52 protein-coding genes, 2 tRNA genes, 8 pseudogenes and 1 riboswitch are annotated in these 57,671 nt (G+C 44.9%); of the genes and pseudogenes, 15 read left to right on the forward strand and 47 right to left on the reverse strand.

The window, feature by feature from the left end:
- Positions 1-137: 137 nt before the first annotated feature.
- From WMO28_RS11055 to WMO28_RS11065, 3 genes are all read right to left on the reverse strand, one after another.
- Positions 138-830 carry a DUF4405 domain-containing protein gene (locus WMO28_RS11055; RefSeq protein ID WP_349057020.1) on the reverse strand — a complete coding sequence of 231 codons (693 nt, stop codon included), beginning with the start codon at positions 828-830 and terminating at the stop codon, positions 138-140.
- The gene (locus WMO28_RS11060; RefSeq protein WP_349057021.1) at positions 827-1,108 is read right to left on the reverse strand and encodes a hypothetical protein; all 282 of its coding nucleotides are present in this window, start codon (positions 1,106-1,108) and stop codon (positions 827-829) included. Before WMO28_RS11060 ends, WMO28_RS11055 begins: the two co-directional genes overlap by 4 nt.
- 114 nt (positions 1,109-1,222) lie before the next feature.
- Positions 1,223-2,113 carry a LysR family transcriptional regulator gene (locus WMO28_RS11065; RefSeq protein WP_021650489.1) on the reverse strand — a complete coding sequence of 297 codons (891 nt, stop codon included), beginning with the start codon at positions 2,111-2,113 and terminating at the stop codon, positions 1,223-1,225.
- Between the two features lie 237 nt (positions 2,114-2,350).
- On the opposite strand from WMO28_RS11065, the gene WMO28_RS11070 reads away from it, so the two are divergent.
- The 4 genes and pseudogenes from WMO28_RS11070 to WMO28_RS11085 all read left to right on the forward strand — a co-directional run bounded on the left by WMO28_RS11070 (position 2,351) and on the right by WMO28_RS11085 (position 4,645).
- Positions 2,351-2,734, forward strand: a complete 384-nt coding sequence (locus tag WMO28_RS11070; RefSeq protein WP_148446802.1) for an adenylate cyclase — start codon at positions 2,351-2,353, stop codon at positions 2,732-2,734.
- A gap of 18 nt (positions 2,735-2,752) precedes the next feature.
- A pseudogene (locus WMO28_RS11075) lies at positions 2,753-3,468 on the forward strand (replication initiator protein A).
- A pseudogene (locus WMO28_RS11080) lies at positions 3,465-3,734 on the forward strand (ATP-binding protein); the annotation flags it as partial. The pseudogenes WMO28_RS11075 and WMO28_RS11080, both read left to right, overlap by 4 nt.
- Positions 3,735-4,279: 545 nt before the next feature.
- Positions 4,280-4,645, forward strand: a complete 366-nt coding sequence (locus WMO28_RS11085; RefSeq protein ID WP_015522084.1) for a helix-turn-helix domain-containing protein — start codon at positions 4,280-4,282, stop codon at positions 4,643-4,645.
- A gap of 58 nt (positions 4,646-4,703) precedes the next feature.
- On the opposite strand, the gene WMO28_RS11090 is transcribed toward WMO28_RS11085, so the two are convergent.
- The 15 genes and pseudogenes from WMO28_RS11090 to WMO28_RS11160 all read right to left on the reverse strand — a co-directional run bounded on the left by WMO28_RS11090 (position 4,704) and on the right by WMO28_RS11160 (position 25,598).
- Complete coding sequence (locus WMO28_RS11090; protein ID WP_118772454.1) at positions 4,704-5,057, reverse strand: hypothetical protein; 354 nt, start codon at positions 5,055-5,057, stop codon at positions 4,704-4,706.
- 131 nt (positions 5,058-5,188) lie between these two features.
- A pseudogene (locus WMO28_RS11095) lies at positions 5,189-5,806 on the reverse strand (glycoside hydrolase family 3 protein); the annotation flags it as partial.
- 65 nt (positions 5,807-5,871) lie between these two features.
- On the reverse strand, positions 5,872-7,305 hold the full coding sequence (locus WMO28_RS11100) for a DUF5597 domain-containing protein (protein WP_226844365.1): 1,434 nt from the start codon (positions 7,303-7,305) through the stop codon (positions 5,872-5,874).
- The gene (locus WMO28_RS11105; RefSeq protein ID WP_147350129.1) at positions 7,223-7,444 is read right to left on the reverse strand and encodes a hypothetical protein; all 222 of its coding nucleotides are present in this window, start codon (positions 7,442-7,444) and stop codon (positions 7,223-7,225) included. Before WMO28_RS11105 ends, WMO28_RS11100 begins: the two co-directional genes overlap by 83 nt.
- Positions 7,437-7,691 carry a hypothetical protein gene (locus WMO28_RS11110; protein ID WP_015522081.1) on the reverse strand — a complete coding sequence of 85 codons (255 nt, stop codon included), beginning with the start codon at positions 7,689-7,691 and terminating at the stop codon, positions 7,437-7,439. Before WMO28_RS11110 ends, WMO28_RS11105 begins: the two co-directional genes overlap by 8 nt.
- Positions 7,692-7,847: 156 nt before the next feature.
- The gene (locus tag WMO28_RS11115) at positions 7,848-10,322 is read right to left on the reverse strand and encodes a beta-glucosidase (protein WP_015522080.1); all 2,475 of its coding nucleotides are present in this window, start codon (positions 10,320-10,322) and stop codon (positions 7,848-7,850) included.
- 59 nt (positions 10,323-10,381) lie between these two features.
- A complete protein-coding gene (locus WMO28_RS11120; protein ID WP_349057022.1) occupies positions 10,382-12,103 on the reverse strand; it encodes a glycoside hydrolase family 3 C-terminal domain-containing protein in 1,722 nt (573 codons plus the stop codon).
- Between the two features lie 177 nt (positions 12,104-12,280).
- Entirely contained in the window at positions 12,281-14,347 is a 2,067-nt protein-coding gene (locus WMO28_RS11125) for an oxidoreductase (RefSeq protein WP_157350119.1), read from the reverse strand.
- Between the two features lie 26 nt (positions 14,348-14,373).
- A complete protein-coding gene (locus tag WMO28_RS11130; protein WP_349057023.1) occupies positions 14,374-15,423 on the reverse strand; it encodes a glycoside hydrolase family 3 C-terminal domain-containing protein in 1,050 nt (349 codons plus the stop codon).
- On the reverse strand, positions 15,401-16,606 hold the full coding sequence (locus tag WMO28_RS11135) for a family 78 glycoside hydrolase catalytic domain (RefSeq protein ID WP_349057025.1): 1,206 nt from the start codon (positions 16,604-16,606) through the stop codon (positions 15,401-15,403). Before WMO28_RS11135 ends, WMO28_RS11130 begins: the two co-directional genes overlap by 23 nt.
- 18 nt (positions 16,607-16,624) lie before the next feature.
- A pseudogene (locus WMO28_RS11140) lies at positions 16,625-17,869 on the reverse strand (MFS transporter); the annotation flags it as partial.
- 111 nt (positions 17,870-17,980) lie between these two features.
- Positions 17,981-20,776, reverse strand: a complete 2,796-nt coding sequence (locus WMO28_RS11145; RefSeq protein WP_226818137.1) for an alpha-L-rhamnosidase — start codon at positions 20,774-20,776, stop codon at positions 17,981-17,983.
- A 24-nt stretch (positions 20,777-20,800) separates the two neighbouring features.
- Positions 20,801-22,153 carry an MFS transporter gene (locus WMO28_RS11150; protein ID WP_173717353.1) on the reverse strand — a complete coding sequence of 451 codons (1,353 nt, stop codon included), beginning with the start codon at positions 22,151-22,153 and terminating at the stop codon, positions 20,801-20,803.
- Positions 22,154-22,206: 53 nt separating this feature from the next.
- Positions 22,207-24,471, reverse strand: coding sequence for a glycoside hydrolase family 3 C-terminal domain-containing protein (locus tag WMO28_RS11155; protein ID WP_015522071.1), 2,265 nt, complete (start codon positions 24,469-24,471; stop codon positions 22,207-22,209).
- 35 nt (positions 24,472-24,506) lie between these two features.
- The gene (locus tag WMO28_RS11160; protein ID WP_015522070.1) at positions 24,507-25,598 is read right to left on the reverse strand and encodes an alpha/beta hydrolase; all 1,092 of its coding nucleotides are present in this window, start codon (positions 25,596-25,598) and stop codon (positions 24,507-24,509) included.
- Between the two features lie 214 nt (positions 25,599-25,812).
- Between WMO28_RS11160 and WMO28_RS11165 the strand changes: the two genes are divergently transcribed.
- Complete coding sequence (locus WMO28_RS11165; protein WP_158581077.1) at positions 25,813-26,850, forward strand: AraC family transcriptional regulator; 1,038 nt, start codon at positions 25,813-25,815, stop codon at positions 26,848-26,850.
- 8 nt (positions 26,851-26,858) lie between these two features.
- Here WMO28_RS11165 and rhaD read toward each other — a convergent pair whose 3' ends face one another.
- Together rhaD and WMO28_RS11175 are read right to left on the reverse strand one after the other, a co-directional pair.
- A complete protein-coding gene (gene rhaD / locus WMO28_RS11170) occupies positions 26,859-27,686 on the reverse strand; it encodes a rhamnulose-1-phosphate aldolase (protein ID WP_117993833.1) in 828 nt (275 codons plus the stop codon).
- Between the two features lie 12 nt (positions 27,687-27,698).
- Positions 27,699-28,010, reverse strand: a complete 312-nt coding sequence (locus tag WMO28_RS11175) for an L-rhamnose isomerase (protein ID WP_015522068.1) — start codon at positions 28,008-28,010, stop codon at positions 27,699-27,701.
- Here WMO28_RS11175 and WMO28_RS11180 point away from each other — a divergent pair.
- Positions 28,009-28,152 carry an AraC family transcriptional regulator gene (locus tag WMO28_RS11180; RefSeq protein ID WP_117636789.1) on the forward strand — a complete coding sequence of 48 codons (144 nt, stop codon included), beginning with the start codon at positions 28,009-28,011 and terminating at the stop codon, positions 28,150-28,152. The two genes, WMO28_RS11175 and WMO28_RS11180, sit on opposite strands and share 2 nt — an antisense overlap.
- 450 nt (positions 28,153-28,602) lie before the next feature.
- Complete coding sequence (locus WMO28_RS11185; RefSeq protein ID WP_349057029.1) at positions 28,603-29,019, forward strand: plasmid mobilization protein; 417 nt, start codon at positions 28,603-28,605, stop codon at positions 29,017-29,019.
- Here WMO28_RS11185 and WMO28_RS11190 read toward each other — a convergent pair.
- The 16 genes and pseudogenes from WMO28_RS11190 to WMO28_RS11265 form a co-directional block, all read right to left on the reverse strand.
- Positions 28,996-29,094: pseudogene (locus WMO28_RS11190) on the reverse strand (DUF4315 family protein); the annotation flags it as partial. The gene WMO28_RS11185 and the pseudogene WMO28_RS11190 sit on opposite strands and share 24 nt — an antisense overlap.
- 25 nt (positions 29,095-29,119) lie before the next feature.
- Positions 29,120-29,416, reverse strand: a pseudogene (locus WMO28_RS11195) (C40 family peptidase); the annotation flags it as partial.
- A 28-nt stretch (positions 29,417-29,444) separates the two neighbouring features.
- A complete protein-coding gene (locus WMO28_RS11200; protein ID WP_349057031.1) occupies positions 29,445-29,594 on the reverse strand; it encodes a hypothetical protein in 150 nt (49 codons plus the stop codon).
- A gap of 91 nt (positions 29,595-29,685) precedes the next feature.
- Positions 29,686-30,970: pseudogene (locus tag WMO28_RS11205) on the reverse strand (MSCRAMM family protein); the annotation flags it as partial.
- On the reverse strand, positions 30,949-31,293 hold the full coding sequence (locus tag WMO28_RS11210; protein WP_349057032.1) for a sigma-70 family RNA polymerase sigma factor: 345 nt from the start codon (positions 31,291-31,293) through the stop codon (positions 30,949-30,951). The gene WMO28_RS11210 and the pseudogene WMO28_RS11205, both read right to left, overlap by 22 nt.
- Entirely contained in the window at positions 31,290-31,940 is a 651-nt protein-coding gene (locus WMO28_RS11215) for a sigma-70 family RNA polymerase sigma factor (protein ID WP_349057034.1), read from the reverse strand. The genes WMO28_RS11210 and WMO28_RS11215 overlap by 4 nt, the downstream gene beginning before the upstream one ends.
- A 155-nt stretch (positions 31,941-32,095) precedes the next feature.
- Entirely contained in the window at positions 32,096-32,257 is a 162-nt protein-coding gene (locus WMO28_RS11220; RefSeq protein WP_349057035.1) for a hypothetical protein, read from the reverse strand.
- Positions 32,258-32,374: 117 nt separating this feature from the next.
- Entirely contained in the window at positions 32,375-32,728 is a 354-nt protein-coding gene (locus WMO28_RS11225) for a helix-turn-helix domain-containing protein (protein WP_330546037.1), read from the reverse strand.
- Between the two features lie 139 nt (positions 32,729-32,867).
- On the reverse strand, positions 32,868-33,209 hold the full coding sequence (locus WMO28_RS11230) for a DUF6050 family protein (RefSeq protein WP_118590546.1): 342 nt from the start codon (positions 33,207-33,209) through the stop codon (positions 32,868-32,870).
- A 1-nt stretch (position 33,210) separates the two neighbouring features.
- A complete protein-coding gene (locus WMO28_RS11235; protein WP_349057037.1) occupies positions 33,211-34,248 on the reverse strand; it encodes a replication initiator protein A in 1,038 nt (345 codons plus the stop codon).
- Complete coding sequence (locus WMO28_RS11240) at positions 34,229-35,128, reverse strand: ParB/RepB/Spo0J family partition protein (RefSeq protein WP_015522058.1); 900 nt, start codon at positions 35,126-35,128, stop codon at positions 34,229-34,231. Before WMO28_RS11240 ends, WMO28_RS11235 begins: the two co-directional genes overlap by 20 nt.
- Positions 35,118-35,411 (reverse strand): annotated as a pseudogene (locus WMO28_RS11245) (ParA family protein); the annotation flags it as partial. The gene WMO28_RS11240 and the pseudogene WMO28_RS11245, both read right to left, overlap by 11 nt.
- Positions 35,329-35,712, reverse strand: a complete 384-nt coding sequence (locus tag WMO28_RS11250) for a DUF6075 family protein (RefSeq protein ID WP_349057038.1) — start codon at positions 35,710-35,712, stop codon at positions 35,329-35,331. The gene WMO28_RS11250 and the pseudogene WMO28_RS11245, both read right to left, overlap by 83 nt.
- A gap of 27 nt (positions 35,713-35,739) precedes the next feature.
- Entirely contained in the window at positions 35,740-36,249 is a 510-nt protein-coding gene (locus tag WMO28_RS11255) for a hypothetical protein (protein WP_015522054.1), read from the reverse strand.
- Between the two features lie 249 nt (positions 36,250-36,498).
- Positions 36,499-37,866 carry a 23S rRNA (uracil(1939)-C(5))-methyltransferase RlmD gene (rlmD, locus tag WMO28_RS11260; protein WP_349057039.1) on the reverse strand — a complete coding sequence of 456 codons (1,368 nt, stop codon included), beginning with the start codon at positions 37,864-37,866 and terminating at the stop codon, positions 36,499-36,501.
- Between the two features lie 3 nt (positions 37,867-37,869).
- Complete coding sequence (locus tag WMO28_RS11265) at positions 37,870-38,817, reverse strand: 3'-5' exoribonuclease YhaM family protein (protein WP_349057040.1); 948 nt, start codon at positions 38,815-38,817, stop codon at positions 37,870-37,872.
- Between the two features lie 165 nt (positions 38,818-38,982).
- Here WMO28_RS11265 and WMO28_RS11270 point away from each other — a divergent pair, with 165 nt between their 5' ends.
- Genes WMO28_RS11270 through WMO28_RS11280 form a run of 3 tightly spaced genes read left to right on the forward strand, consistent with a single transcriptional unit; the run spans position 38,983 to position 43,487 of the window.
- Complete coding sequence (locus tag WMO28_RS11270) at positions 38,983-41,364, forward strand: endonuclease MutS2 (RefSeq protein WP_349057041.1); 2,382 nt, start codon at positions 38,983-38,985, stop codon at positions 41,362-41,364.
- 15 nt (positions 41,365-41,379) lie between these two features.
- Positions 41,380-42,081, forward strand: a complete 702-nt coding sequence (locus WMO28_RS11275; protein ID WP_349057042.1) for a response regulator — start codon at positions 41,380-41,382, stop codon at positions 42,079-42,081.
- The gene (locus WMO28_RS11280) at positions 42,078-43,487 is read left to right on the forward strand and encodes an ATP-binding protein (protein WP_178642126.1); all 1,410 of its coding nucleotides are present in this window, start codon (positions 42,078-42,080) and stop codon (positions 43,485-43,487) included. The genes WMO28_RS11275 and WMO28_RS11280 overlap by 4 nt, the downstream gene beginning before the upstream one ends.
- A 110-nt stretch (positions 43,488-43,597) precedes the next feature.
- Here the strand turns inward: WMO28_RS11280 and trmL are convergent, their stop codons facing one another.
- The 3 genes from trmL to WMO28_RS11295 form a co-directional block, all read right to left on the reverse strand.
- Complete coding sequence (gene trmL, locus WMO28_RS11285; RefSeq protein WP_178643821.1) at positions 43,598-44,098, reverse strand: tRNA (uridine(34)/cytosine(34)/5-carboxymethylaminomethyluridine(34)-2'-O)-methyltransferase TrmL; 501 nt, start codon at positions 44,096-44,098, stop codon at positions 43,598-43,600.
- A 2-nt stretch (positions 44,099-44,100) separates the two neighbouring features.
- Complete coding sequence (locus WMO28_RS11290; RefSeq protein ID WP_178643819.1) at positions 44,101-44,745, reverse strand: AIR synthase-related protein; 645 nt, start codon at positions 44,743-44,745, stop codon at positions 44,101-44,103.
- Positions 44,746-44,849: 104 nt separating this feature from the next.
- Entirely contained in the window at positions 44,850-46,535 is a 1,686-nt protein-coding gene (locus WMO28_RS11295; RefSeq protein WP_178643817.1) for a DUF4080 domain-containing protein, read from the reverse strand.
- A 150-nt stretch (positions 46,536-46,685) separates the two neighbouring features.
- Between WMO28_RS11295 and WMO28_RS11300 the strand changes: the two genes are divergently transcribed.
- On the forward strand, positions 46,686-47,366 hold the full coding sequence (locus WMO28_RS11300) for a helix-turn-helix domain-containing protein (RefSeq protein ID WP_178643815.1): 681 nt from the start codon (positions 46,686-46,688) through the stop codon (positions 47,364-47,366).
- A 4-nt stretch (positions 47,367-47,370) separates the two neighbouring features.
- Here the strand turns inward: WMO28_RS11300 and trxA are convergent, their stop codons facing one another.
- Positions 47,371-47,670, reverse strand: a complete 300-nt coding sequence (trxA, locus tag WMO28_RS11305; RefSeq protein ID WP_178643813.1) for a thioredoxin — start codon at positions 47,668-47,670, stop codon at positions 47,371-47,373.
- Positions 47,671-47,756: 86 nt separating this feature from the next.
- Positions 47,757-48,665 carry an FAD-dependent oxidoreductase gene (locus tag WMO28_RS11310; RefSeq protein ID WP_178643811.1) on the reverse strand — a complete coding sequence of 303 codons (909 nt, stop codon included), beginning with the start codon at positions 48,663-48,665 and terminating at the stop codon, positions 47,757-47,759.
- Positions 48,666-48,891: 226 nt separating this feature from the next.
- Here WMO28_RS11310 and WMO28_RS11315 point away from each other — a divergent pair, with 226 nt between their 5' ends.
- Both WMO28_RS11315 and WMO28_RS11320 read left to right on the forward strand, forming a co-directional pair.
- The gene (locus WMO28_RS11315; protein ID WP_349057043.1) at positions 48,892-50,076 is read left to right on the forward strand and encodes an iron-containing alcohol dehydrogenase; all 1,185 of its coding nucleotides are present in this window, start codon (positions 48,892-48,894) and stop codon (positions 50,074-50,076) included.
- 132 nt (positions 50,077-50,208) lie between these two features.
- A tRNA-Phe gene (locus WMO28_RS11320) sits at positions 50,209-50,281 on the forward strand.
- A gap of 70 nt (positions 50,282-50,351) precedes the next feature.
- Here WMO28_RS11320 and WMO28_RS11325 read toward each other — a convergent pair.
- Positions 50,352-51,431 carry a 3D domain-containing protein gene (locus tag WMO28_RS11325; RefSeq protein WP_349057045.1) on the reverse strand — a complete coding sequence of 360 codons (1,080 nt, stop codon included), beginning with the start codon at positions 51,429-51,431 and terminating at the stop codon, positions 50,352-50,354.
- 163 nt (positions 51,432-51,594) lie between these two features.
- On the opposite strand from WMO28_RS11325, the gene WMO28_RS11330 reads away from it, so the two are divergent.
- Positions 51,595-52,284, forward strand: a complete 690-nt coding sequence (locus WMO28_RS11330; RefSeq protein ID WP_178643805.1) for a lysozyme family protein — start codon at positions 51,595-51,597, stop codon at positions 52,282-52,284.
- A 118-nt stretch (positions 52,285-52,402) separates the two neighbouring features.
- Positions 52,403-52,475, forward strand: a tRNA-Gly gene (locus WMO28_RS11335).
- A gap of 150 nt (positions 52,476-52,625) precedes the next feature.
- On the opposite strand, the gene WMO28_RS11340 is transcribed toward WMO28_RS11335, so the two are convergent.
- From WMO28_RS11340 to WMO28_RS11360, 5 genes are all read right to left on the reverse strand, one after another.
- On the reverse strand, positions 52,626-53,810 hold the full coding sequence (locus WMO28_RS11340; RefSeq protein ID WP_349057047.1) for a phosphoribosylaminoimidazolecarboxamide formyltransferase: 1,185 nt from the start codon (positions 53,808-53,810) through the stop codon (positions 52,626-52,628).
- Positions 53,811-53,846: 36 nt separating this feature from the next.
- Entirely contained in the window at positions 53,847-54,560 is a 714-nt protein-coding gene (locus WMO28_RS11345; RefSeq protein WP_178643051.1) for an IMP cyclohydrolase, read from the reverse strand.
- 77 nt (positions 54,561-54,637) lie between these two features.
- A riboswitch (ZMP/ZTP riboswitch) is annotated at positions 54,638-54,719 on the reverse strand.
- Positions 54,720-54,787: 68 nt separating this feature from the next.
- Positions 54,788-55,468: a peptidoglycan recognition protein family protein gene (locus WMO28_RS11350; RefSeq protein ID WP_178643054.1), complete on the reverse strand. Its 681-nt coding sequence runs from the start codon at positions 55,466-55,468 to the stop codon at positions 54,788-54,790.
- Positions 55,469-55,637: 169 nt separating this feature from the next.
- Complete coding sequence (gene guaB / locus WMO28_RS11355) at positions 55,638-57,092, reverse strand: IMP dehydrogenase (RefSeq protein WP_178643050.1); 1,455 nt, start codon at positions 57,090-57,092, stop codon at positions 55,638-55,640.
- 69 nt (positions 57,093-57,161) lie between these two features.
- Positions 57,162-57,665 carry a DUF6106 family protein gene (locus WMO28_RS11360; RefSeq protein ID WP_178643048.1) on the reverse strand — a complete coding sequence of 168 codons (504 nt, stop codon included), beginning with the start codon at positions 57,663-57,665 and terminating at the stop codon, positions 57,162-57,164.
- Between the last annotated feature and the right edge of the window lie 6 nt (positions 57,666-57,671).

A 57,671-nucleotide genomic window follows, 5' to 3' on the forward strand; every position in this document is an offset into this window, starting at 1 on the left:
TAATGTGCAGATATGCACAGTTTACGCTTTCATCTCGGCAATTGAATTACCGAGGATTCCCGCTTATCTTCCTAAAATAACAACTCCAATAATTGTAAGTACTAATTTCCGCTTTTCCATAAATACACCACCTTCTTTCAGTATGAACCTTTTCGTTTTTTCTTACCTGTTTTCTTTAGAAACACTCCACTATAATATCCAATAAATGCTATCAATATCATTACTGCCAGATAATCCAGCAGAAAAGGAAAGATCCCCTTTTCATAATCATAAAATACAAAATGCATCCTCATAATCAGATAATCTCCTATCTGTCTCCTGTAAAATGCATATAAACCATAACCTGCAATTGTGGTTGCGACAGATCTTGCTGCCCATGTTCTGATGACGGATAAATGTTCCCATAATCGTCCTACCATTGCTACCGCTATATTCCAATGAAATCCGAGATGTAATGACATCACCACCAGTCCCCAGTATGCGCAAAACATATGTATCTGTCTGGCTGTCATATATGTTCCGGAAATCTTTATCCATTTAAATATGTGATTTGACAATAATATTCCACTTATCATGGAACCCATTATAAGAATAAGCATGATGATAACCAGTACTGTCTGTATCACTCTGAACGCATTATATTTTCCTTTCCTTACAGAGGTCACCCATTTATGATTCAGTATGTGATGTGAAATAAAAAGCACAAGCATCGCCATACCAATCCACTCATGTGCAGTCTCGCTGAGCAGACTATATGGCATAAGAAGAAGCAAACATATCGTCATTCCTATATCTATCAATATTTTTGCTGTAAATCGTTTATTTTTCATATCCTCTTATCTAAAGCATTCATATTGTCTTCCCAGAAAGATATTGCACGATCAATCCATCCTTCTGCTACAGTCCCCTCTCCCAATCCAAATCCATGAGAAAGGCCTTTAAATACTTCTATTTTTGTATTTGGGCCATTTTGTTGTATCTGGGAAATATAATTTTCCATACTTCTGTATGATGCAATTCCGTCACTTGTTCCGACACAGGCATAGGTTGGCGTGAACATGATAACAGTCATGTTGATTCCTCCAAGAGCTATCCTCTTTATCTGCATATAGTATCCTCCATTTTCTCTTCAGCTAAAGTATAACAAAACGAGACTCCATTAGAAGTCTCGTTTTGTTATTCAGTATTAACCTTTAGGTTTCTACTCGCATGTATTCAATTTTTATTTTACCTTGTTAATAGCATTTATCAGCCGCTTAACCTTAATGGACGGTTTTTTCGAATGAAGAATTCCAAACGGCATAGTATAATCCCACTCTACTGGAATGATTCTGATCAGTGGATGAACACTTTCCCAGCTCTTGAATGCCAGTAATACCTCATTATTGTTTTCGCATCGGTTAAATGCTTCTACATTGTACAGATTAAAGTCTACAATATTGATTTCAGGATGATTTTTCATCATATCATCCCTTAGCATATCGCCATAATAACTCCATCCTCTTCGCATGAGCATAAGATTTTCTCCAGCCAGATCATCAAGTGTAATTTTTTCTTTTTTTGCCAGCCTGTGATGAATTGATACCGCCACACAAAATGGTTCTCTTGAAATCTCAGTGCCATCACAGCCTCTGAGTTCAAGCATTGTTTCATCAAAGATTCCAGCTATCACATCAATATTCTTTCCCATATTAGCCAGTATCTCTCTTGCATTCTCTGGTGTATTTTCAAATGTAATCAATTTAAACTTCATCTCCGGATATATTTTCTGTATCTTAGGCCAAAGTTCCACAAAAACTTCCGGTGGCGTCATCGGAGATATTCCAACACGAATGATTTCTTCATTATGATTCATTGCTTCCTGCGCCCGTATCAACGATTCTTTTGAATATTGAATCAGATATTTTGCATCCTGATAGAGCGATTTACCAGCTTCCGTAATAATAAGACCTCTGTGTGTTCTTTCAAATAATTGCAAATTTAAGCTGTTTTCCAAAGAATTTATCTGTTTAATAACCGCAGGTGCACTTATATATAATTCTTCTGCCGCTTTACTAAAACTTCCAGCTTCGACAACGCAGATAAATGTATCAAGTTGTGGATTATACATCATGTAATTCACTCCTTTGTTCTTATATACACGTTAGCAATAACGTTTTTTATTTCTATTGGCTTAACACTTGATATTATACTTCAGCTCAAAAAATATTGCATCTTTTTCTCAATTCCAACTCAATTTCCCCTCAATGCCTTTTTCCTCTGATTTTCGTATGCTTATCTCACAGCAAAGCAGTACCACACCGGTACAACCTGCTGAATCAATCAATACGATAAAAGGAGGGGATAAACCATGCAGAACAATATCCGCAACACAAACCTACGCTTTAATCTGGACAAAGAACAGCAGCGGAGAGCCTGGGAATATTTACAGACGATGGACAGGCAGGATTTTAAATCTTACAGTCAGGTAATCTCTCTTGCACTGGTAGATTATTTTGACCGCTACTACCGCACACAGGCTGATCCTTATCTGGAAACAAGAGAACGGGAAGAACTTTTTGTGAAACAGATTGTAGATGCAGTGGAAAACAGTCTGAAACAGGCATTGCCACTTTTTCTTTCCGGACTGACTGCAGGCATGGTGCAAAGGGAGCCCCAAATCAGGGCGTCCTTTCCAGCACCTGAAAATTCACTGCCAGATAGTGATGTAGACTGGGATTTTCTTGGCGAATAACTGATTGGAGGTGAACACATGACGGACTTTCTGACAGCAGACACCAACCTGCCTTCTTATATGATGTTTCCCCGTTTTCTTCTGGACATGGAAATAAACGAAACTGCCAAAATGCTTTATATTATCCTACTCGACCGGGCAAGGCTTTCCCAGAAAAATGAGGGCTGGTCAGATATCGATGGTCATGTGTTCATTTACTTTACAATTGAAGCACTGGCAGAAGTTCTCCACAAAAGCCAGATGACGGTTAAAACTGCTCTGGCAGTACTGGAAAAACAGGAGCTTATCTTCCGAAAACGGCAGGGACCCGGACAGCCCAATCGAATTTATGTAAAACTCCCAAAAGAAACCATCCACTATACAGACAGATTTCTTTCCCTAAGACAGACAGAAAACTGTCCTATTGACAGACAGGATTCTTTCCCTGATACAGACAGAAAACTGTCTGGTAATAAGAAAGCATAAAAAAGAACAATTTAGCAATAAGAGGGAGTAAGGAGCCACTCTCACCCTATGGAAAATTTCAAAATGTTTTTCTGTCAGAAAAAGAGCTTGAAGATATCCGGCAGACAATCCCTGACTGGAAGGATTATATTGAACGCTTATCCGGTTATATGGCTTCTACCGGAAAGCAATATCAGAACCATGCAGCTACCATCATCAGTTGGGCAAGACAGGATCATCCTGCTTCCCGGCAAAGAAATTACGAAAGTGAGGAATACGAAACATTATGACAAAATTTACAGAAAAAGCAACCGCTATAACACCAAACAGAGAGATTCAGCCTGATGAATATTTTAACGAAACAGACCACCTGATCTACTGTTCCAAATGCAATACGCCAAGACAATGCCGGCATGAATTACAGGGAAAAGTTCTTATTCCTTCCATCCGCTGTAAATGCCAGCAGGAAATCTTTGAACAGGAAGAAGCCCAAAGAAAACTTCATGAAAAACAAATGGAAATAGTAAAAGATGCCTGTTCCTCCCTTTCACAGCGAGGACAGGAGAGAAACCGATAAAAAATCGAAAAAGCGGGAAAATTTTTTAAAAAACTTTTCTCCAACCTCTCCAAAACCTTTCATCAGAATCTTACTCTGATGATCGGCGGCCCACGATTTCGAGGTTTTTGGAGAAAGTTCCACAAAATTCGACAAAGAAAAACGCCAGGGAGTTTTTTACGCTTCCTGGCATCATAATTAAGGAATTGTTGACCTGAACTTTTATATAGATTTTTTATGTAGATTAGTGCCGATTTCCAACAATAAAAATCCCATAACCACAATAGATTTTTTTTAAGAAAAGTTTCCTATACTTTAAGTGATAAAGATAATAACAAAAAAGGCCGTCCATGATTCTCCCAACAGAAACTCACAGACGGCACGAAAAATAAGCCCTGCTGTAAGAAACTGTTTTTTATTTTCTTACAGCAAAGCCAGCGATATTCACCCAAAGCAACCGGCATACTAATATGTATTTTCCCGGCATTATAAGGCAATGCAAAAAGTCAAACCAGCACAGTAGAATAGATTTGAGGTGAACAACTATGCCGGAAGATAAATTTATTTTTCTAGGGAAACGAATACGTTCCGCAAGAAAAGAATGTCAATTAACTCAACAGGAACTTGCTGATCAGTCTGGACTGGCGGTAAAAACCATTCAGGATATAGAAAAAGGAAGAAAAAATCCCACTTACGAAACCCTATGTCTTTTAGTTGATCGACTCGGTATTTCCGGAAATACTATATTTCCTTCTAAAGCTCCTGTTGATGAAGAAGCTCTCCAATACTTCTTAGGTAAATTTTATGCCTGTAACAAGCAAAATCAAAAATTGCTCATAAACTCCTTAAATTTTCTTGTAGAACAACTTTTAGAAATACAAAACAATTCTGATTTTGATAATTCTCCGTAAGCCGGCAGACCAGAGGGCTTTGGTCTGTCGGACATTATTCCCGTATTTCACTACACATTTAATCTAATTGCTTTTTGATGTACAATGAATATCTAAAGGAAGAACTGCTTTTCGAGTATAAAGGGAAAAATGGGGGGGAGAGCAGAGAACGCATAATCCAATATTGCTGCGCTTCCTCCATCTTAAATTTATGTTTATTTAATTTGTTTATTAGTTCTTCAAGGACATTTCGGCTAACTCCCGGGATAAAACTGAGCAACTGTCTTAGCGACATTCCCTCCGCCATTGCCGTCATCATTTCTTCATTAATCGCTCCGCTGTTATCTTCCTGCGCTGCTATAAGCTGTGCATTGTCACCCAACATTTGGGCCATTGTCTTTTGGAAAATTTCTTTTCCATTTGTATCTGCCAAAATTTCCCCTATCGTGGAATTTCTGGTATATACCTTTGGAATGTCCGTTACTGAATTCACAGTTACCCTACTGGAAAGGACGATATCCTGAGCATTTTCTCCAATCTGTATCTCATATGCGCCGCTTTCCACATATCTGACAGGATTTCTTTATTTTCACAGAGATAAGTTCCATTCAGTTTATTGTAGGAATTCATAATCGTCCATGGTTTCTCTTTCTTTACCATCCTCTAAAAGGACGCCAGATAGATTTCTCTCATGGTGCGCTCACCCATCTCAGAAAAGCTGGTCATCCTGTGATACTCCTGGTTGTTTGCCATAAAGCGCTTCGGGCTGGTCCCCACATGTTTGCTCTGCACACCATGTACCAGAACTCCTGCCATCTCTGTGGATACATAAGGATCTTCAGAATAGTATTCAAAATTCCGTCCGCAGAGCGGTGAACGTTTGATATTCATCGCAGAACCAAGGATGGTACTTACATGTTCCGCCTGACACTCTTCCCCCAGTGTCTCTCCCAGTTTCCTTACCAGATCACGATTGAAACTTGAAGCCGTCGCACAGCCTGCCGGAAAACATACCGCTTTGATACTGTTATTGATCCCGAGATGATCCGATGCATCGTCCTGTTTTCTCAGACCGTGAGGACCATCGCATACCATTTCCGATGGAATACCCAGGCGCTCCACGCCTTTCGTGTGCCAGAAATCCAGTCCTGAGCACAGACTTGCTTTCTCTTCTAAGGTCATCTGTGAGATCAGTTCTTTGATATTTTTTCTTCCCTTAAATCCTATTCCTTTCTGCCTGTGAAGCCCTAATACTTAAATAGTTCCATCTTCACACATTCCGGCATATCATATAGCATAGTCACAATCTTTTCATCGCCGTTCTGTCTCTGCCTGCATCTCCATTGTCCGTCACTGTATGTTCCTGCTTCTTTTCTGATGAAATCCACCTTTCTGTGATCACCCGGTTTTGTATGCACACATACATTGCACATCATCCCCACAATCAGGAAATTATTTTCGTCCAACTCGAACACAGCCCCGGCTGCCGTTGGCATTCCAACCTGTTGCGGCAGATACCGGATTTCCATATCGTAAGACTTAAACTTCAGATAACATCCCTGCTCTCCTTCCGCATTTTTCAGAAAGCACTTCAGATGAGTTGTTCCCCTGTACCTAAGATACAGCGACTTAATCTCGCCAAGGAGTCTGTATACCTCTCCCAGAGTCTCCTTTGTCCCGGTCATGTCAAAAGAAAGCGGGTCTATATTCAAAGCCTCCGTCACCTCTTTCGGGATCACATCCGGCTCCTTCTGCCACAGGTCTTCAATCCCGAACGGTGCGTAACACAGGGCATGGCAGTTCAGGTAAGCATACAGAGCGTATGACGCTGTTACAGCGTCTTTTCGCACCTCCGGGATTACAAGGGGATTATCCGGACGGGTATACTTCTCCATGATCTCCGACACATAGGGGACATAGATATCCGGGGCAATAGTAAAGAGGGAAGGCGCCGCCGCTTTCCACACCCAGAGCATATCCTCCACCGGGCCTCCCGACGGATAAGAACCAGCATACCAGGGGAACTGTTTCAGCCACACATTGGCGTAGCAGGGCAGAGGATACTCTTTTTTTCCGACTGATGCAATCCTCTCCAGAGCGGAGGCAAAAAACCATGCGGAAAAAATCTCCCCTGCGTCTTCTCCGAATACGACAGTCCAGTCTGCCTTTTCAGGCCATCCTGTTTCCCTGGCACGGATTTTTCCTGATTTTACAGCTGCATCCATCAGTTTATCCGGCACATTTCCTGTAAACGCCTCCTCTGCCTGACGGCAGTAATCACGCTCTGTTCCAAGCAGTCCCACTTCATTTTCTACCTGGACCATGATGACCGATGAGTTTTTATCAACCTCCCGCAGATGTCCCATCAGACGGGAAAATGCAGCGGCATCTCTCTCCACCGCCTCCCAGCACAGAGGAGAAATCGTATTTAACCTTTCTCCACCATACATTTCCGCACGGAAAAATGTTTCACTGTCCTGCTTCATCCATGCCGGCACATAAGCCGACTCTGCATTCTTCCATAGACCGAACCAGAGCAGGATCAGCTTTTTCTTAAATCTGACAGCCTGCTCAAGAAGTGAATCCACAAGCGAAAAATCATAGCTGCCTTCTTCCGGCTCCAGCGTCTCCCAGTACACCGGTACAATCAGTGTATTCAGATGACTCTGATCCATCTTCATCCATATCTCTGCCTCCATCCTGTCCGGGGGCATAGGCGGCTGAGTTGTGCACCTCCCCTGCAAACGCCCAAAAAGGCTGCCCGTCCACATACAGAGTCGGGATTCCTCTTTCTATTTTTACTTCTGTAATTTTATTCATCTTGAATCCTTCCTTTTGAATTTTCTTCGACAATATCTTTTTTACTATCGTTTCTAAACAGCAGTCCTATAAGCGAAGATGTAAAAACTAATGTTCCATAAAATGGTATTCGCAAAAGACAATTCTGGCCAAAACTCAAGTCAGAAGATATATATGTAACCAAAAAGTTTCCAAGAATAACCACTATAACAACAAATATGACGGCAAAAATACTTACAATTAGTTTTTCCCTTTTATATTTTTTCATCTGGCAGTCCCCTTAAAAAAGCAGCTTTCTCCGAGTAATCAGAAGCCGTATCCCGCTCACCAGAGCAGACACTCCCACAGCAATCGCAAGGGCTCCGGCCACAACATTCATGACGCCTGAATTTTCAACTGTTTTGTAGATTTTTCTCCCATACTTCTATTTCTCCTTTCCATGAATCCTGCGGATCATGCACAGAAGATGTCCTGCCGCTGTTTCCATTTCTTCTCTGGTCACTCTTCCTTCTTCATATCCTTTCAGGATCTGACGAATCACCGGCGGTCCGCCCGGCATGACGATATCATTTCCCGCAGCCACGGCGTCTGCTCCGTCTACCACAATATCCATATCGCCCCAGTCTGTCACCACAGCGCCGTCAAATCCCCATTCTTCCCGAAGGATACGGGTGCACAGATCCTTACTGCCCCCGGCGAAAACGCCGTTTATCTTGTTAAAAGACGTCATAATGCAGGCAATATGTGCTTCTCTCACCAGCATTTCAAAAGGCTTCAGGTATAGTTCCCTGGCCGAGCGCTCTGTCAGTATAGAGTCAACAGCGTCTACCTTTTTCCCTGCATTTCCGCGCCGGAATGTCTCCTGCTCATTTGCCGCGAAGTGTTTCGGGCACACGATAACCGGCCGGCCATTCTGTACGCCTTTTGTGATCTCGCAGGCACAGACTCCTGTCAGGTACGGATCTTCAGAAAAATATTCAAAATTTCTGCCGCACAGCGGATTTCTGTGGAGATTCACAGCAGGAGCAAGCCAGACATTCACCTGCTGATCTTCACATTCTTTCCCTACTGCATCTCCAAACATCTGCCACAGTTTCCTGTCGAACGAGCAGGCTATGAGCATTTCCGTCGGCCAGGCAATACCGCCGATCCCGGCCGGGCCGTCTTTATAGAAAATGGACTTGATCCCTTTTTCCTCAATTGCCGGAGAAACATATCCCGGATATCCTGTCGGGTGGTTGTTTGTTGTAATCGGTTTTCCTTCACCATCGAAAATCGCAGACGGGTCACTGCGGTCCCCCACAGCCGCAAAGGGAGTGCCCGGCCCATAGCCCACACAGAGAGAAGCGAGTTCTTCGATGGAGAGCTCCGGCAGATTTTGCTGCGTTTCTTTTTCAGCCTGTCTGCTCTCCCCTCCTGCAAGAATATCCTCTTCCGTTACAGAAATTACCGCCATCCCGGTCACGCCTCCATCAGGTTTCTTCTCACATCTGTCTTCCAGATGGCACCCTGCGTAGTCTTTCTGTGTCAGGAACGAAAGCTTATCTCTGTTGCATTCTAAGATTATCATACGGTTCGCGCACTGTTCTGTAAGGACTGTATCCCCTAGGCGTACCATTCCCACCAGGGAGGTGTCTCTTGATGAATTTCCCATCTTCAGGAGATAATCGCCCGACTCTATGACCCACGCAGCTCTTCCTTCGTCATAAACCGCCAGTTCTCTCCATGGAATCCAGATCTTAACCTTCTCTTTTTCTCCCGGAGCAAGGTCCGCGGTTTTCTCAAATCCCTTCAATTCCTGATAAGGACGTTCCACACCCTCTGCCGGGTTTACCTTGGACAGATAAACCTGGATTACCTCTTTCCCTGATATTTCCCCAATATTTTTCACATTGGCTGTCACCATAATACCGCCGTTTTGCTTCTCGGCCGAGGCATCGCTGATTGCAAATTCAGTGTAAGAAAGCCCATAACCAAAGGGGTAAAGCACCGGTTTCCCGAATGTATCAAAATATCGGTAACCGGTATAGATATCCTCCCAGTACACACTCACCGGGCTTTTAGAAAAACCTGTACTTCCGTTTTCTTCTGAGGAAAGGCCGTAGCTCTCATAGTCAAGAACATTCTCCAGATGCTCCTTATCCCATGAGAAATGGTCTGCCGACGGGTAATCTTCATAATGTTCCGCTATGGTCACCGCCAGTTTCCCGGAGGGATTGGTCTCCCCCGTTAAAATGCCAGCTAGCGCAGAAGCCCCTTCTTCCCCTGGGATTCCAATAAACAGAAGGCTTTTTATATTTGCATACTTTCTCACCCAGGACAGATCGATCAGCCCGTTAACATTCAAGACTACTACTACATTTGTAAAATGACTGCAGACTTCCTTCAGCAGACTTTCTTCTGAATTAGTCAGGTAATAATCCTCTGAAAGGTGACGGTCACACTCCTCACCGCCAGAATTTCTGCCAATTACAATAAGTGCTGTGTCAGTTTTTTCTGCCGCCTGGTCAATAAGTGTGCCGGGCACTTCGTACTCATCAAGCGGAGCGCGGTATTTGCCGAATATTTCATACATAATTCCACTGTTTACCATCTCACTGACTTTAGTCCAGTCAAACTCATCCTCTTCCGTGACCCGTTCCTCATTTATCTTATATTCATAAAAGCCCTTTAAAAGTGGCTCAGGTCTGATTCCGCAATTTTCACATTCTTCCAGAATCGTGCCGCATCCGGCCACATTTGCACCGCCGGATCCGTTTCCGGAATATAAAGTGCCAATCTGCGTCCTCCCGAAAAACGCGATCTCTTTCTTTTCTTTTAAAGGAAGCATATGATCTTCGTTTTTCAACAATACAATGGATTCTTCTGCAATCCTTCTGGCAAGTAACTTCCTATCCATCTGTTTTCCTCCTGTCCTGCCGGATATCTTACCCGACCCGCTGTAAGTGTATGCCTAAGCTATACTTTGTCTTTCTGTACTTTCGCATAAAATGCTCTTTTTGCGCCGTCTATCCATCTATCCTCTGTGATCCGGTATGTTCCTTTTAACCGTATATCCTCAGAAGAACTTCCAATTTCTACATCTATCTCTCCTTTTTCCACCTTCCAGCGCATCTGCCTGTCAAGAAATGCTGACTGATCCGCCTGTACTGTAAATGTTACCCGTACTTTCTCTCCCGGTTCCATATGGATTCGCTTAAATCCGGCAAGCTCTTTCACCGGGCGTGTCATACTTGCAAATCTATCCCTGAGATAAAGTTGTACCACTTCATCCCCGGCACAGTTTCCCGCATTCTTTACCACACAGCTGATCTGTACCGATTCTTCTGCTCCAATCTCTGCCGTCGATATATGAATGTCTGAATACTCAAACTGTGTATAAGACAATCCATGTCCAAAGCAATATCTCGGTGTATGGGGAACATCCACATAATTGACGAATCCGATACTCTCCTGCTGATGCCATGCGGAACCGTTTGGGTGATTATAGTAGATTGGAATCTGTCCGGCGTGATATGCCACGGATACTGGCAGTTTGCCGCCCGGATTATATGCTCCCAGCAGGACATCTGCCACAGCCTGCGCTCCCGTTTCCGCCGGGCTCCAGGCTTCTATGACGGCATCCAGATATTGGTCTGCCGTGTCACTGGAGATCGGCCTGCCATCAAAATGGATGCCGATTAAGGGCTTTCCATACACCGATGCTGCTTTAATAAATGCGTCCTGACATTCCGGCAAATTGATGTCGGCAGCGTTCACACCTTCTCCCATGGTCGCCATAGAGCATGTACCGTGCTTTCCTCCCAGAGTGAGGATCACAACATCAGCTTCCCTGACTGCCTGCAGTGCCTCCTCAAATCTGTTCTGATCCTTTCCGGCAACCGGGTATCCATACACATACAGAATCTCCGTATCTGTCATACGCTCCTTTAGTTCTTCTAACAGGCTTCTGCATCCCGGCTTCTGTAAGCGCAGGATGTCGTTAAAGAGTTCTGCTTCATCTGACTGGATCTTTGTACCCGGGACATAATTCACCGGTTCGCCGTCTGGCAGCATTGCCCCGCCGATCTGTCCGGACTCCGGGCTGCCCTCTACCCCTGCGATAGAACTTGCGGCCGCGTAGACCGACTCCATCATGCACAGATGAGTATATCCGCCGAAGAACTTACGGGCACAGTCTGCATGAGGCCCGATCAGGGCCAGCTTCTTGATCTTGCCTGACAAAGGAAGTACCCCGTTGTTTTTCAAAAGCACCATGGATTCCCTTGCCGACCGAAGGGACAGCTCCGCCCCCTCTTTCTCTTCAAAAATCTTTTTGCAGGACTCACCGTCCATTGCGAAAGGTTGTTCAAACAGGCCCATGCGGAATTTCGCTTCCAACACCCTCAGAACTGTCCGGTTCAGCAATTCTGTATCCGCCTGTCCGCTTCGGAACATTTCTTTGAGTTTTTCGCCATAACCGATCGCTTTCGGCATCTCCATGTCCATCCCTGCTTCCATGGCAAGAAATCCTGTTTCTCCAATAGTCTCTCCGATCCGCTGGACTTCGTGGGCATTGCTGATGCCGCCGTAATCACTGATACACAGTCCGTCAAATCCCATTCTCTCCCGAAGAAGTTCTGTCAGTAATCTGTGGGAAACCGAGGCCGGTTCTCCGTCAATGGAATTATAGCATGGCATTGACTCCTTTGATGATTACATCACACAAATTGAAATACCGATTAAAACTTAATATTAGTCAGTATAATTCTGTATATGACATCCCTCAAAAATCGACAGCCTAATGGTATCAATAATTCTTATAGCAGTGTTTCTATAATATATTAAAAGCCTCTTTGTCCGCTTAAGAGTTTAATCTTACAAAGAAAATGCTAAATCATAAGCCTCCCAGATTGCTGTTTTCAAATTTCCAACCTTTTTAACATCGCCGACTATATGAATATTCGTTTTCCCCTGTTGTGTTCCACCGTCAACAAGCCTCGTGTCTGGCACATAACCACAGCTCATTATCACGTCATCGCATTCCAACTGTATTGTCTTTTCCGCTGTCTCAATAACAATTCCATTTTCAATGATTTCTAAGAGCTTTGCGTTTTTATAAATAGGAACTTCATAATACCGCAATAAGTCTCTCATACAACTGGAGTTTGCCATGCAGAGTCCCTTGGTCTTTAAAATATCGTCTGCCATTTCCACAATAACCGGTCGTTTTCCTTTCAGCACAAGGTCATAGGCAATCTCGCAGCCCGTCAAACCTCCGCCGATTACAGCGACGTCCTTTCCTACTTTTCTCCCCAGCAGATATTCCGTTGCTTCAATAGCTTTTTCCTGTCCCGGAACATCTAGCTTTCTAGGTTTTGCGCCCGTAGCAATGATAATTTCATCTTCTGTCAGCTCAGCCAGAGTTGTAATTTCACAGTTGTATTCCACTTTAATCGGCAGGCTTTCTATTTCTTGTTGAATCCATCTTATAAATTCTTTATCTTTTTCTTTGAATTCAGGTGCTGCTGCAGCATTAAACACACCACAGAGCCGGTCACTCTTTTCATAAATAGTTACCTCATGACCTCGTATTGCCGCAATTCGGGCTACAGTCATCCCAGCGATACCCCCGCCGATGACCGCAATACTTTTCGTTACAGCTGCTTTTTTCTCAAAATCATATTTCTGCTCACAGAATGTCCTAGGGTTCAACGCACAATGCCCTTGTGTTTTTCCATCCTCTTCATCGATTTCACAGCCAACGCCTTCATAATGATAAATCGGAAGACATGCATTATGACATGCAATGCAAGGAAGAATGTCACTAAATTTCTCCTGTTCCAGTTTTACAATGTATTCCGGATCCGCCAGGAACTGACGTCCGATTCCCATAGCATCCAGTTTTCCTTCTGATATAGATGCTGAAGCTTCATCCGGCTGCATTCTTCCTGCACATACCACAGGAATTTCTACCACTTCTTTTAATCGTGTCACCTCCGCCATGTTACAGTTTAAAGGCATATATACAGGCGGATGCGCCCAGTACCATGAATCGTAAGTCCCATTGTCCGCATTAAGCATATCATATCCTGCATCCTGAAGATATTTTGCGGCTTTCAGCCCTTCCTCAAGATCTCTGCCGGCTTCTGTAAATTTCTCACCATAAACTGCCCCGATACCAAAGCCGATTGTCTTACTGGTTACGGAATACCGAAGGGATACAGGGAATGTGTCACCGCACTGTCGCTTAATCTCCTCTACAACTTCTTTCGCAAACCTGTAGCGGTTATCAAAAGTCCCCCCATACTGATCTGTTCTCCGATTCGTATACTTCGTTGTAAACTGATCCAGCAGATAGCCTTCATGCACGGCATGCACTTCCACACCGTCAAACCCTGTCTCCATACAAAGTTTGGCTGTCTTACCATAGGCATCCACATACTCAAGAATTTCTCCTTCCGTCAGTGGTCTATGTATAATTTCTGGAAGCCAACGATTAGGCAGTTCACTAGGGGCTACAAGAAGATTATCCCAGTCAAACATGGACTTTTGTCCGGTTTCCTTCTCTTTTTCATAAAGTTCCTTTAATGCCAGCGGCATGGTAAATGTTCGTCCCCATCCTGCACCAATCTGCAAAAACACTTTTGCACCGTAACTATGAATTTCTGCTAAAAGCGGCTTTAGTCCTTCGAATATTTCTTTCTGCTCATAAAGCCACTGTTTCCCCACCATACTACGCAGAGTAACCATTCCGGGAATAATTAAACCTACATGATTCTTTGCACGCTCCACATAATAATCATGGATATCCTCACCAATTTTAAAAATAGGTAAGCAGTCTATCATGTTTGTACCTTCCATTGGTTCCAGAACAAAACGGTTTTTAATCATTACCGTTCCAATTTTAAATGGTTCAAATAAAATTTCGTGTTCTTTTTTCATTTTTTGAACATCCTTCCTCAATTATCCTATTGTGCAAGTAAGCAATTCAACTGACCGATCAGCTGTTCCACCTGTTCTCCCGGCATCTGTCCCAGCAGAAATTTCAGCGGCATTTCCCGGATAACTTGCTCTCCCAGCTTCTTGTATTCGTCACTCATACCTTCTGCTGATGCGGCTGCTGCTGCCAATGGAGCCAGCAGTTCCGTAATAACGGGAGCGGTTTTCGTATGATCCAATAATTCTCCGAACGTTGTTGTGAAATCTACGCAAAGGGGCAGTTCTTTCTGTGTTTCAAATATAATATCAGCATGTAATCGGACGTCATCAGAAGCATGGCCGATCAGGATCCGATATGTTCCGGATGGCGCATACCAGTCCCCGAGACGTTCTTCATAATAGGAAAGATCCCTCGCCGAAATTTCCATCGACACCGTTTTTTCCTCTCCTGGCAGGAGATGAACTTTGGCAAATCCTTTCAATTCCTTGACCGGTCTCTCCGATATGCCGCACAGGTCAGCCACGTACAGCTGTACGACTTCTTTTCCTTCTGTCTTTCCTGTATTTTTCACCTTGAAGGAGACCGTCAGGATATCCTCATCCGTCATTTGAGCCGATGACAAATTCAAGTCCCCATAAGCAAATTCCGTGTAAGACAGCCCATGTCCGAATGCATACCGCACCGGAACCTTCTTTGTATCATAATAGCGGTACCCGACAAAGATATCCTCACCATATAACACCCGCTTTCCATTTCCTGGGAAATGAAGGTAGCTCGGATTATCTTCCAGCCGGTACGGGAATGTCTCCGCCAGCCTGCCGGACGGATTCGCTTCTCCGTATAACAGCCGGTCACAGGCTTCGCCAACGCCCTGACCTCCGAGATACATTTCAAGGATCGCGCTTACTTTATCAGCCCAGGGCAGTTCTACCGGGCTTCCATTGTGGAGTACAACTACAACATTAGGCTGTACTTTCAACACTTCTTCGATCAGACGGTCCTGGCATTGGGGCAACTTCATAGATGTTCTGTCATACCCTTCCGACTCAAATATCTCAGGCAGACCGGCAAAGATCACCGCGACGTCTGCTTCTGCAGCAGTCCGAAGCGCTTTTTGAAATATAAATATCGCTTTGTTTGTGTCCTGTTTTCTCTGACATGAAAATATTATTGAAATAGTTTCCATATTGATCCAGAGTTTCAAAATGATCTAATACCATTTTTGTTCCGGCAGGCAGTTTCGCTTTTACGCGCAGAACCCCCGCCAGATTCTGCCCGAAGTCAATGATCGTCTCGTCTTTCGGGCTGACTGTCATTCCGACTGCCGGTACTTCCTTTACCGGGCGCACCGGTTCCCCGTACTGAGCTACCAGGTTCGCGTAAGATTTTCCGCATGGGATACCTGCTTTCCAGCTGCTGTCATCGAATCCGCAGCAGTTCCAGTTTTCCTGTTCCATCCGTGCGTCATAGAGTTCGCCTGCAAACAAATCGGAAGACCGGACCGGACTTTCCGAAACCTTCACAGCATCATCGGACAGAACAATTTCACTCGTTCCGTCTTCATAATCAATCTTTATCTGAAATAACACAGAATGTTCGGCTTTAAACTTCCTGCTTCTCGGTTTAAAGTTCGCACTGTCATACCAGCCGTCCCCCACTAACATTCCTATGACATTTCTTCCCTCTCTCAAGAATGGAGTCACATCATAAGTCTGGTAACACAGATATTTAGAATAGACGGTAAATTCCGGAGCAAACTCTCTGTCGTCCGGACGTATTCCGTTCACGCTGAGCTGATATGCTCCGTGGCATGTGGCATAGACGCGTGCCCGTTTTATACCGTCTCGTGCGTCAAATTCTTTGCGGAAATATTCTGCCGGATTCTGCCCGCCGGTTCCAGGTTTTACCTTTTTCATCGGGAACGGAGATTTCACCCACTCGGCCGTCCATTCTTTCTTCATAAATCCCGTCTCAAAGGATGAGGATGCCGCCGCCTTTTCTCCGTTATTAACCGTCACTTTCACTGTCCAGCTATAGTCACTGAGACTTTTCAATGGTTTCCCGTTGTACTCTACAAAAGTGCTTTTATCACTTTCTATCACCCCGGAATCCCACACTACTTCTCCCAGACTTGTCACTGTAATATGATAGGATGTCTGCATCACATTCTTTTTGTCACTGATGATCACCCATGAAAAATAAGGTACTTCGTCCACGCATGGTCTGTATTGACTGTTTACCTTAAGTCTTGTAAGCTCCATAGCAACCTCCCTGCCGGATTAGTTATTCCTGTTGATTTTAGCGTCCATCTCTATTACTGCTTTCTGATCCAGCGTATACTGTGTGCCAAAGATAAGCAACCCTAATATTCCAAATATCAGCGGCAGGATCAATGCGCACAGGATAATGCCTGTATTGATACTCTCAGGTTGGACAGATGCGCCGGTAACAAATCCATATGCTGCGATCACATACCCTGGAATTGCTCCTCCCAGCCCCTGCGCGACCTTACTGACAAAGGATGTGAGTGAAGCGATGGCTGCTTCCGCCCGTTTACCCGTTTTATACTGTACATAAGTGGTATTGTCCGCCTGTATGCTGGTATTGACCGGAACCATCCATCCTCCTGCCACGCCTCCGATAAGAGCGCTGATATATATTAAAATCATAGACGTCACATCCAGCAGTCGAAGCAGGTTAAGCGCTGTCGATATTATGACCGCGGTCAGGTAAACTTTCTTTTTCCCAAACCGATTGGCAAGATATGGTCCCATCACAATTCCAACCAGTGATGCAATTAAGCCAATAACAGAAACTCCCGACATCAGTTTCATATCCCCTAAAACATATGTATAAAAATATGCTCCTGCTCCGCCAGCTATTGAACTTCCTGTCCCTACTATTAAAGTAGCTGCAAACGCTGCCCATATAGGCTTGTATCTCAGAAATTGAAGCATCTCTTTTAAACTGTACTTTTCCTCATTATTTTCCCTGAACTCCACACGTTCTTTAACACTGAGTGCACCTGAGATGGAAAGAACGAGCGTCAGAGCCATAGATCCGAAGATTAATACATAATAACTTTCCAGTTTTCCATCTGCTACTATAACAGGTCCTAATACTCCAATCACCGCTCCTCCAATCATCGATCCTAATGCGTTGAAAAGAGACAGGCTGTTTCTTTCTTTATCATCTGTAGTCATAACCGGAAGAAGACTGTTTTTGGAGATGTCCATGATATCAAAGGTCCATCCCAACAGCAAATAGGTAACATAAACGATCACATATTTTCCTACAGGACTCCAGACAGCGCCAAACCACAGCAGAATATAGTTTATGACACAGATAATGGTTCCCAGAATCAGCATAGGGCGAAATTTTCCCATTTTTGTTACGGGAAATCTATCCAGAATAAAGCCCATGACAGGATCGCTGATTCCATCCATTACCTTAGAGATTAAAAACAAGGTCGCAAGCGCCTTGGGATCCAGTCCCACCACAGTTGTGTAATAGATCATAAAATATACGGATAAAAGGTGTCATAAGCGGTATGTTTCCTGCACATACCATCAACATCCCTATTTTTTCAGATAATTTTACTTTCTGATTTTCTTTCTTCATCTCTCTGCTCCTTATTAGAAGTTTGCCAGTGCAATATCCAGCATCTGTGCTTCCTCTGGTTTGATTTCTCCTGCGAATGTTTTCGCGACATCTCTAAGCGAAAGTCCATATGCAATATCCGGAATCATATCCACTTCCATCATTTGAGAAAGAAACGCGCGAATATCCGGATGGTTCAGCAGTTCTTCCATTGTCGAATCTATGCTGTATTTCCTCTTTAAAGGCTGTGACGCCTCATAAGCGACTTCATATTCTCCGGCTTTCACACGGCAAATTCCGTTTTCTACATCTTCAAACAGTGGGTTTTCTTTATCTTCATATACAGATTCCGGCGCAAGTGGAAGAACCACTTCTGCCCTTCCGCCAAACGGAACTGTAACAGTGACAGTGATTTTATTATCCCCTAATATCTCCCAACCGCACTGATAGCATCCGCATGCTGAATCATAAACCGCTTTTACATATCCCAGTCCGCGATTCACTTTCGGGCTGATCCGCATCACCCGGCCTCCCGGACTCTGTTCCGTCACATCAATCCCGGCCGCATGGCAGAAGATCCATTCCAGTACGGCGCCATATGAATAATGATTCAGGCTGTTCATTCCCGTGCTGGAGACATGGCCGTTCTCATCCAGTGAATTCCAACGCTCCCACACGGTCGTTGCCCCCAGCTTCACTTCATAAAGCCAACCCGGATATTCTTCGTTCAAAAGCAGCCGGTACGCCGCATCCGTCATCCCGTGGTCTGTCAGCACGTTGCACAGAAGCGGCGTACCCACAAACCCGGTATTCAGTTTATTTTTGTTGTCCCGGAGGAGTTTTTTCATCATCTGCTTTGTCAGTTCTTCATTTTCAGACAGATGATACTTCAGCGCAAGGATAAGCCCTGTCTGCGTCTTCACCGCACATCTTCCTGTGGAAGTAAAATATTCTTCTTTCACTGCCCGCCACTGACGGTCTGCGATTTCCTGATATTCCTGTCTCGTTTCTTCCAGTCCAAGCACGTCCGCCGCCTTTGCGACTGTCTGGGCGCTTGCCGCATAGTAGATATCCGCGATATATGCTTCATCGGTCGCCCCGTACACACTGTTCGCGGCAGCGCCTGTACGGTCGAGAGCCAGCCAGTCTCCATAATGGAAGATCTGTCTCCATCCGTGATGATCTCCGTCAATCCTGCGAATATAATCAACCCATGCCTTCATGCTCTCAATCTGGCTTTCCAGGATTGTTTTGTCCCCGCTGAACAGATATACGTTCCACGGAATGATACACGCAGCGTCTCCCCATGCGCAGGAACATTTTGTCGGTCCGAATGTGGGGACAATCTCCGGAACCATTCCGTCCGCCAGAAGCTGTTCCTGATACATGTCATATAAATATTTCCGGTAAAACGCGTAGGTATCAGCCAGATAGCTTGCAGTCGCAGAAAATACCTGTGTATCCCCTGTCCAGCCCATTCTCTCATCTCTTTGCGGGCAGTCTGTAGGCACATCCAGGAAGTTTCCTTTCATCCCCCATTCGATATTGGAGATCAATTTGTTCACAAGATCATTCCCTGTCTCGATTGCCCCGATGCTCTCATAATCGCTGTAAAGAACAAGCGCCGTGAAATCCTCACATGAAAGATCCCTAATCCCGGTCACTTTCACATATCGATAGCCATAGTATGTAAAATGAGGCGTAATCACCTTTTCTGTACCATCAGAAACATAAATGTACTCCGAAAGTGCAGTTCTTAAATTCTCGTTATAGAAACATCCGTCCTGAAGCACCTCTCCCGTCTGAATCCTGATAGTTGTCCCCGCCGGCTCATGTACACGCAGTCGGAAGATCCCTGCGATCTCCTGCCCCAGATCAAATACATCTTCTCCAGCAGGCGTATGGATCAGTTCTGCCGGCTTCATCTCCTCCTGTACCTTAACCGGAAGAGATAACCGTTCCATAAGCCGGCCTTTCGGAACCTTTGCGATCCGCGCAGGAGACTCCTCTACCGGTGGCAGCGTATCATCTCTTCTCTCACCGTCATAGATATTGGAAAACCACAAATTGCTTCTTGTAACTGACCAGGTTTCATCAGAACTGATTACATCTTTCGTTCCGTCTTTGTACTCTATGTGAATCTCCGCAATCAGCTTCCACTCGTCACCGTAATATGCTTCCCGCTCCGGATCATTGAAACCGAACCTGCCTTTATACCAGCCGTTTCCGAGAAGAACAGACAGCACACCGCCTTGTTCTGCCTGTTTCGTGATGTCATACGTCTGATACTGGATCCACTGGTCATAATTATTGCAGTACGGAGTCAGATACTCATCACCGATTTTCTCCGGATTTTCTTTATTTTCCCCGAGAAAATATGCCTCATACAATCCCAGGCCGCAAATGTACAGTCTTGCGCTTTTCACTTCTTTTGCCGGACGAATTCTCTTTGAGAAAATCGGATGCCGTTCCTGACTGCTGTCACAGGTAATCCATCTTCCAGTCCATGGTTCATCCATTTTGGCAGTCTCAAAAAACTGTACATCTGATTCGATTACTTCCTCTACATCTGTTGTCACAATGACCTTCCAGTAATATCTTGTATACGGCTGTATTTCAAATTCTACTCTTGTAGAGAGGCTGTCCAACTCTGTTTCACCTGTATCGTAACAGATATCTGTAAAGGTTTTGTTCTTGCTGATTACAATCCTTGCATATTTCTGTTCCTGTCCTCTGCATCCTTTCACTTTCCATGAAAATACCAACGGTTTCAGATAAAACCCTAAAGGGTTTGTGATATGATTTGTTTTTGCTGCATAAATCTTTCCCATGCTGATACTCCTTCTCTATCATTCTTATTCACTTATACCCGCTTTTGACCGTTTCTCCCTCATCAGACATATCTGCTCATTCAATTTTTCCTTGGTAATAGGATAACCTTTTGAGAAGATCACAATGGCCACCACATTTACGATTGCCGGCAATATTAGCACACAGAGGACGATCATATTAATCACATCGTCATTCTGTACTGCCGCCTTACTGTCAAATCCTGCTAACTGCAGCAGATACCCCGGAATCGCACCACCGATTCCCATTGCACACTTGGAGACAAAGCTGGAAAGAGATGCGACAGCACCTTCTGCCCTAATTCCCATAGACACTTCGATATAATCTGTATTATCTGCCTGTATTCCATAATTAAGAGGTGCTGCAAAGCCGGCTCCTATTCCTGCAATCAATACAGAGACAATAAGAAGGGGAATGCTCCTCACATCCAACAGACGGATGATTGGTGTCAGTCCTGCAAGTGCAAGTCCAATCGCATACATTTTCTTCTTTCCAAACCTTCCAATCAGATTACCAATGACCATTGTAGCCGGAAAAACAGTAACACATGTAATAAGCGTAATAATAGACGCCAACGTCAGATCTTCAAAAATATATGTATAAAAGTATGTATTTGCTGCATTCACGATATTGCTTCCAATCGAATATAACAGTACAGCAAGGAATGTAATGTACACCGGCTTCTGACTGAGAATCTTGAATAATTCTTTTACAGAATAGCTGTTCTCCATCTGTGGTTTTACACGTTCTTTTACTCCCATGGTTCCTATAATAGAGAAGAAAAAAATCACTGCTGTCATGATCAGAACAAGATTAATATATCCCTGTTTGTTAGAAGTATCTCCAAGAATAAGTGGAGCTGCCACACCGATTACAAGCGCCCCGATCACGTATGCAAGCCCTTTGATTGAACTTAAGCTGTTCCTTTCTTTCATATCTTCTGTCATAACCGGCAGAAGACTGTTCAGCGAAATATCCATGACTGGGAACAACACACCAAGCAGAATATACGATACATATGCGATTGCCAGTTTCCCCGATGTTGATAACATAGGTCCAAACCAAAGTAGAAGGAAATTGGCGCTACACAGAATTGTTCCCAGAATCAATGTTGGTCGGAAATGTCCCATCTTTCTGGTCGGAAGATGGTCGATCATAAATCCAACTAACGGATCGTTAATGGCATCTAGAAAGCGTGCGATCAGGAACAGTGTCGCACATGCAGCAGGACTCAAGCCGCATATATTGGTATAAAAAATTAGTAAATATCCGTTGATCAGTGTCATAACCGGAATGTTTCCAAAGTTTGCCATTGCAAATGACAGCTTTTCTCTCATTTTTATCTTATCTTGATTCATATTTTATTCTCACTTTCTCTCATTTTTATCTTATCTTGATTCATATTTTATTCTCACTTTCCCTCTTCTGCACACAGAGCATTTAACTCCACGATCATCTGCTCGATCGCTTCGCCCGGAATAACGCTTAAAAATGATTTCAGCGGCATCTGCGCAATAATTTCCGGAGTCACAAGCTGTACCTCCCCATCTTCTTTCTTAGGTTCTTCTCCCTGTGATATTCCCTCAAGATACTCCATCATTTTCCCTGCTGTCTTCGGGTGGTTCATCAATTCCCCCATTGTAGTGGTCATATCCACAGTGAACGGCAGCAGCACATCAGTGGTAAATGTAAGTTCTGCAGCCTCTCTGATCTCATCGCTGGCATGCCCGATCTGGATCTCATATGTACCTGACGGAGTATACCAGTCGTGAATCTTTGTCTCGTAGTAAGCAAAATCTCTCGCGCAAAGCTCCATTGTAACAGTCTTCTTCTCACCCGGATTCAGAAATACTTTCGCAAACCCTTTTAGTTCTTTCACTGCTCTTGGCACTGTACTGTTTTTGCCGCTGACATAGAGCTGAACCACTTCACTTCCTGGTCTCTTTCCTATATTCTCCACATCAATGCTCACCTTCAGAATATCTCCATCTTTCATTTCCGCAGAAGAGAGTTTCATATTGCTGTAGCTGAATTCCGTATATGACAGTCCATGGCCGAATGCCCAGCGCACCGGTACTTTCTTCGCATCATAGTAACGGTATCCGACAAAGATATCTTCTCCATAGAGAACAGTCCTGCCGTCTCCAGGGAAATTCAGGTAACTCGGATTGTCTTCCAGACGATATGGGAACGACTCCGCCAGACGTCCTCCCGGATTTGCCTCCCCAAATAACAACCGGTCGCTGGCCTCCCCAATGCCTTCTCCTCCCAGATACATCTCCAGAATGGCATTTACAGACTCCGCCCATGGAGTTTCTACGGGGCTTCCATTATGAAGAACCACAACCACATTCTTCTGTATCTCTGCCACAGCCTCTATGAGACGGTTCTGGCACTTTGGTAGTTCCATGGAATTTCTGTCATATCCTTCCGACTCAAAACTGTCTGGAAGTCCGGCAAAAATTACAACCGCATCTGCACCTGCTGCTGCTTCACACGCCTGTTTCAGCTCCTCTTCTGTCATCTCGTCACGCTCTGACGAGAAGCCTTTCACGTACTCCACTGCCCTGCCTTTTCTCACCGCAGTTTCCAGAGCCGACACTACGCTGTCCGTATTGATGTGACTCGATCCCCCGCCCTGGTATCGCGGTTTCTTTGCAAATTCCCCGATATAGACTACTTTCTGTTCTTTTTTCAGCGGCAGCACTCCCCTGTTTTCCAGAAGTACGGCACACTCTGTTTCGATATCTGCCGCTGCTTTGTGATCCTTTTCCCTGTCAAATACAGTCTCCGCTTTCCTGTTATCTGTGTAGGAGAAGACTACTTTCAGTATGCGTTCCACCGTTCTGTCAAGAATTTCTTCCTCCAGTTCTCCATTCTCCACTGCCTGAATAATCTTTCTTGTATTATATCCTCCTGATCCCGGCATCTCCAAGTCAAGACCGGCTTTCAGTCCTTTCACCCGGTCATTTACAGCTCCCCAGTCACTGACCACATATCCTTCAAATCCCCACTCATCCCGCAGGATATCTGTCAGAAGTTTCTTATTCTCTGAAGAAAATACTCCGTTGATCTTATTGTAGCTGCACATCACAGTCTTTGGCTGCGCTTTCTTCACCGCCTCCTCAAAAGCCGGCAGATAAATTTCCCGGAAAGCCCGTTCCGATACTTCCGACGATATCTGCATACGGTCTGTTTCCTGATTATTCGCGGCGAAGTGTTTCATACTGGTTCCGATGCCTTTCGACTGTACGCCCCGGATATATGCAGACGCCATCTTTCCTGTCAGATATGGATCTTCGGACATATATTCAAAATTCCTTCCGCAGAGAGGACTGCGTTTGATATTAACTGCAGGGCCGAGGAGCATGCTCACGTTCTCAGCCTGACACTCGTCCCCAAGGATCTGTCCCATACGTTCCATCAGTTCCACGTCAAAGCTGGATGCCGTGGCGCAGGCTGCCGGAAAGCAGACTGCATTCACACTTTTATTCAGGCCGAGATGATCTGCCGTTCCTTCCTGTTTGCGCAGACCGTGCGGGCCGTCTGTCATCATAACGGAAGGAATCCCTAACCTTTCGATCCCCATTGTGTTCCAGAAATCCGCTCCCGAACAAAGTCCTGCCTTTTCCTCCAGTGTCATCTGTCTGATCAATTCTTTCAAGTTTCTGCTCATTATGAAATCCTCCTTAAATAAATTCTTATCTGTTCCTATCTGTGGGCTTCCCAGAAGATGACTGCTTCCTGAAGCCAGTTTTTCACTTTTGTTTCATTTCCTATTCCAAATCCATGTCCCAGTCCGTCAACGATTCTGACCGACACATTTTCTTTGCCCAGTACCTTCTCTAATTCCGGCAGTTTATCTTCCACATTTGCAAAACCGAACTCATCATCCCGCCCTACGATAGAAAATACCGCCAGTCCCTTGTCCTCCGGCAAAGCTTTGATATCCCAGTCCAGACCATACATAGGGAAGATCACCTTCGGTCTTGGCAGATGATTCTTGTGGCAGCAGTCCTCATAATTGGCAAATGAATACGCCGTGGTCATAAGTCCTCCTGCTGAAAAACCAAAGATGGCATAATCATCCATGTTTACAGAAAACTGTTTTTGATGCTCCGTCAGATATCGGATCACTTGTGTCAGTTCCCTCGCGGCAGCCTGTCCCTGCTTTACCTGTTCTGTCTCACCCAGCTGTCTGCCGACCGGATAACTTACGACGAAAACAGAATATCCCATTTTATGCAGCTTCATCGCCACAGGATACCCCTCGCAATCAGTTACATTACTGATAAATCCGCCTCCCGGAACTACAATGGCAAGTGGTTTTCCCTGTTGTCCCTGATAAAACATTCCCGTCAGATGTGACCTGTACGGATGACTATTCACTGCTTCCGCAGGATACAGATCCGGCACCAGCCTTGCCTGACCTTTCTCAACAAGTCCGGTTAGATAATTGAAAGATTCCAAGGCTGCATCCAATTGTTCCTCACGACCCTGCGCCTTTAAAAAATCCTTATACTTTACAGGCGCAATAGCTTTCAGCACGTTGTCCTCCACATTGAAAAACATATGTTTAAAACCGCCGAATACCGGATGCTGCATGAAAAATCCAACTTTGTCCTCCCCCGTTCCCGGACGGAAATGTCCGTTTTCATCGTAATAGCTGCTTTCCTTTATTTTTGGAAATCCGCAGATGCCAAGAAGTGCCGGTAAAAACATGGCACTTTTTTTGTAGACATATAATGTCGCACCGATTACAAATAATAAAACAATCACCACTACTGCAAAAAATATCTTCATCCTAACCTATGCCTCCTTTTCTTACTGATATCTTACATTATACAGACTAAAATTACATCAACGAAACATAAGTGATTTACCGACCAAACTTAATAAATATCCGAGATTACTCTGTACACCTTTGCCCCCAATATGGTATATTTTAGACAGGTTAAATAAACTGCTGATGACTATAATCACAGTTCATTCATATCTTGAAAAGGAGAGAATATATATGATGACATTATCTGCATTGAATCAATTTCTGAAGCAGCACACTCCCGAAGAAACCCAGCGTCTGAACGGTGTAAAGAAAGATTATTCACAATTTCCTGTTGCCAGAGGTAAGTTTGATACACCCTGTTACCGTTTTGATACGAACCTTGAAGATCTGCGTTCTTTATTTCTTTCAAAGAAAGTTCTTCCGAGTTATTACAACTTCGCTGTTGTAAAACAAGATCGTTTTGAAAACGTACCTCTGCATATCCATGAGTGGCTGGAATTGAGTTATATTTATTCTGGCGCCTGCACAATGACGATAAATAAGACTACATTCAGGCTAAAATCCGGGCAGATGGTTCTGATCAGCCAGAATGCACCTCATTCTGTCAAAAGATGTTCAGAAAATGATATTATCATCAATTTTCTGCTGACGCGCGAATATCTGAACGGTACTTTTTTTGAACGCCTGTCTCAGGATAATTACCTTACACACTTTTTCATTGAGGCTCTGAACACCACGATGCAGGAAAGCAAGTATATTGTCTTTTCCCCGGAACAAAAACAAAACCGGCTGGCAGATCTTACCAACCAGTTTCTCTGTGAATTTTATTCTCCGTCCGTAACATCCGGGCCTTTTTTAGACAGTCTTTTTACACTGATCACCTGTGAGATGATCAATCTGTTCCAGCACGGTATGGTTCTGGATCACTCCTCAGTGGATCAGATTTATACCATACTCCGATATATCGAAACAAACTTTGCGGACTGTACCCTTTCTTCTACAGCTGAGTTTTTTAATATGCACCCAAACTATCTCTCTGCCTATATCCGCCAGCATACCGGAATCACTTACAAAGAGCTGGTCCAGACACAGCGGCTTTCTCAGGCGGCAAAACTGTTAAGGAGCACCGCACTTTCCACAAATGATATCAGCCTTGCCGTCGGATATCAGAATACCAGCTTTTTCTTTCAGCTGTTCCGCAAGAAATACGGATGTACGCCTATGGAATATCGAAACATGCTTCATGCTTCTGATACGCCAAATATGTGATATGTACATTATTTGTCATATAGAAACTTTTCCGGTAAAGTTACTTTAAAATCTTTCGCCAAATCTCTGAAATTCTGAGGTGAGATTGTCTGTCTTTTATCCGGTCTCATGGACAGCATCTTTACAAGGATTTCCGCGGATTTCTCTACGGTGTGCATTAATCCGAATGTAAGATCAAAGTCTTCCCCTGAGCAGAACATGCCGTGATGCGCCCAGATTGCCACATCATATTCTTTCATCAGGGCACTTGTCGCCACTGCGATCTCACGGCCGCCCGGCACCATCCATCCTACTACACCGATTCCGGAAGGAAATACAACCGGGCACTCGGTCGCCATCTCCCAGAGTTCTCTAGTAAATACTTTATCCTCCAACGGCAGTACAAATGTCAGTGCGATCACATTCGTGGTATGTGCATGATAAATCACCCGGTGCGCTCCATTGGTAACGCCTTTTTTCACTTCATGGTTCATCAGGTGGCTCGGTAGCTCACTGGTCGGTCTGCCTCCGTTTACCAGGCCCCAAAGGATGCGGTAATTCTCTCCTTTTTCATCCAGTTCGATGATGCAGATACTATCCTCCGGATCAATGATGACATTGCGGAAATATTTCCCGCTGCCTGTTACGAGGAAATATTCGCTCGCAAGTCCGGGGACTTTGGTGGCAATCGGTTTCCATTCATTGTCATAATGAAGGAACTCTTTTACCTCCGCCACTTCCTCGTCTTTGATGCGGTAAGACAGGTTGCCGCCGTTTCTCTCGTGCCATCCCTGCTCCCATCCATCGTTACACATACGGATAAATCCCTGTACAAATTTTGTATCCAATACACTCACGGCTTTTCCCTCCTACACTCTTTTTGTCAATACCGTCTCTTCGTATTTCTCAATTTCCCCGAACCACGTACCGTCTTTTGGCGCTCCGCATTCTTCACAATACTCGGCCCACACATCACCAAAGGGCAGTGTTTTTATCTCTTCCTGCTTTACCATCAGCTCTGTCATACGTCCTTCGTCCTGCAGTTGTTTCAGTGTTTCATTTGGTGTCAGCAGTGCATTTAAAAGTGCTTTCTGGAAATTACGGAATCCTACAACCCATGCGGAGATTCTGTTGATGCTCGCGTCAAAATAATCCAAGGCAACTTTATCTACAGAAGACATTCTCCATACAGTAGGCTACGAAAACAGCAGCTTTTTTCACAACAAATTTAAAGAACTGTATGGGAAAACTCCAAAAGAATATCGTAGAGAAAAAGCTGCCGCCTCTTTAGGAGATAGCAACAGCTTTTCAAATGACGTCTAAAATTATTTAACAACATTAAGATAACATACCGTAACCAAGAATACGTCCACTCCCAATCGGATACTGATGCTGCCACACTCCCCTGACGCTATTGCCATTCACTGTCGTACTCGTATTCCCTTCTACGGTATACACAATATCTCCCTCACACTTCTTCACAATCGCCACATAGTCTGTCATGCCGGCGTCTCTCCAGTCGAAGAACATAAGAAGAGCATAAGAGCAAGTTTCGCCTGAGTAACTCAAAACTCACTTTCGTGGTTTCCGTTCCCCCGCAAACTTGATGAGGATTTCGCTCCCCATACCCTCGAATAACGCATATTTCCATATATGCTGTTTTGGCTCCTTATCAGTCGCAGCGTAATTTTTTAAATTACGGATTGCTCTTCCCACAAAGATATTCCAATAGGCTTATTCCTATAAGGTTATTTTCAAAGGAGGAAACAGCAAGTGGCACGTCCCAAAAAACATAAAGAGTTGAAACGAAATCACCAGATCATGCTGCGCCTGACAGATACAGAATATGAGATTATCTCTTCCAATGCAAAAAATGCTTCTCTTCCGTTGGCCGAGTACGCAAGGAAACTCATCACCGGGAAGACTCCAAAGATCACTTATGAGATTGTGGCAGATCTTCCTGAGCTGAAAAAGCTGATCGGAGAGTTTGGAAAAATCGGCAGCCATTTGAACCAGATCGCACGCTACTTTAACAGCGGCGGTATCCATTCTCAGGAAATGCGAAAGTATATTCAACAGGGAATTGCAGATATTTTTGAACATCCGGTGGCTGTCCAGCTTCATAGATCGGATGGTTTTTACGATCTCCTGATTTTCAAGCTGTTCAGCCAACAGTTTCAGTTCTTTTAAATGTTCCTGCCACTCGGCAATCTTCTTTTCCGTTTTCCGGATTTCCTCCAGAACCCGGTGCAGTTTTCGGTTCATCTATTTCACCTTCCTTCCCGTATAATCACCCATGAATCCGTCCAAATGCCAGGAAATGTTCCTGCCAGTAAGCAGACGCAATGCTTGTATACTGAATGGGATTCCCGCAATGGATCATCATATTGTCGCCCACATAAATACCCACATGGCTCGCTCCAGGCGTATCATAGGTTCCCTGGAAGAAGATCAGATCTCCCGGCTTTGCGTCAGACGGGGAAACCTGCGAACAGCAGCCCATCAATCCATCCGTGGTCTGCCTGCCGATATTCCAGCCATTGCCGCAGTTATTGATCACCCAGCTCACAAAACAATAAGCACAGTCCTGGGGCTTATCCGGCGCATATTTTTTCCTAGCCGTTTTCCCCGTCTGCATCCTGCCTGCCTTTCCGCTCCAGCTCTTCTAACAGCCTGTCCTCTCTTGCTCCGGCAACAATACAGCAATACAGGCTCAACAGAAGAAGAAATATAAACACCCCGCCTACAGCGATCAACCATTTCATTTTTCTTCACCTCTCCGTTTTATTATTCAAACAAAAAAGGCGCTCATGGAAGCACACGGCTGCCACAAACGCCCAAATCGATCCTATCTTATCAATCTCTTTTCTTTTTTCTTACTTTCATCCATACCGCAGCGGCAATGGCTCCCGCAAGCCCCAGACCGCAGGAAATCATAAGCGCCGCAATCGGCGTGTGATCCCCGGTTTTCGGTGCGTCCACCGTAGTTGCCGGTGTGTCCGGAGTCTCCGGTGTTTCTTCCGGCTCTGCTTCATCTTTCATAGTAACTTTCTGGATCTCACCGGTATCCTTTACCTCAAATTCCACATCCTCGGCAATCAGATAACCTTCCGGTGCGGATTCCTCATGGAGTGTATACTTCCCAATCGGGAGCATTTCAATATAGTGCGGTTCTTCTGTGGAAGTCCAGTTCTCTACAACCTCACCATTTTCGTCCAGGATCGTCAGTTTCGCTCCCGGCAGTTCCTCTCCTGCAATATCCGTCTTGGAGATTTCCACCTTCGTCACATCATCTTTCATTTCGATCTTCTGGACTTCTGCGGTATACCTCAAAGGTTACGTCCTTTAAAGCGCCGGTAACATACTCAAAGAGATGGCTGATCCAGCCGCCAATGGTATCGGCAAGCGTCACATCCTCCAGGAACTCGCCTTTCTTATTGATGATCAGCGTCCCTGTCGGCACATCGTCTTTCATTTCCACTTTCTGGATCTGTGCTGTATCCTCCACGGTAAAGGTAATTTCTTCTGCTTTCAGATACCCGTAAGGAGCCAGTTCTTCCCGGAGCGTGTAAGTCTCGCCTACAGTCAGCCGTTCAATCAGATATTCCTCTCCTTTTACAGAAGTCCAACTGTCAACCACATTTCCGTCTTTATCCAGGACGGTCAGCTTTGCGCCCTCCAGCTCCACGCCGGTTGTGAGATCCGTCTTTTTCACGGAAATCTTAGTCGGTTCATTTTCATATTCAGAGGACAGTTCCACCACAGGGATCTCCTGCCCCTGGTACTCTGCGGTCACTCCTATCACTTTATCGGAAGAAACATATCCGTCCGGAGCTGCTTCTTCTTTGATGTAGTATCGTCCAAAAGGCAGGTCATTCACAAATACGGCTTTCCCGTTTTCATCAGACAATGCCTTGCCAATCAGCGTGTCCGCTTTCACAATCACTTCGCCGTGTGCCAGAATATCCTCTTTGGCATACAGCCCAAAGACTGCGCCTTCCACAGTCGCCTGCGTTTCCGCATCCTTTTTCACCACGGATACTTCCACTTTCTGGCGTTCATTCCGGAAAACCGCTTCCTGTTCAATCACAGGCGTATTCTGGTCTTTGTAGGTAAAAGTCACCGTCTGGGCTCTTTTACTGTTACTTCCTCAAAAAACAGCAGATACAAAAGATAAGCATCTGCCTCTGCCAGTTCTTCCATCACTGCCTGCAGCTTCTCCACACACAGCTTCCGGATCACTGTATCTTCCGGGCTGTCTGCCAGCCCCTCTGGGATCATCCCTTTCTCTGACAATGCTTCCAGGCTGGATACGCTGTATTTCCTCTTTCTCTCGCTCTGGTAACGCTCTCGCCGCCGGGACTGATACCATTCCAGATAGACTTCCCTGGTAACTTCCACCACGGTTCCTTCACTTGTGCGGAGTACATAGCATTTCCGCTCCTTTGGACGCCTTCCCCTCATACAGCGCACCTCCCGGAACCGGCTCTTTTTTCCAGAACGATTTCTTCCTGTCCTTCCCGCATCCGGCGAAGCGCCGCCATGAGCGTCTGGGAAACCGTAGGCTGGGAGACGCCAAGCGCCTTTGCAATCTCCCACTGTGTTTCCCCATAATAAAAATACAGGATCACAATGTCTCTTTGCCGTTCTGTCAGAAGTTCCATCAGTTCCAGGATCTTCTCTTTTTCTATCAACTGCTCCAAGGGCGGCAATGCCGGAGAAGCCAGGAAAAACCATTCCTCGGAAACCGCATGATAGGAAACGATCTTTCCTTTCCGGCTTGATTCCCGGTTCTTTGCCAAACGATCCTCCCCTTCCAGAAACAGGCGCATATACCACTCCCTTTGTTCAAAGAATGATGCGTCCACGCAGATCTGCTGTCCATTATTCTCATAGCAGTAATCTCCGCAGCTATGTACCGGAAAAACCGTGGCATATTTTCCTATCCGATAAAGCGCATACCCTTCCCGGAATACCAAAAGCTGTACTTCTCCGCCATTTTCCATACTTACGATCCGCTCTCCCTGTTCCAGCAAACGCCTTGCTGTGGGAACTTTTTTCTCTGTCTCCGGCTTTTTCACAATCCACTTTAAATCCTGTAATGTCAGCATAGCGACCACCTTTCCGCCCGTAGGCTCCGGGCGGCCAGATGACAGCACACAAATTTCCAGGGAAAAGGCAGCAAAAAAGGTTCCCGGCACGCCCGTTTTTTTTAACGGGAGCCTGGAACTCCTTTTACTGCCTGCAGACAACCTTATTAATTTTATTATCGGTACTGCCGAATCGGTTCCTCTTTCGACTTGGCCGGAAAAGGATGTGCCTCCGATTCTGTTGATTTCATCTGTTGTTTTTCAATCAGTAATGAGTAGTCCCCCATGGCATCATAAGGACAACTCCTCCGATAAAGCAGGTTTTCTTCCCTGGTCACCCTTTCTCCCTCCTCTCCAGTTTCTGTGCTTTGCATATCCAATGTATCATCCTGCCAGTTATTTTTCCCTTGCAGATATGGGGAAACATACAGGATTCCCTCCCATATCTGTGGATTTTATCGTATTCCTTCAATCCCATCCATCAAGGCGCTCATAGTCTGGATCACAATTTTCTGCTCCTTTGGACGCAGGTTCTTTACACGGGAAAACATCCTATGGGCAGGATTTCCCATTTCTTCCGGATTCCTGCCTAATAACTCGTTGGCGTCAGCATCCAGTATTTCCACCAGCTTTGCAAAAATCTCAATAGACATGGCTGCCTGCCCTCCTTCAATGCGGCTCACTGTGTTGACACTGATCCCGGCTTTCTCTGCAAAAGTCTCCTGAGTTAAATGGCTGTCTTTTCTCTTTTGTCTGATACGTTCCCCCAACTGGATCAACTCCTGCGATCCCGCACGGTTTCCCAACACAGTCCCTCCTTCCACGATAAATTTTACTTTGTGACACCGTGTCGCAAAGTTTCCTGTCCACAGACAGAAAAAAGCAGCCAGGTACATGAACTTAGCTGCTTTCGTAACTCTATCATTCACTTTTTCTTCTGTAAACACTTCACAGTGTTTTGGCACTTACCAATCTTGAAATCCCGGTAACCGCCATTTTCGCCAGATAGCAGACCGCCATCAGAAGACGCCAGACCAGGACGAACCCGCCGATTACGCCGCCGATCAGCAGGTTGAATACAAACATTCCCACCGTACCGCCAATATCAAAGCCCCTCGGAATGATCCACAGGAACATCCTCTGTACCCCAAAGGGAATCCCTACAAACATCCACAGTTTCAGGTAATCACACTGCCCTTGCTCCACACAGAGAGGATAAAACAGCGCTCCCAGGAATACTGCGGTTCCTACCGGTACGATCACCTTTTTCATAAATTCACTTATCCGCATTTCATTTACCTCCATACAGATCATGGTTCACTTCCGCCTGATAGTAATGGTTCATCGTCATAGACGAATTGTAAAGCGTAGTCAAAAGATATGCCCTGATGTTCGCCACTTTGGATGTATTCCGGTGCAGGCTGAACAAAACATACTCGATATGGGAATAGGTCAGCTTCAGGAAACGGCTTTTGACTACCGATAGCGGCTTATCTGCCCCGCCGATCCGCACCACGCTGTCATCCGGCATCATCAGGATCTCCACCATCAGCTCAATAAGCTCGTCCACATCTTCTTTCTCCCTTCTGTCCAGAAAGCACTCATAATCAATGTTCTCCTGTATCAGGGCACGATAGGTTTCCATCCTCTCTATCACATCTTCTCCCACAGGGCGCACTTCACCTGCAGATGGAGATAGATAGGATTGGATAGAATCAATCTCATTAAAATCAGTCTCATTAAAATCAGTATTATTAATATCAGTATTATTAGATTGTGAATTTGGAACTTCTTGAGTTGTGATTTCCACAATTCTTGAAGTATGATTTTCATCATTCTTGAATTGTGATTCTGGTAATTCCTGATTTGTGGTTTTCACTATTCTTGAATTGTGATTTTCACTATTCTGCGTATTTCCAAGGTTTTCCGGCGCTTTTCCTCTCTGCTCAGGAGAACACTTTTCCTTCAGTATAAAGTTTTTCACATAGATTACATTCGGTTTTCCCAATCCCAAACGTTTCTTTTCAATCAATCCAATCCCCTGATTATCGTCCAGTTCTTTCATCAGCTTCACCGCTTTCTGTGTTCCACAATTCAGAAGCTCTGCTATTTCTTCCACGGTAAAAATGATATATACTCTATCTTCCTCGTCAAACCAGCGGTTCTTAATGCTAAGGCTCATACGGTCTAACATCAGACCGTATAAAACCTTTGCTTCACAGGAAAGGGATTTAAAACACTCTGCGGTAAACAGCACTTTCGGGACACGGTAAAAACTATACTGTTCCGCTTCCATCCCACGGAAATAATCAAACTGTATCTCCTGCATTTAATTCCCCCTCCTTTCCCTGTTTCCATTGATCCAGAAGTGAATAGATCACTTCCTCAATCTGTTCCTTTGTGTATGCCGGCGGGAAGTAATCACGGATCTTCTTTGAAGAGATCGTCACAGTCTGCCCGCCGCCCTCTTTCTTTACCAGAAGCGCATAGATACTTCCTTCTGACAGCATTCCTTCCTCACTCATAACTTTGAGCTGCCCGGCCTGAGCCGGTGATGGATAAACACCAATGTTCTCCGCTGCCTCCATCACCATTTCCTGTTCTTCCAGCTTCAGATAGGATAAGCGTTCTCCAGCTATCATCGCAATCTTTCCTGTATCCACCAAATCCAGAAGCCCGTTAATCAGGCTGGCAAGCCGGATATACCTCTGTACCGTCCTTCCGCTGTCCCCGGCTTTCTCTCCCACAACATCCGCAGTGTGCTTGTCCCCTTTGCTTCCCTGATGTTTCAGCGCCTCATATTTCATCTTGTAAGCCCTGGCTTTCTCACTTGGCAGAAGGTTCTCCCTTTGGATATTGGTATCCACCATCAGCACCGTAGCTGCGTCATCATCCAGATCCCGGATAATTACCGGCATGTCCGGCTTTCCTGCCAGTTCGCAGGCCCTCCATCTGCGATGTCCGGCTACCACCTCATATCCATCTGCACAAGGGCGCACAATCCCTGGCTGGATTACGCCGTGCTGGATCACACTTTCCACGGTTTCCTGCATTTTTTCATCGTCCAATACCTTGAAAGGGTGATTTTTAAACGGGTGAAGCTGGCTTAAGGCGACCGTTGTATAGATGCCTTCCACGCTATTATCTTTTGTTCCAAACAGATCGTCATAGGAAGTCAGCTTGATTTTCTCAGCACTCTTATTTTTCATCTGCAAGCACCTCCCCGGTCAGGTGGCGGTATCCCTCTGCCACAATCCCTTTCGGATCATGGAGATAAATACTCTTTCCCTCCGCTGTTGTCTCTGCCGCTCGTACAGACATAGGGATACAATTCTCAAAGATATGGATGTTATTGCCGTATACATCACGGATCTGTTCAGAAATATCCCGTGCAAAGTTTGTCCGGCGGTCAACCTTTGTCAGCAGAATCCCCATAATGGATAACCTGGGGTTCAGCCGCCTGTGTACCTTGCCAATGGTCTTGATCAGTTGTAGGTGTTCCGTCTGTATAAAGGTTAAAAGCAATACGGACAATCTTTTCACTCCCACTGGTCTGCCATCCTTCCTGCAGGCACTCCGGTTTAATAAATCCAGTCTTAAAATCATAGATCCGGTTTGCATTGCGTCTGGTGTCCTCTGAAAGTCCCAGGCAATAAATAAGGGTTTTGTGGTACGAATCCTGACACGAGCATTTTGAAAGATAGGTGTTATAAAATATCTCATGTTCCTTGTTTTTAAAAGTGATTTTTCTTTCCTGTTTTACTTTTGCTCCTGTCGCTGTGTTCCTTGACATCTGATTTCCCTCCATTGTTCATTTTTACTAATTTAACTGGTCATTCACCATTTTCAGATATAATTCATCCAGAAACTCTCGTTTAATATCTAACGTCTGTCCCTGCCATGTATCATTTTCGGAATGAGTACCATTCCATAAATCTTCGGCTACATTTCTCCGCAGATGCCAATATAATTTACATCTCCGATCAATCTTTTGTTTCTCTGCAATTTCCATAAAATGATCTGCACTGAAAAACTCATATACAGATATTCTTAAGGCGAGCGCCATCTGGCACAGGGCATACAACGGGATTTTGTTCTCTCGCCGGCATCTGGCATTGGTAAACCATGTATATACTGTCCCTTCCGGAGAACCTGTTACTTTACAGATCCATTTAACTTTCCTATTCAGATGAATTCCCTGGGCTCTTAGAACATGATTGATATTTTGAATGAGTTCTCTTTTGTCCTTGTTCTGATGCAGTTTTGTTAATCTGATGATTTCCTTTTCCAATTTCATTTTTCTTTGCTCTTTACGCTGTGTTGTTCCCATTTGTTTTTCCTCCTGAATTTTAAAATTTTGTATAAAAAATAGGGACACTCTGCTGCAAGTATCCCTATCTTCTATCAATGTATTGATAGCGCTATATTCACTTTCATAATCCAGGATTTTTTGTGTTCCCCGTACCGAGGTCTAAGGCAACCACAACGGTTACTTTGTTTACAAGTACCTTTTCCTTGTGATTTTCCTCTAATCTGTTGAAACTGAAAAAGTCAACAAAGTGCGTAAATTCAAGGATTTCTAGGTATGTTTCCTTTGTAGTCTTACCACAGTCTCCACATGTGTGCTCTGCGGAAACATATCCGTAGTAGAAACCTGTTTCAGCTCATACTCTTCTTCACAAAGTATCTTCAGGTCTCTCGCCAGTGTGGCGCTGTCGCAGCTTACATATACGACCTTCTCCGGCTTCATCTTCAGGATTGTATTGAGCAGTACCTCATCGCAACCCTTTCGTGGCGGATCTACAACGATCACATCGGCATAAACACCGTTCTTCTCGTATTCCCTCGGCAGAACCTCTTCCGCTTTTCCCACGAAAAATTCCACGTTTTCAATTCCGTTGAGTTTCGCATTTTCTCTTGCATTATCAATGGCCTGTGGTATGATCTCCACGCCGCGGACAAATTTCGCCTTCTGTGCAAGAAAAAGCGAGATCGTTCCGATTCCGCAGTACAGATCCCATACGGTTTCGTTGCCGGTAAGTCCTGCGTATTCCAGTGCTTTTCCATAAAGCTTCTCCGTCTGGATCGGATTGACCTGGAAAAAGGACAGTGGCGAGATCTGATAAGATACACTTCCGATACTGTCCGTTATATAGGACTGTCCCCAGAGAAGCCGAAGCTGTTCACCGAGAATTACATTGTTTCGTTTTTTGTTTACATTGACTGTAATGCTTGTCATCCCCGGAATTTCGCAGAGAGATTCCACCAGTGCTTTTTCTGCAGGAATTTTGTCGCCGTTTAAGATCAGGCACACCATTATCTCATCTGTATGAAATCCATACCGGATCATAATGTGACGCACAAGGCCTTTGCCAGTGGTCTCATCATAAGGCTGAATATGATACTTTTCCATATGTCCAATTACACAGTCCAAAACATCTTTATTCTGTTTTACACCCAGGATACAATCCCGGTTCTCAATAATAGAATGCGTTCTTCCTGCGTAAAAACCGGTAATGATCTTTCCGTCTTTATTTTTTCCTACGGGGAACTGGGCTTTGTTGCGGTAATGGTATGGTTCTTCCATTCCCATGATCGGTTCCATTTCAAGATCCTTAAAACCTCCGATCCGCTCCAGATGACCGCGAACCTTTTTCTCCTTAAATTTCAGCTGTTCTTCATAGGACAGTGCCTGGATCTGGCAGCCGCCACATTGACGTGCTATGGAGCAGGCTGGTTTCACACGGTATGGGGACGGTGTGATCACCTCCATCAGACGGCCATAGCCGTAGTTCTTTTTTGCCTTGATGATCTTAGCTTTGATCCTGTCACCGATCACGGCATCTTTCACAAAAACGGTGAAGCCATCGGCTTTCCCGATACCTTCACCGTCAACTCCGCAATCTTCTATATCCAGGGTTAATATATCATTTTTACGGAATTCCATTAATTAAATATCTCCTGTTCTTCTTAAATTGGACTCAAAAAAACGGTTGTAGCCAAGCCATTCTTTTTTTCCTTTGTCTGCATGGAAGATCTCTGTCAGCGTCTCCATTCTTGCATCTGTATTATCTGCAAGATTCAAAGCAACTGCCTCTGCAAGTGCAGGTTTTTTCGGAGATCCGTACTCCAGCTCACCATGATGGGCAAGGATACAATGGATCACCTGATTCTCAATCTTCTCCGGAAAATCCGGAATTTCTTTCACCAGATCGTGTACCATCTGTGCTCCAATCATAATATGTCCCAGAAGCTGTCCCTCATCTGTATAATCATTCATCGGAAAAGCAGAAAGCTCCCTGGTTTTTCCAACATCATGAAGAAGTGCTGTTGTGATCAGAAGATCTCGGTTCAAAAGAGGATACGCATTCGCCATATAATCACAGAGACGTGTCACTCCAAGAGTATGCTCCATCAGACCGCCGATGAATCCGTGATGCACAGTTTTCGCTGCTGAATGTCCCTCGAACACTTTCATAAATTCCTTATCTTCTACAAAAAGCTTCTTCAGAAGCTGGGAAAGATACGGATTCTTCACACTGTCTATCAGAGCCATAAGCTGACTCTGCATATCATCCACACTGTTCTCGCTGACCGGAAGATAATCTGCCGGATCATATTCACCCTCTCCGGCTTTGCGGACTCTCTTGATGTTCAGCTGCATGGCACCTGCAAAACTTGTCACATCTCCCATGATCTCTATATAATCCAGTGCATCAAACTCATCGATCCCCAGAGAATTCGGGTCCCAGATCTTACCATCGATCACACCGGTCTTGTCCTGAAGGATCAAATTCTCATATGGCTTACCATTCTTCGTCATGGCTGCCTGTTTCTGTTTACAGAGATAAATTCCGTTTACTCTGTCTCCCTCGTGTAATTCATTTAAAAAACGCATAAATTATTTGCCTTTCTATTCCCTTTACTTTATTCAGTATCATAACACATTTTACTTTCCTTTGCTACGGAAATCATGTAAAATAAGAAACAGAATGTCTTTGCATGTATCCTGTGTTATATACAAAGGCATACAAAGTAACAAAAGTAACAAAAAGGAGCAACAATGAACAAAAAAGCATATAAAGCACTTGAATACTATAAGATTATAGATCTGCTCACAGACAAAGCCTCTTCCCCTATGGGAAAAGATCTCTGCCGGAAGCTTACCCCTTCCACAGATATCGAAGAGATTCGTTCCATGCAGCTGCAGACCCACGATGCCCTTGCCCGCCTCTTCAAAAAAGGCGGCATTTCCTTTGGCAGTGTCAAGGATATCCGCGGCACACTGAAGCGACTCACCGTTGGCAGTGCACTGAACGCACCGGAACTGCTTTCTGTCTGCAGTCTCTTAGAGAATACCGGCCGTGTCAAAGCCTATTCCCGAAGTGACCGTGACGATGGAATGACCGATTCCCTTGACGGAATGTTTGCGGCACTGGAGCCTCTGACACCACTTAGCACCGAAATCCGTCGCTGTATTATTTCCGAAGATGAGATCAGTGACGATGCCAGCAGCACACTTCGCCAGATCCGCCGCAGTATCAAATCAACCAACGACCGGATCCATACACAGCTTTCTTCCCTGGTTTCCGGAAGCGCCCGAAACTATCTTCAGGATGCCGTGATCACCATGCGTGACGGTCGTTACTGTATTCCCGTAAAAGCCGAATATAAAGGCCAGGTTGCCGGTATGATCCATGACCAGTCCGCTACCGGTTCCACACTTTTCATAGAGCCGATGGCTGTTGTCAAGCTGAACAACGATATCCGTGAACTGGAGCTGAAAGAACAGAAAGAGATCGAAGTGATTCTCGCTTCTTTAAGCCAGCAGGTTGCTGCCGAGCTGGAGGCGATCCATGCCGATCTTTCCATTATGGTTCAGCTGGACTTTATTTTTGCCCGGGCAGCCCTTGCTATGGATATGAATGCCAGCGAACCAATTTTTAATACTGAGAGACGGATCCGTCTGCGTCAGGCAAGGCATCCTCTGATTGATAAGAAAAAGGCTGTCCCTATCGACATCCGCCTGGGAGATGATTTTGACCTACTTGTTGTAACAGGACCAAATACCGGTGGTAAAACTGTTTCCCTGAAAACCGTTGGACTTCTTACTCTGATGGGACAGTCCGGTCTTCACATTCCTGCTCTTGACCGCTCCGAGCTTGCACTTTTCCGCGAAGTCTACGCAGATATCGGTGATGAGCAAAGTATCGAGCAATCCTTGAGTACCTTCTCTTCCCATATGACAAATGTAGTTTCCTTCCTCAGATCTGCAGATCAGGACTCTCTGGTTCTCTTCGATGAGCTTGGTGCCGGAACCGACCCTACCGAGGGTGCAGCTCTGGCCATCGCGATCCTGTCTCACCTCCATGAACAGGGAATCCGCACTATGGCTACCACACATTACAGCGAGCTGAAGGTCTATGCTCTTTCCACCAAAGGCGTGGAGAATGCCTGCTGCGAATTCGATGTGGAAACCTTACGACCTACCTACCGTCTCCTCATCGGTGTTCCCGGAAAGAGTAACGCTTTCGCTATCTCTTCCAAACTGGGACTTCCGGACTATATCATTGACAAGGCAAAGGAGCAGATCAGCGAACAGGATGAATCCTTCGAGGATGTTCTGACTTCTCTGGAACAGAGCCGTGTCACCATCGAAAATGAGCGTGCAGAAATCGCCCGCTATAAAGAGCAGGTCGAAGAACTTAAGAAGAATCTCCAGGAAAAAGAAGAAAAGCTAGATGAACGTAAAGAACGGATTCTCCGCGAAGCCAACGAACAGGCGCATGCGATTCTCCGCGACACCAAGGAATATGCAGACCAGACCATGAAGCTTTTCCATAAATTCCAGAAAGATCACGTGGACACTGCTTCCGTGGAAAAAGAACGCCAGAATCTGAAAAAACGTATGTCAAAAGCTGAAAAAGGCATGTCCTCCAAACAGCAGAAACAGAAACCAAAGAAAGAGTTGAAACCATCGGATCTTTCTCTTGGTGACACAGTAAAAGTACTGAGTCTGAACCTCAAGGGAACTGTTTCCAGCCATCCGGATTCCAAAGGATACCTTTTTGTACAGATGGGTATCATCCGCTCCAAGGTACATATCTCTGATCTGGAACTTGTGGATGAACCAGTGATCACCACTCCGTCCATGCAGCGTACCGGTGCAGGAAAGATCCGTATGTCAAAAGCAGCCAGCATTTCCACAGAGATCAATCTTCTGGGAAAAACTGTGGATGAAGCTGTGGCAGAGCTGGATAAATATCTGGATGATGCCTATATCGCACATATGAAATCCGTCCGCATCGTTCACGGTAAAGGTACCGGTGCTCTCCGTAAAGGTGTACACAATTATCTCAAGCGTCAGAAGCACGTGGCATCCTTCCGTCTCGGCGAATTCGGAGAAGGCGATGCCGGTGTGACTATTGTAGAATTCAAAAAATAAAAAAAGGAGCTTATCATGGCTACAAAACAAAAAATTCTCATTGTTGACGATGACAACAATATTGCAGAGCTTGTGGCTCTCTATCTCACAAAAGAATGCTTTGAGACCAAGATCGTAAATGATGGCGAAGAAGCCCTGAAGCAGTTCCACCTTTTTCACCCGGATCTCATTCTCCTGGATCTCATGCTTCCGGGAATCGACGGTTATCAGGTATGCCGCGAAATCCGGCATACTTCCGACGTACCGATCATCATGCTCTCTGCCAAGGGCGAAACTTTTGACAAGGTTCTCGGTCTTGAACTGGGGGCTGATGATTATATCATCAAACCTTTTGATTCCAAGGAACTGGTAGCCCGGGTCCGCGCTGTTCTGCGACGGTTCCATGTGAAATCACCAGCTTCCGCCCCTAAGGAAAAATGTGTTTCCTATCCGGACCTTGTGATCAACCTTACCAATTATTCAGTGACATATATGGGACACCAGATTGATATGCCTCCAAAAGAGCTTGAGCTGCTTTATTTTCTGGCTGCCTCTCCCAATCAGGTTTTTACAAGAGAGCAGCTTCTGGATCACATCTGGGGATATGAATATATCGGTGACACCCGAACTGTCGATGTTCACATTAAGCGTCTGCGTGAAAAGATCAAAGACAATCCTAACTGGGCGCTTTCCACAGTATGGGGCATCGGCTATAAATTCGAGGTAAAAGCTTCATGAAGCAGCATCTCTACACCAAGCTTCTGATTCTTTATTTTGTGATCGGAGGAATCTGCTTTCTGCTGCTTTCCTCCGGTGGCTCCTACCTCGTAGAAAAGAAGTTGGAAAAAACTACCGGTACTTCCCTTTACCGGACAGCCAGCCATATTGTTTCCCAGGATGAGATCCGGCAGGCGGTAAAAAATCCTGACAGCCAGAAGCTTTCCCTCTCTCTTTCTTCTGCTGCCTCTTTTGAAAATGCAGATTTCTGGATCATGGATACTGAAGGAACCGTTCTTATAAACACTTCCGAACACGACAGTGATACCGGACATATAAAAGTTAAGGATTTCAGTCCTTCTGACTATAATGAGAAATGCTATTCCTCCGGTACATTTTATGGGACATTCAAAACTGCCCATTTAACAACAGTCGTTCCTGTAAAAGATACCGATCAGGTCATCGGTTATCTTGCGGTTCATTATCCAATGAAAAATCTCTACGAAAGCCGCAGCAATATCATGGAAGTAATGATCATCATCTTCCTTGTGATCTACGCATTGTTTTTCAGTTTTCTGCTGGTATATTTTTACCGGGTACATAAGCCCTTAAAGGAAATCCTGAAAGGCACGCAGGAATTCGCCAACGGAAATCTTTCCTACACGATTCCTGTAGATTCCGAGGATGAAATGGGATATCTCTCTCATTCCCTCAACTATATGGCAGATAAACTGAACAAAAACGGAGAATATCAGAGACAGTTTATTTCCAACGTTTCCCATGATTTCCGCTCACCGCTTACTTCAATCAAGGGTTATGTGGAAGCTATGCTGGATGGCACGATCCCACCGGAAATGCAGGAAAAATATCTCAAGGTCATTGCATTTGAATCTACCCGTCTTGAGAAGCTTACACGAAGTCTCCTCACCCTGAATGAACTGGACGTCAAAAAACGGATGATGCATATGCGCCGTTTTGATATCAACGAAACGATCCGCACCACTGCCGCTACTTTTGAGGGAACCTGCTCAGAACGTAATATCCGCCTTGAGCTCCGTCTGGCAGGAAAAGAGCTCTTTGTCCGTGCCGATATGGAACAAATCCAGCAGGTACTGTACAATTTATTGGACAATGCTGTAAAATTCAGCAACGATAGTTCCTCTATCGAACTGGAAACAACAGTAAAACACGGAAAGGTATTTGTCTCTGTAAAGGATCACGGCACCGGCATCCCGAAGGAAAGTCTCCCACGAATATGGGACCGTTTTTACAAGATCGATGCTTCCCGGGGAAAAGACCGCAAGGGTACCGGCCTCGGTCTCGCCATTGTAAAAGAGATCATCAATGCACATAAACAGAATATCAATGTGATCAGCACCGTTGGCGTAGGTACTGAATTTCTCTTTACACTTGAAAAGTCAAAGTAATCTCTGATCTTCTGAAATGCTATAAATAAAAAGAACTTTCTCATCAGACTATTAACACTGCATCACAGTCTGCAAGAAAGTTCTTTTTATTTCCATTTACGTTTTATTTTTTATTTCCATTCATAATTCCGCAGATGCCCTTCCAGGTTCATATGTATAAAATTATGCTGTCTCAGTGCTTCGTAAAGTACGATCGCAACAGAATTGCTTAAGTTCAGCGAACGAATGTCTCCGATCATAGGAATCCTCACACAGTTTTCCTGATTGTTTACCAGGATATCTTCCGGAATACCCGCGCTCTCTTTTCCGAACATGATAAAGCAGTCATCCTCATACTGCACATCTGTATAACTCTGTGGCGCTTTCGTTGTTGCATAATAAATCTTTGCACCTGGATTCTTTTTGAGAAAATCCTCATAATCCAGATATCTCGTCACATCCAGATGTTCCCAGTAGTCCATACCTGCACGCTTGATAGCTTTCTCATTCAGACGGAATCCAAGCGGCTCTATCAGATGTAATCTGGTTCCTGTAGCCACACAGGTTCTTCCAATGTTTCCTGTATTTGCCGGAATCTCCGGCTCATGGAGCACAATATTTAAAACTCCCATTTCTATCCTCTTTTCTGCTGTTCTGTCATTTCTCCGGAATTCTCCCGGAAACGGTTGATCTCATCTTTCGCCGGACGTTCCAGATATCTGGCGTTTCCGCCGCTGTAGAGAAGCCGGTCATTTCCGGAATTGGTCTGTCCGATCACTGCAGCCATGATTCCTTCCCTTCGAAGCTCCTGCACAAAAGCATCTCCGCCTGAGATTCCCAGAAGGATACTTCCTCCGGATAGAAGCTTATAGGGATTCACATCAAAGATCTCACAGATCTCGATGGTTTCCTGACGAATAGGCACAGTCCGAAGATCTACTTCCAGTCCTACCCCGGAAGCCTCAGCCATCTTCCAGAGTGCGGCAAGAAATCCACCTTCGCCCATAAGGTATCTGGCACTGGCACCAGCTTTTTCCGCCATTTTCCAGACTTTATTGTTTTCTTCCAGCCTTCCGGTTCCATATATCTCCGGAAGTCTTCTGGCATCCTCCAGAAAACGTTCTGCAAAAAATTCTCTCAGCTTCTCATGCCGGTTCTCTGTGAGCCATGCAGTTCCTTCCGCTGCCACAGCTCCTGCAACGATCAGCTCGTCGCCCGGCTTAAGAATTCCGTCTATTTCCGCTTGTAATGCCTCGAGGGCTTTTTTCCCAAGTTTCATACGTATCGCCTTAGTAAATGATCAGCGAAAGCACAGTCGGAACTACCATTGCAAGAACCAGAATAACTGCAATGATCGCTGTGATCACTTTTCTTTTTTTTGGATCAAACATTCCCATAATTTTTATTCACCTCATCTGTAATATCCGTTAATTTCGCATTGTTGGTCAGCGGATCCCTGTGCATATAGTCGAAAAGAAACTTTCTTCCATCCCGGAACACTTCGATATGTGCGGTTTTCGGAATTTTTTCTGCTTTCCGGTAATCCCAGACCAGGCGCTCATACGGCTTCTGATCTGATGCAAAGGATGGTCTGCTTTTCAGATTTTCTCTGAGATAAAGATCCAGAACCATCACATCTGAAAGTCCTTCCTGTGGAATCTCGCTGTGTTCCCCGGCAAATTCCATAAGGATCTCATAACGTCTCATTCTGGAATGGGAGATCTCGGAATATCCCTTCTTCTCATAAAATCTGCCCAGTGCCTCGTACATCTGGAACGGATCTTCAAAATACTGTTCCAGAAATACAAGGGTATTTTTGAACTGACCACTATTATAATACACTTCCACCATACTTTCCACCATTTTCAGCTTCAAAATTTCGCCATAGTCAAGCCACGCTGTGGAAAGTACCTCATATGGTTCCCTGTCTTTATAAAGGATCTGGTATTCTTCCGTCATCTCCATCATATGAGATCCTTTAAGCACCTTCAGAAAACCAAGCTGGAACTGCTCCGGACGCATAGCATACACATCACAGAAGGATTTGTGAAAGCTCTCGTAATTTTCATACGGAAGGCCTGCGATAAGATCAAGATGCTGATGGATATTTCCAAAGCTGTGGATTCTGTCCACAATCATCCGCAATTTCTGAAAATCCATGGTTCTGTGTATCGCTTTGATCGTCTCCGGATTGGTAGACTGCACACCGATCTCCAGCTGGATCAGTCCCGGACGCATGGTTTTCATCAGAGCCAGCTCTTCCTCACGGAGAAGATCTGCCGAAATCTCAAAATGAAAATTCGTGATTCCATTATCATGCTCTGTGATATATTTCCATATTGCCATGGCATGATCGTGCTTGCAGTTAAAGGTACGGTCCACGAATTTCACCTGCGGAACTTTATTGTCGATAAAAAACTGCAGCTCTTTTTTCACCAGCTCAATATCGCGAAAACGGAGCTTCTTATCTATAGAAGAAAGACAGTAGCTGCAGGAAAACGGACAACCTCTGCTGCTCTCATAATAAATGATCCGGTTCTTAAACTCTGTAAGATCTTTATATGCAAAAGGTACTTTGCTTAAATCCATCAGCTCTCTCCAGCCTGTGTGTACGATATTCGGGACATCCAGCTCATCACGGAATGCCACACCTTGGATCTCTTTCAGATTTTTGGGATTCTTCTTAATATAATAGCCTGCCAGCTCATGGAAAGTTTCTTCGCCTTCTCCTACCATTACACCGAAAAACGCTGGATTTTTCCGGAGAAATTCCCTCGCATCATAGGACACCTCAGGACCACCTGCCCAGAAATCGGTCTCCGGAAGAATTTTCTTCAGGTCCGGAGCCAGCTCCTTTACAAAAGAAATATTCCAGATATAGCAGGAAAAACAGACAACATCCGGCTGCTCCAGATAAATATCTTTCAGAATCTCATCCCGGATCTGATTGATCGTATATTCCCGGATCACGACCTGGGGGCTGTATTTACCTGAACAGGATTTCAGATTATATACCGCCAGATTGGAATGTATATATTTCGCATTGCATGCTGCAAGTAAGATTTTCAAATTTATCTTCTCCTTGATTTTATTCTTTTCGATTTCTGATTATAACGTTCCTTTCTGCGGATGTAAAGTAAATCGTACGTTGTGTTTACCCCCGAATCAGAGTATAATTAGTTACTACTTACAAAATTTTTATATAAGGAGTACGATTTAATGGACAGAAACAGCTGTCTGAAATATTTTCAGACCTTTCCTTTCTGGGAGCATATGACAGAAACAGATCAAAATTTTCTTCTTGATAATATCCATGAGCTTCATTATCCGGCAGGTGTTGCCGTACAGTCTGAAGAGAAGCAGTGTCTGGGAACCCTTTTTCTCCTGAAGGGAGTTTTAAGAGTTTACCTTCTCTCCTCCCAGGGAAAAGAGGCCACGCTGTACCGTTTAAGGGACAATGAAATCTGTACGCTTTCTGCCTCCTGCATGCTCTCAGCGATCACCTTTGATGTACAGATTGACGCCGAAACAGACTGTGTTCTTCTGCTTCTGCCTGCAGTACCTTTTTCCAGACTTATGAAAAATAACATCTATCTGGAAAACTTTATCTATAAACTGACTACCGAGCATTTTTCCGATGTAATATCCGGAATCGAGCGGACGTTTTTTCTGACGCTTCCACAACGAATTGCTGCATTCCTTCTGGATGAAGCCGCAGATACCGGTTCCGATGAGCTTCTTCTTACCCAGGAAGCAATCGCGCGCTCCATCGGAAGTGCAAGAGAAGCGGTCAGCCGCAGTCTTAAAAAAATGAGCAAAGACGGCTCTATCCAGATCTCGCGGGGATCGATCCGCATTCTGAACAAAAGCCGTCTCTATGAAATGATGAATACTTTATGATTTTTTACTGAAGTGCTTCCTCAAGTGTTGCCTTCGGTGTCAGTCCAACATAACGGGCTGTCTCCTTGCCGCCTTTGAATACAAGCAGTGTAGGAATGCTCATGATCTTATACTGCTGTGCAATGGATGGCTCCTTGTCTACATCAACCTTGCCAACTTCATATCCGGCCTCTGCAAGCTCTTCTACGATCGGAGCCTGACGTCTGCACGGTCCGCACCAGGTAGCCCAGAAGTCTACCAGTACCGGTTTCTCTGCATTTAATACCTCTGCCTCAAAATTGTCTGTTGTAAAAACTTTTGCCATGATAATTATTCCTCCTTATTTTTCATGAAAAACCTGATTCTATTATATATTTTATACAGCTATCAGTGTGTGCAATTCTCCAGAAGCTATGCCTGCTCTTTCAGAAGCTTCCGCACATACTGACAGGCGGAAAGGCCTGCCTGTGCTCCGTCGTGAACAGCCTTGGCTACCTGAAGAAGACCGCCTGTACAGTCTCCGGCTGCGTACAGCCCCGGAACTGTAGTCTCCATATCTGCATTGACCTTTATATTGCCTTTTTCATTGAGCTCAGCTCCGATCTGACGGGCCATCTCTGAGCTTCCCGCTGTGCCAAGTGCTACAAAAACACCCTCAGCCGGTTCAAAGGACGTAGCCTCTCCTCCTGCTTCCTGCATACTCATATCACTCTCCAGACGGATTCCGGATACCCGCTCATCGCCTTCAATTGCCTGGATCTTCATGGTATTTACATCAATGGAATTCTCTCTGGAAAATTCAGGTTTCTTTCCATCGGTAAAGATCGTTACATGAGAAGCTGTATGGGAAAGTTCTTCTGCTTCATGCAGAGCAAAGTCGCTGTTTCCAAGAACTGCAACTTCTTTGCCGCGGTAGAAAAACGCATCACACACTGCACAGTAGCTGACACCCTTTCCTTCAAATTCCTTCACACCCGGAATCTTCGCAGTGGCTCTCTTGCTTCCTGTTGCAAGTATCACACTTCTTGCCTCAAGATCACCTGCTGTAGTCTTCACCTCAAAGGTATCAAAGCCACCCATTCCCACAACCTGGGCATCCAGGATCCGAACGCCAAGTGCTCTGGCCTGTTCCAGTCCTCTTTCAAAGAGCTCTTTTCCGGAAAGAGGCTTCTCAAGTCCATAGTAGTTCTCAATCTTCTCTGCTTTTTCCAGGGAACCGATCCCTGTATTTATGATCAGCGGATCCATATTTCCTCTTGCTGCATAAAGTGCAGCTGAAATACCTGCCGGACCTGCACCTATGATAATGATATTTTCCATTTCAGACACCTGCTTTCTTCTTCGTTCTTTGGAATCTGTTCTATAATATACACTCTGCTGCTGCCCATTTCCGTGACCTGGTCACTTTTGTACTGAAATCAGTAATATTATATCACATTTCCCAGGTTCTACGCAGCCTGAAATCTTGCACCTGTTTCTCTTCTATGCTATTATTATAACAGTTTGTCCGAAATAATCAAAACCATTTATAAGGAGATTTACATACATGAGAAATTTTGAATATTTTGCCCCCACACGGGTCATCTTCGGAAAAGATACACACCTTCAGATCGGCACTCTTCTCAAAGGGCAGAACTGTCATAAAGTGTTGATTCATTATGGCGGACACAGTGCAGTGAAATCCGGACTGATCGACGAGATCAAAAAAAATCTTGATGAAGCCGGTATCGCCTATGTCACTCTGGGAGGTGTTGTTCCCAATCCGCGTCTCTCCAAGGTAAGAGAAGGAATTGAACTCTGCCGCAGGGAAAATGTGGATTTTCTGCTTGCCGTAGGCGGCGGAAGTGTAATTGATTCCTGTAAGGCAATCGGCTACGGGCTTGCCAATCCGGAGACTGATGTGTGGAAGTTCTTTCTCCGCACCGAAACTCCGAAAGCCTGTCTGCCGGTAGGTGTCATCCTTACCATCGCAGCTTCCGGAAGCGAGATGAGCAACTCCTGCGTTATCACTAATGAAGAAGGCTGGCTGAAACGAAGCACTGCGCGCAACGATCTCTGCAGACCGCGTTTCGCCATTTTAAATCCAAGACTCACCTATACTCTTCCTCAGTATCAGACTGAGAGCGGCTGCGTTGATATCCTGATGCACACAATGGAACGCTATTTCGTAAACATCGAAACCATGGAGATCACAGACAGTATCAGTGAATCTCTGATGCAGACTGTGATCTACAACGCACGGATCCTTATGAAGGAACCTGATAATTATACTGCAAGAGCAGAGATCATGTGGGCAGGAAGTCTTTCCCACAACGGGCTTACCGGATGCGGGACCGGTGGCGGTGACTGGGCATGCCACCAGCTGGAGCACGAGCTTGGCGGAACTTATGATGTGGCTCACGGTGCCGGTCTTGCCGCTCTCTGGGGAAGCTGGGCACGCTATGTTTATGAGGCTAATCCGGAGCGTTTTGCCCAGTTTGCAACGAATGTGTTTGAGATTCCATGCAGCCTTGATTTTAACAAGACTGCTCTTGCCGGTATTGAAGCCATGGAAGATTTCTTCCGTTCCATCCAGATGCCGACCAGCCTTCATGAGCTTGGCCTTGATCTCTCAGAAAAAGAAATTCACGACCTCGCATTCAAATGCAGTTTCGAAGATACGCGTACCATCGGTGTATTCCGTCAGCTGAATATGAAGGACATGGAAAAAATCTATCTGGCAGCAAGATAAAGCACGATAAGATATTGCAGATGTTTTTACGAAAATCAGATTTTTTGAAAAAACATCTGCAATTTTTTTATTTTTCCGCTTGCAATCCACACATAAATGTGTTAAAGTAACAAAGTACTCGCAAGAGCACATGCCCAGATAGCTCAGTTGGTAGAGCAGAGGACTGAAAATCCTCGTGTCGCTGGTTCGATTCCGGCTCTGGGCATTATTTTTTTGTCCAAAAAAAGACTGCCTTTCCGCTTTAGGCAGTCTTTTTTAGTATAGTTTTTTGTTTTTTACTGAAGCAGATAAACCTCCGTGTAGAATACACCTTTCTGTTCTGCTTCTGCGTGCGTTGCCACATACACATCAATACAGTTGGTACGGATCGCGCCACCACAGTCCTCTGCAACATACACCTGACCATTGATAACTATCTTAGAACCATACGGAATCTGACTCGGATCTACAGCGATCGTACGGTTAGTCGTTGCTGTCACACCTGTGGATGTGATTCCATTAGACCACGGTCCACAACAAATGCTGCAAGGACAGTAATGGGTAACACGGAAAGTTCCAAGTGGCTTCAGTGTTGCATCCGAGGAAACCGATATCGGAGTTCCCTCTTTAACACCTTTCGCTGTTGAATCAGAACCGCCCGTAGAAGTCACGCCATCCACTGCCTCTGCAAAAACTCCCTCTCCGGAGCTCTTGGTAAGGGAACCTGCTTTTGTCTCCTTTTCCTGTTCTGCCTTAGCTACTTCTGTATCCTGATATCCTTCCAGAGCGTTAGTTGGAATATATCCTGTCTGTTCCGAGCCGCTGTCATCCGTATATACGATCCGGCTCCAGATGTCATCGACTGTTCCTGTTCTTTTAATCTCATCGTCCTGAAGAACTTCTCCAACAACTTCTCCGTCTTTTCTGCCTGGATAATCCAGGATATCGCTATCTTTCGCCGCTGTGACAGTATCTGTAAATTTATTCACAGTTTCCGTATCACTGAGCACGTCGTCCTGTACATAGCCAATGATCTTATCCTCGCCATCTTTCTGAAATGTGACCTTACTCCATCCATTATCACAGACCGCTACTCTCTCCAGCTTCGTTCCCAGAAGCACAGATCTGAGCTCTGTACCGCTGTCCCCCGGATTCGATCTGATCACTGTATTTTTCGCTGTAACGTAAAGTGTGTCTGTTTTCGCCAGCGCATTTACTGTATTTCCTGCCCCATCATCGATCTGAAACTGCTGGGGCGTTTTTTTCTCCTGTGTATATGTATTCAGTGTAGCCTCATATCCCGGCACCTCTGCGGATGCTGATACGGGAAACAATACGGAAGCACACAAAATAACTGCAAGAAGCCTTTTTCGCATAAAAAATCCTGCCTCCTTTTTTCGGCATTCTGCTGTTTGTCCCGACTATCATAGCATATCATATCGTATTTTGCAATTTTACAGGGTCATCTTCAGAAATTTTTAACAAAAAGATCACATTTCTTAACTGGTCAAATCTGTACACAGCAGTTACAATATTCTTATGAATACAAAAACGAAAAATCCCAAACTCACAAAAAAACAGCGTCAGCTTCTCCGTGTACGGCAGGTACGCAGACAGAAAATCATGCTTGGCTGTCTCTTCCTGGTGATCATTGTCTGCCTCATTTCGCTCTTTATGCGTTTTCCGTCCAGGCAGCAGAATGCTTATCAGATCAATTCCTCATGCGAATCCTACCGGGACGAGGTAACTGCCGAAGCTGCACAATATGGCATGTCCGATTATGTGGATCTCATCCTGGCTGTTATGATGCAGGAGAGCTCCGGACATGGCAATGACCCGATGCAGTCCTCGGAAGGCTCTTATAATACACAATATCCGCAGGAACCTAACGGGATCACGGATCCTTCCTATTCTATTGCCTGTGGAATACAGGAGCTGAAATACGCGCTTGATAAAGCCGGCTGCACCAGTCCTGATGATCTGCCGCATATCCGGCTTGCTCTCCAGGCCTATAATTTCGGTGCGGATTCCTATTTTTCTTATCTCGAAAAAAATGGGGAAACCACCTGGACTGCTGAAAGTGCTCAGGCTTTTGCACAGATGGCCAGCGGCGGTAAGGAACGGGACGAAGATGATCCTCTCCACGATCCGGCCGGACCGTGGGCATATGGCGATCAGTACTATCCGGATCATGTACTGCGTTACTATCACACAGACAGCGAAGCGTAATCGTTACTGTTTTTTACAAATTTTTTCAAAAAATCGAAAAAAATATTTGACATCCGCAAAAAACTATGATAGTATATATCTTGTCGCTGAGGGAAACGCCTCAACCGATAAGGCATATGCGATAGTGGCGTAGTTGGTAACGCGCGACCTTGCCAAGGTCGAGACCGCGGGTTCGAGCCCCGTCTATCGCTCTTTTGAACTCTGTAGATTACAGAGTTCTTTTTTTGTCTAAAAAAATCTGTACCTCCCAGATTCTTTTTGTTTTTACTCAAAAATATCCCGGATCAAAGCTTTTCTTCTGCTTTCGATCCGGGATCGTTTTTTATCTTAATGGTAAAATTTTAGTGATGGAACAGTCTGATTCCTGTAAATGCCATTACCATTCCATATTTGTTGCATGTCTCGATAACTGCATCATCACGGACAGATCCACCTGGCTCTGCGATATATTTCACGCCACTCTTATGTGCACGCTCGATGTTATCACTGAATGGGAAGAACGCATCAGAACCAAGAGTTACATCGGTAAGGCCATCCAGCCATGCTCTCTTCTCTTCTTTTGTAAATACCTCCGGTTTCTCTGTGAAAGTTTTTTCCCAGGTGCCATCAGCCAGAACATCCATGTACTCATCACCAATGTAAACATCGATCGCATTGTCTCTCTCTGCACGTGTGATGCTGTCTTTAAATGGAAGGTTCAGTACTTTCGGGCACTGACGGAGATACCAGTTATCTGCCTTCTGTCCTGCAAGACGTGTACAGTGAACACGTGACTGCTGTCCTGCACCCACACCGATCGCCTGTCCATCTTTTACAAAGCATACGGAATTGGACTGTGTATATTTCAGAACAATCAGGGAAACCTTAAGATCTCTCTTCGCTTCCTCTGTAAGTTCCTTATTCTCGGTTACGATATTGGCGATCAGTTCGTCATCAATGGCAAGCTCCTGACGACCCTGCTCAAAAGTAACACCAAATACCTGTTTATGCTCCAGTGGTTCCGGAACATAATTCTCATCGATCTGGATCACATTGTAGTTTCCTTTTTTCTTCTGTTTCAGGATCTCCAGTGCTTCCTCTGTGTATCCTGGTGCGATAACACCATCAGAAACCTCTCTTTTGATCAGCATTGCGGTATCTTTGTCGCAGACATCAGAAAGAGAAATGAAATCACCAAAAGATGACATACGATCTGCGCCTCTTGCTCTTGCATACGCACATGCGAGCGGCGAAAAATTCTTCCAGTCCATATCATCTACCCAGTAGATCTTGGCCAGTGTTTCTGTAAGAGGAAGTCCGATCGCTGCACCTGCCGGAGATACATGCTTGAAAGATGTTGCTGCCGGAAGTCCGGTTGCTTTCTTAAGATCACGTACAAGCTGCCAGCCATTAAATGCATCCAGGAAATTGATATATCCTGGTTTTCCGGAAAGTACCTGGATCGGAAGATCACTTCCGTCTGCCATGTAGATCTTAGATGGTTTCTGATTCGGGTTGCATCCGTATTTTAACTGTAATTCTTTCATGGAAAAAATCCTCCTTTTTGACGATGACGATTACTTTTATTTATTCTTGTTTACAATTCTGGATTCATATTTACCGGTCTCAATGTCAATGAAACGTACAAACAGTGAAACCTTGTTATCCTGGTTCAGGCTCTCCCAGAGGAGCTTCGTAAAGTTATCGATATCGTTCGGGATCTCTACCGGCTTCGGCTCTCCCTCAAAACTTGGAAGCGGATTTCCATCGCATTTATATGTGTGAATAAAACGTCCCTGTCCCGCTGCTGCATTCTCATAAGCAAAAGTATAACGGAGACAGGAATCCGGATCTCCCTGATTGCTCTTTAAGATGGACATTGCATAGTTAAATTTACCATTTTCAACATGAAGCACACCGGAAATACGAGGTGTATAGTTCGGTGCATCCGGCTCAAACTCTCTTGTACGGAGAGACTGTTCAAAAGTAAGTTGTCTGTCCATTCCCTCATAAATAGTATCTGTCTGGTCACCATTCGTCACAATGGTCTTATTTCCAAGAACACGCACCGGCGCATAAATGATCAGGCTCGGATCTGTAAGCTTGGACGGGTCAAAAGCCTGTGTGCGGATTCCTTCACCATCCTCCACAAAAATACGGTTTCTGCTGTTCTCGCTTCTTCCCATGATGAAGTATGCTGTGACTGCATGCTTTCCATCAGCGGAACGGCCGATCACGATTCCTCTTCCCGGATAGGAATTCTCTTTCAGTTCTTTCTCAAGTGAAAATGTAGTCATTTTTCACAATCCTCCTTGTCTGTTATAAGGCCCGGTGCTCCAGGTAGATTACAAAAAAACCGCCTGGGCACCCCGTTATCAGGCGCCCAGGCGGTCGGCTTCTCAATTCGCTGCACTCCCCGTAGGTAATCCTACTCTCCGCCAGTCATGCAGCTTCTGGTGTTATACTACAATACTTCTTCTGAATTTTCAAGTCCTAATTTTCAGAAATTATTTTTTCGCATATATTATTTTCCCTGTAATGCGTAATCTTCCTGAATCTGTGCGGCAATATCTTCCTTCATCTGGATCCAGGCATCCGGATTTTCCACATAATATTTCGGGCAGTCTTTACCTGTGACATCATAATGACGGATCACCTGATCTGTTCCAAGTCCAAAGCGGGTGCAGAGCCACGCTGTCAGCTTCACAGCCGAGCTGTAGGTCGCGTCATTAAACTGTCCTGTTTCGTCAGGATGGCAGCATTCGATGGATATGGTATCCACATTTCTGGAATTGGTGGCATAGGACATCTCGGAAGTCGGGATACACTGTACCACCTCGCCTTCCAGTCCTACTACAAAATGACTGCTCACCTTATTCTCCTGCGTTGTGGCAAGATTTTCAAAATAATCTCTGTTAGACATTGCTGTGGAGCCGGGATTCGCCGTATAGTGAATAGCTATATAATTCACCTGTTCGATGGGCAGCTGAGGTCTGGAATAGGGATTTGGTGTCAGAAGCTCCACGTCTATATACGGAGCACCTTCTTTTTGCCACTGCTCAGGGCCACTGGATTCGTTATCTCCTGAAGAACCATCATTCTGCCCGGCATTCAATTCATTCTGCTCCAGACGCATCTCAAAAAATCCGTATCCCACTGCACAGACAGCGACTGCTACGATCACTACTATGAGGATCAGCACCATACGCTGCAAAATATTTCTCCTTCCCTTTCTGTGAGAAGTTCTCTTCTTTCCGGCAGTTTTGGCTGTTTTTTTGCTCTGGGTTTCCGAAGAGGCTTTTTTTACGGAAACAGGCCGCCCGCTATGGGACGGCCTGGGTGACTTCTTAACTGTCTTGCCTGTTTTTCCTTTATTATTCATCTACACTGTAGTTCGGAGCTTCTTTTGTGATATGGATATCATGCGGATGTGACTCCTTAAGAGATGCAGCGGAGATCTTGATGAATCTGCCTGTTGTCTTAAGCTTCTCGATGTTCTCGGCTCCACAGTAACCCATACCGGATCTTAAACCACCGATCAGCTGGAATACAGTATCTTCAACATGTCCCTTGTATGCAACACGTCCCTCAACACCTTCCGGAACAAGCTTCTTGGCATTCTCCTGGAAGTAACGGTCTTTACTTCCGTTCTCCATGGCTGCAATGGATCCCATTCCACGGTATACTTTGTATTTTCTTCCCTGATAGAGCTCGAATGTTCCCGGGCTCTCATCACATCCTGCGAACATACTTCCCATCATGCAGACATTCGCACCGGCTGCGATCGCCTTGGTAATATCTCCGGAATACTTGATACCTCCATCTGCAATGATCGGGATTCCGTAACGGTCTGCAACCTCATAGCAGTCCATAACAGCTGTTACCTGCGGTACACCGATACCTGCAACAACTCGTGTTGTACAGATAGATCCAGGTCCGATACCAACCTTAACTGCATCTACACCAGCCTCGATCAGAGCCTTGGTAGCTGCACCTGTTGCAACGTTACCTGCAATAACCTGAAGATCAGGATATGCTGCCTTGATCTCGCGTACTGCTCTTAAAATATTCTCAGAATGTCCATGTGCGGAATCAATAACAATAACATCAACGTTAGCCTTCACAAGTGCATCCACACGTGCAAGTACATTCGCTGTGATACCTACAGCAGCACCACAGAGAAGACGTCCCTGTGCATCCTTGGCTGCAAGCGGATATTTGATCTGTTTCTCGATATCCTTGATGGTAATGAGTCCTTTTAAATTAAAGTCGTCATCTACAATGGGTAATTTCTCCTTACGGGATCTGGCAAGGATCTTCTTGGCATCCTCAAGTGTGATTCCTTCCTTGGCTGTGATCAGTCCTTCTGAAGTCATGCACTCCTTGATCTTTCTGGAGAAATCTGTCTCAAACTTAAGATCACGGTTCGTGATGATACCTACAAGCTTTCTGCCTTCTGTGATAGGAACACCGGAAATACGATATTTCGCCATAAGATCATTTGCATCTTTCAGTGTATGCTCCGGTGAAAGATAGAACGGATCTGTGATAACACCGTTCTCAGAACGTTTAACCTTGTCAACCTCTTCTGCCTGTGCCTCGATGGACATGTTCTTATGGATGATACCGATACCACCCTGTCTGGCCATGGCGATTGCCATTCTGTGCTCTGTAACTGTGTCCATTCCCGCACTCATCATGGGGATATTCAGCTTTACTTTCTTGGTTAAATACGTTGAAACATCAACCTGATTCGGAATTACTTTAGAATAAGCCGGAACCAGCAGGACGTCATCAAACGTAATGCCTTCACCAATAATAGTACCCATTGCATTTCCTCCCTTGTGTAAGATATTTTTTAAATTTGTGAACTAGTGTAACAAAAAACAAGATACGTGTCAATCTAAAAAAACTTTACTTGGCGCTGAATTTTTCATGGTGTTGGCCAGATGGTCATCCAGCTCCAGGATTATTTTGCAGGTTTCTCCGCCGTCTCTGGTGATCATCGCATAACGCTTGTGATCCTCAATACCGGAGGAAAAATCCATTGTTTTCATCTTCTGATTGCCGTTGTAATAATCCATTCTGTGGGATTTCAGCGGTGCCACAAGATCTGCATCGGAAAGCTGAAGAGATTTCACTCTTTTTCTCTTGGATTTTGACATGATCATGTCGATATCCAGCTCACCATTGACAAAAAGATACTCGTATTCCAGATCTGTCTTCGGTATCACAAAATAACATGCCACACCAAGAGCGATCGCCGGAACCAGCAGAAGTCCGTTAAAAACAAGGCCTCCCAGAACCATGATCACAGTCAGCACAATAAGACCGTATTTTACAACAAGATCCTTCGCTGTCTGCTGCTTCTTTACCAGAAGCTCTGAATATAAGTCACTCATTTGCTT

The organism is Blautia aquisgranensis, from assembly GCF_040096615.1.
Lineage (GTDB): Bacteria > Bacillota > Clostridia > Lachnospirales > Lachnospiraceae > Blautia_A > Blautia_A aquisgranensis.

Coding starts and splice junctions, on each gene's coding strand:
- WMO28_RS11055 (WP_349057020.1), bottom strand. CDS start 830: ATGAAAAATAAACGATTTACAGCAAAAATATTGATAGATATAGGAATG.
- WMO28_RS11060 (WP_349057021.1), bottom strand. CDS start 1,108: ATGCAGATAAAGAGGATAGCTCTTGGAGGAATCAACATGACTGTTATC.
- WMO28_RS11065 (WP_021650489.1), bottom strand. CDS start 2,113: ATGATGTATAATCCACAACTTGATACATTTATCTGCGTTGTCGAAGCT.
- WMO28_RS11070 (WP_148446802.1), top strand. CDS start 2,351: ATGCAGAACAATATCCGCAACACAAACCTACGCTTTAATCTGGACAAA.
- WMO28_RS11085 (WP_015522084.1), top strand. CDS start 4,280: ATGCCGGAAGATAAATTTATTTTTCTAGGGAAACGAATACGTTCCGCA.
- WMO28_RS11100 (WP_226844365.1), bottom strand. CDS start 7,305: ATGAAGATGGATCAGAGTCATCTGAATACACTGATTGTACCGGTGTAC.
- WMO28_RS11105 (WP_147350129.1), bottom strand. CDS start 7,444: ATGAATAAAATTACAGAAGTAAAAATAGAAAGAGGAATCCCGACTCTG.
- WMO28_RS11110 (WP_015522081.1), bottom strand. CDS start 7,691: ATGAAAAAATATAAAAGGGAAAAACTAATTGTAAGTATTTTTGCCGTC.
- WMO28_RS11115 (WP_015522080.1), bottom strand. CDS start 10,322: ATGGATAGGAAGTTACTTGCCAGAAGGATTGCAGAAGAATCCATTGTA.
- WMO28_RS11120 (WP_349057022.1), bottom strand. CDS start 12,103: ATGCCATGCTATAATTCCATTGACGGAGAACCGGCCTCGGTTTCCCAC.
- WMO28_RS11125 (WP_157350119.1), bottom strand. CDS start 14,347: ATGAAAAAAGAACACGAAATTTTATTTGAACCATTTAAAATTGGAACG.
- WMO28_RS11135 (WP_349057025.1), bottom strand. CDS start 16,606: ATGGAGCTTACAAGACTTAAGGTAAACAGTCAATACAGACCATGCGTG.
- WMO28_RS11145 (WP_226818137.1), bottom strand. CDS start 20,776: ATGGGAAAGATTTATGCAGCAAAAACAAATCATATCACAAACCCTTTA.
- WMO28_RS11150 (WP_173717353.1), bottom strand. CDS start 22,153: ATGAATCAAGATAAGATAAAAATGAGAGAAAAGCTGTCATTTGCAATG.
- WMO28_RS11155 (WP_015522071.1), bottom strand. CDS start 24,471: ATGAGCAGAAACTTGAAAGAATTGATCAGACAGATGACACTGGAGGAA.
- WMO28_RS11160 (WP_015522070.1), bottom strand. CDS start 25,598: ATGAAGATATTTTTTGCAGTAGTGGTGATTGTTTTATTATTTGTAATC.
- WMO28_RS11165 (WP_158581077.1), top strand. CDS start 25,813: ATGATGACATTATCTGCATTGAATCAATTTCTGAAGCAGCACACTCCC.
- WMO28_RS11175 (WP_015522068.1), bottom strand. CDS start 28,010: ATGTCTTCTGTAGATAAAGTTGCCTTGGATTATTTTGACGCGAGCATC.
- WMO28_RS11200 (WP_349057031.1), bottom strand. CDS start 29,594: ATGAAATGGTTGATCGCTGTAGGCGGGGTGTTTATATTTCTTCTTCTG.
- WMO28_RS11210 (WP_349057032.1), bottom strand. CDS start 31,293: ATGAGGGGAAGGCGTCCAAAGGAGCGGAAATGCTATGTACTCCGCACA.
- WMO28_RS11215 (WP_349057034.1), bottom strand. CDS start 31,940: ATGCTGACATTACAGGATTTAAAGTGGATTGTGAAAAAGCCGGAGACA.
- WMO28_RS11230 (WP_118590546.1), bottom strand. CDS start 33,209: ATGCGGATAAGTGAATTTATGAAAAAGGTGATCGTACCGGTAGGAACC.
- WMO28_RS11235 (WP_349057037.1), bottom strand. CDS start 34,248: ATGCAGGAGATACAGTTTGATTATTTCCGTGGGATGGAAGCGGAACAG.
- WMO28_RS11240 (WP_015522058.1), bottom strand. CDS start 35,128: ATGAAAAATAAGAGTGCTGAGAAAATCAAGCTGACTTCCTATGACGAT.
- WMO28_RS11250 (WP_349057038.1), bottom strand. CDS start 35,712: ATGTCAAGGAACACAGCGACAGGAGCAAAAGTAAAACAGGAAAGAAAA.
- WMO28_RS11255 (WP_015522054.1), bottom strand. CDS start 36,249: ATGGGAACAACACAGCGTAAAGAGCAAAGAAAAATGAAATTGGAAAAG.
- rlmD (WP_349057039.1), bottom strand. CDS start 37,866: ATGGAATTCCGTAAAAATGATATATTAACCCTGGATATAGAAGATTGC.
- WMO28_RS11265 (WP_349057040.1), bottom strand. CDS start 38,817: ATGCGTTTTTTAAATGAATTACACGAGGGAGACAGAGTAAACGGAATT.
- WMO28_RS11270 (WP_349057041.1), top strand. CDS start 38,983: ATGAACAAAAAAGCATATAAAGCACTTGAATACTATAAGATTATAGAT.
- WMO28_RS11275 (WP_349057042.1), top strand. CDS start 41,380: ATGGCTACAAAACAAAAAATTCTCATTGTTGACGATGACAACAATATT.
- WMO28_RS11280 (WP_178642126.1), top strand. CDS start 42,078: ATGAAGCAGCATCTCTACACCAAGCTTCTGATTCTTTATTTTGTGATC.
- trmL (WP_178643821.1), bottom strand. CDS start 44,098: ATGGGAGTTTTAAATATTGTGCTCCATGAGCCGGAGATTCCGGCAAAT.
- WMO28_RS11290 (WP_178643819.1), bottom strand. CDS start 44,745: ATGAAACTTGGGAAAAAAGCCCTCGAGGCATTACAAGCGGAAATAGAC.
- WMO28_RS11300 (WP_178643815.1), top strand. CDS start 46,686: ATGGACAGAAACAGCTGTCTGAAATATTTTCAGACCTTTCCTTTCTGG.
- trxA (WP_178643813.1), bottom strand. CDS start 47,670: ATGGCAAAAGTTTTTACAACAGACAATTTTGAGGCAGAGGTATTAAAT.
- WMO28_RS11310 (WP_178643811.1), bottom strand. CDS start 48,665: ATGGAAAATATCATTATCATAGGTGCAGGTCCGGCAGGTATTTCAGCT.
- WMO28_RS11315 (WP_349057043.1), top strand. CDS start 48,892: ATGAGAAATTTTGAATATTTTGCCCCCACACGGGTCATCTTCGGAAAA.
- WMO28_RS11325 (WP_349057045.1), bottom strand. CDS start 51,431: ATGCGAAAAAGGCTTCTTGCAGTTATTTTGTGTGCTTCCGTATTGTTT.
- WMO28_RS11330 (WP_178643805.1), top strand. CDS start 51,595: ATGAATACAAAAACGAAAAATCCCAAACTCACAAAAAAACAGCGTCAG.
- WMO28_RS11340 (WP_349057047.1), bottom strand. CDS start 53,810: ATGAAAGAATTACAGTTAAAATACGGATGCAACCCGAATCAGAAACCA.
- WMO28_RS11345 (WP_178643051.1), bottom strand. CDS start 54,560: ATGACTACATTTTCACTTGAGAAAGAACTGAAAGAGAATTCCTATCCG.
- WMO28_RS11350 (WP_178643054.1), bottom strand. CDS start 55,468: ATGGTGCTGATCCTCATAGTAGTGATCGTAGCAGTCGCTGTCTGTGCA.
- guaB (WP_178643050.1), bottom strand. CDS start 57,092: ATGGGTACTATTATTGGTGAAGGCATTACGTTTGATGACGTCCTGCTG.
- WMO28_RS11360 (WP_178643048.1), bottom strand. CDS start 57,665: ATGAGTGACTTATATTCAGAGCTTCTGGTAAAGAAGCAGCAGACAGCG.